Here is a 56,335-nt window from a genome sequence, read left to right on the forward strand (position 1 = left end):
GGGGCTCCGCGATGACCGAGGAGGATTTCGCCGTACACACCGTGGAGCTCTCGCAGGCGCTCGCCGTGGAGTACGACGGTGTCGAGTACCTGTCGGCCGGTGCGAACTCGCAGGGCCTCTTCTTCCTCCAGGGTCTCAAGGCACTCGACGTGGCCCGCACCGTCCGCGGGCCGCTCGACCCGCTGGGCCGCGACGCCGGCGTGGTCGCCTCCGTACTGGCATGGACCGCCGGCGACCGCGACCGCTACTGCGCCGACCCGGACTGGAGCAGCGCCCCTGTCGACCACCTGCTGTCCGACACATACGCGCGGCGCGTCGCCGAGCACGCGATGTCGGGCACGGCGGTCGACCTGCTCGCACAGCGCAAGGCGTCCGGTGACACCGTCGCGGTGGTGGTGGCCGACGCGGACGGCACCTGGGTCTCCCTGATCCAGAGCGTCTTCCACAGCTTCGGCGCCGCCGTGCTCGACCCCGGCACCGGGATCGTCCTGCACAACCGGGGTGCCTCGTTCTCCCTCGACCTCGCCTCGCCCAACGGGCTGGCCGGAGGGAAGCGGCCGATGCACACGCTCATGCCGGTTCTGGTCCGCGAAGGGGGTGAACTCGTCGGCGCGCACGGCGCCATGGGGGGACGTGCGCAACCCCAGGTGCACACCCACCTGGCCCTGCATCTCGCCGCCGGTTCCTCTCCCGAACACGCCGTGTCGGTGCCACGCTGGGTTCTCGGAGCCATGGAGGCAGGGGTGACGACCGGCGCGGGCGTCGTCAGCACCGAGCGGGACGTTCCTCCCGCCGGCGTCCACGCGATCGAGGAGGCGGGCTTCACCGTCCGGTCGCTCGGCGCGAACGACGACGGGGTGGGCCACGGGCAAATCATCCGGCGGCCCCCCGGGGACGGCCGACCGCACCTGGCGGCGGCCACCGATCCGCGCGCGGACGGTTCGGCGGTGGCCGGCTGACGCCGTGGCCGGTGCGCGATCATGGGAGGGATCGACATGGGGAAGGAAGCATGACCAAAAGCGGTACCAGGACGACCAAGAGGGCGGACCGGAGCCGGCTGCCGCGAGGCACCCTGAGCCAGGAGCTGATCGTCCAGGCGGCGTTCCGGGTCGCGGACTCCTCCGGTATGGAGAAGCTGACGTTCCAGGCCCTCGGCCGTGAGCTGTCCGCCCATCCGACGGCGATCTACCGGCACTTCCGCAACAAGGACGAACTGCTGCTGGCACTCATCGACGCCCTGCACGAGGAGGCACTGGCCAGCACCCCGCCGCCCACGGACGACTGGGCCCACGACCTCATGGAGATCGCGATCCATACCCATGAGGCGTTTCTCCGCCATCCCCGGGTGGGGGCCCTGGCAGCCGCGCGCACCGCCCGGCGGGAGAACGAATTCCGGTCCGTGGAGCGCAAACTGGACTGCATGCGCCGGGCCGGCCTCGACGACGCCGAAGCCGCCCGCTACTACCGGGTCTTCGCCGACCTGGTGCTGGCCTACAGCGCCATGGACGCGAGTCTGGCCGCGCTGTCCCCGGAGCTCCGGGACGCCGACCTGCGCGCCTGGAAGACGGACTACCTCACGCTGCCGCCCGACAAATACCCCAACATCGCGCGGGTCGCACCACGGTTCGTGGGTCTGGACGACCCCCAGAACTTCGTGACGGCCGTCCAGGCGGTAATCGACACGGTCCGGGCGAAGACGGAGCGCGAGGCCCGCCATACCTGAGCCGCGGTGCGCCGGTCCTCAAGACGCGGACACGACGCTCACGGTCGCCCACCGCTGGGGTGGTCGTGTGGGTCGGATTGCACCGCTGTTGACCGTGGTTTTCCGTCCTTACGGGCACGCGAAGGGCACGGAATCCCGGAAGGGAGGAGGCCGGCGCCACCGGGGGAGAACTCCGCACGGGCCGCCCCGTGCGGAGACCAACCGTTGAAGCGGCGTTGCGGCTGCATAGCGCCCACAAGCATCGGGTGCTGGATTCCTCCGTCATACGCTCGTGGCTACGACGCCCCGTGGCGCCCCCGGTCGCGGCGGCGCAGGAAGAGCAGGCCGCCGGCGACGGCGGTGACGCCCGCGGCGGCCGTCCACCCGACGATCTCGCCGGAGCCGGTCGCGGCGAGGTCGCTTCCCCCGGCGGGGGAGGCGGAAGCGGAGGCCGACGCGGTGGCCGCCGTCTGGGGCCGCGCGTCGGAGGCGGCGCCCGAGGCCGGGGCCGAAGCGGCGGGCTTCGGGGTGGCCTTGGTGTCCGTCGCCTTGTCCCGCGTGAACGCCAGCGTCCCGAAGCCGAGCTGGTCGAACCCGCCGCTGTTGGGCCCGTAGTCCCCGCCGCCGCCCTCGGGCGCGGCCTTGGCGGCGATCTGCGTGAGGTAAGTGGCGGACAGCCCGCGCCGCTTGGTGTAGTGGTTGGCGATCATGGCCCAGACCGGACGCATCTGCGCCGGGTCGGCGGGGGCGACCTGGGTGGGCTGCTGGATCCCCGGCCGACGGTCCACCTGGGCGTAGGGCGTGTACGGCACATTCCCGCCCAGGCTCCACTTGGCCACGTACTGAGCGCCCTTGAGGAAGCGGTTGTCGTCGTAGCCGTACAGGTCGATGCCCTGGTTCCAGGCCATCTCGCAGACGGTGCCCATCAGGCCGACGCCCAGCAGCGAGTGCCCCTGGTCGCGCCCGGCCTCCATCCACTCGGCGAGCCCATCGTCTCGAACGACCGGGATGGCGTGCTTGATCGAGCCCATGCCGACGCCGTGCTTGAAGTACTCGACGGCCTGCTCGACCTTGGTCTGGTCGTCGCAGAAGATGCCCGTGGCCAGCGCGCACGCCATGTTGCACAGGTCCCAGTTGGGCCAGTAGTGGGGGGCGGGAGTGCCGTTGTGGCGGACGAGAAAGTCCTCACTCACCGAGTAGAAGACGTCGAGCATCATCTTCTGGAACCGGCCGAGCTCGAAGTCGGGGTGGTCGCGCACGAGTTCGGCTGCGTTGGCGGCCTGGTACCCCTGCAGCCCGGCGAGCAGGAATCGGTCGGCGCTGCCGCTGACTTTCGTCAGCTTCGCCGACCAGGCGTTGAGGATCACGACGGCGGTGTCGGCGTGGGCGCTGTCGCCGCTGACGTGGTAGCGCAGGGCGTTCTGGTACGCGGCGTGGATGTCGTTGTAGAGGATCCCGTAGTTCTGCGGCCACGTGCTGCGGGGGCGCAGTTCCACGCCCCGGTACACGATGGCCTGCGGATTGGGCGTCCAGTCGCTCTGCGCATGCCGGTTGGCGGTCAGCTTCGCATACCCGGCGGTGTAGGGGGAGGCGCCGGCCTTCACCTTGGCGGCCATACGGGCGAGATCGGCGCCGGTGTGGAGGAGACCGGGGTGCGCGAAGGTCCCGCCCGCGGCCACCGAGGGGGTGGCGAAGGTGGCGAGGCCGACGGCTCCGGCTGCGGCGCCCGTGGCCTTGAGCATGGTGCGGCGGCTGATCTGTCGTGTCACATGCATGCTGAGGAGACGGGCGGGGGCGACGCCGATAACGAAAACTGGACGGGCCGTGGTGCAAAGGGCCACCGGGCATGGCGGCCCCGGCACCCCGCCTCGGGCGTGCAGTGCGAGTAGGCGGGCTTCTTTTTGCCGCTGTTGTCGAACAGCAGCGGGTTCTGATCTTGTGCTGCGCGGGGTGAAAACAGCAGGTCATACGGTAGACACCGGCTCAACGAGCAGGGGCTGGCCGGCCTCAACCAGGCGCTCATTCCCTCCGCGTGCCCGATCTTTGAGCGCGTGGCGGAGTGAAAACCCCCGAGGGACAGTGGCAAAACACAAACCTCAGGCCGCTGACCTGGGGTTTCATCGTGGAGCGGGTGACGAGAATCGAACTCGCGCTCTCAGCTTGGGAAGCCATGGCGCTTGGGCGGTTGCATGGCTTCTGACCTGCATTGATCCTTCGTGCCGACGGTGTAGTGCGGGCCCGGTCGCACCGCTGTTGACCGTGGTTGTCCGCCCTTACGGGCACGCTGTGGGCACGGCTCCGAAGGACGGTCGGTAGAACCCGTGCGCGAACGAATGCTGCGCTTGGCTGGGCTGGTGGAGGCGTCCAGCTCGGGTGTGCCTTCGCGCGTGCGTACGTCTTCCGGTGCTGTGTGCCCCTGCTACGGAATCGACTCTCGCATGGAACAGCGCTCAACCCAAGCTCACTTGCCGACTGCTGGGCCGTACTACTGCAGTGCCTGGCCGGTGACGGCGGCGATGCACTCGAAGTCCCGGTCGCGATGCCAGAGGTGCAACCCTTGCAATTCCGTTGTGGCGACCGCCACGAGGTCGACAGGTCCTCACTCACAGACCGGCAGCGAGTCCGCTGGCCCGTGCGGCCGGGTACCTGTCAGTCCGGTTTCTTCAGCTCGCCTGCCGCATGGAAGAGGTAGCGCCGCGCCGTGGTCTCCTCCGAGGAGCAGTCCAGCTCTCGGAAGAGGTGGACAGCCTTCTCGCACGCGTCGACGGCCTCGCGATAGCTGCCCAATCCGATCAGGGCGACGCCGAGGTTGCCGTACGCCACGGCCGTTCCGTAACGGTCCTCCGTCTTCCGGAGGATTTCGGCGGCCCGGCGGCTGGCGTGGGCCGCTTCCTCGAACCGCCCCGTTTCCAGTAGCGCCTCCGCGATCTTTGTCGACGCCTCGGCCTCCCCGTGGCGATCGGAGACTTCCCTGTAGAGGGCAGCGGCGGCGGTGTTGGCATCGATGGCTTCCTTGAACTGCCCCATCTCACGACGGGCCGTGCCGACGTTGTTGAGGACATCGGCCTCGGACTTGCGATCCCCGGTCTGCCGGAAGAGCTCGGCAGCCCGGTCGTGAGCCGCAAGAGCCCCCGCGAACTCCCCAACCCTCCGCAAGGCGCAACCGAGGTTGTTCAGCGCGATACCTTCGCCGTTCGGGTCCGAGGTCTTGCGAAGGAGTTTGGCGGCACGCGTGTGCTCGTCCACTGCCTGGTCGGGGCGGCCGAGGGCGACCAGGACCATCCCGAGGTTGGTGCGGGCAAGACCCTCGCCGTTGCGGTCGCCGGTGTCGTGGAAGGCTTCGGCGGCCCGGGTGTGGGCTTCCGCTGCCTCGGACAGCCGACGGGATTGCCGCAGGCACAGGCCGAGGCTGTTGCGTGCCGTGGCCTCGCCGTGGAGGTCACCTGTCTTCTGCAGGAGTTCGGCGGCCCGGGTATGGGCTTTGATGGCCTCGTCGACGCGCCACGCTTGGAGCATCGCATTGCCGATGTGGTTGAGGGTGTTGGCCTCTTCGTGGTGGTCGGCGTTCCGGCGGTGGATGTCCGCTGCGCGGTTGAACACCTCGATGGCCTCGTCGAACCGACGCTTCCCGGCCAGGGCCGCGCCGCGCGCCATCAGTCCGGTGATGTCGTGGCCGTTTCCTTCCTGGGTGAGGTCTGCGACCTCGGAGAGGACGGCGAGCGCTTGGTCGAACCGTCGCAGGTCGTTCAACAGGGCGGCGAGGTTGGTGAGTGTGTGGGCTTGACCGCGGTGGTGGCCCAACTCGCCGAAGATCCTGGCAGCCGCCATGTAGGCGCTGACGGCGTCCTCGAACCGGCGCATCTCATGCCAGGTCGTGGCGATGTTGCTGAGGGTTCGTGCCACGCCGCGCTGGTCGTTCAGCCGTCTTTTGATGGCCAGAGCGGCGCCATGAGCCTTGACGGCTTCGTCGAATCGCCGCGCTTCGGCCAGTGCGACGCCGTAATTACTCAAGGCCAAGGCCGTGCCGCCCTCGGGACCGTGCAGGTGGCACAGAGCCGCGGCGGTGGCGCTGACCTTGATCCAGTCGTCCAGGTGGCGTCGGCGCTTGAGGTATCTGGTGAGCGCGAAGGCGAGATGGTAGCTGGTGTCGGCGTGCCCCAGGTGGTACGCGGTCTGGACGGTGGCGATGAGGTTGGGATGCTCGGTGTCCAGCCAGTTCAGGGCCTGGGCGAGATCGGCGAAGCGGCCCGGGTTCTCGTAGCCGGGTCCCAGGAGCGTGTCGGCGGCTTCCGTGGTGAGCCGGTAGTGGTCGAAAAGGCGGCTTGCGGCCTCCAGGGGCCGGTCGGCCCCAGCCTGGGCGTTGCCGCGCTCATGAGCGAACAACCGGACCAGATCGTGCATGCGCCAGCGGCCGTAGGAGGCGCCGGGACCGATGAGATGGGCCAGGGCGAGGTCGTCGAGGAGGTCCTGCACGTCGAAGAGGTCCTCGTCGAGGAGGCAGGCGGCGGCCTCAGTGGACAGATCGGGGCCGGGGTTCAGGGACAGGAACCGGAACAGCCGCGCGTGCTGCGGAGACAGGGCCTGATAGGAGAGGTCGAAGGAGGCCCGTACGGCCTTGTCGCTGCGGCGGCTGAGGCGCTCCAGGCGGCGGTGCGAGTCCTCCAGGGCCTGGGCGAGGTTGGCCAGAGGCCGGGAGGGGGCCTCGGTGAGCAGCGCGGTGGCGACCCACAGCGCGAGGGGTAGTCCGGCACACAGCTCGACGATCCGGGCGGCCTGCGTGGGCTCCACGGCTGCCCGGGCATCGCCGGGGCGGGCCTGTTCGAGTAAGCGGCGGATGAGTTCGACGCCATCGTCACTGTCCAGGACGTCCAGGTCGTACAGGCGCTCGCCCAGGTGGAAGGTGAGGGTGTGGCGGGAGGTGAGCAGGACGGGGGTGTCGCTGTCAGAAGGCAGCAGCGGGCGGACCTGGTCGGTGCTGGAGGCGTTGTCCAGGATGACGAGGACGCGTCGGCCTTGATCGGCGTAGCCCTTGAGGATGGTGCGGTACAGCGCGCTGCGGCCCTGCAGGTCGACGGGGATGTGTTGGACCGGGACGGCCAGATAACGCAGAAGCGTGTCCAGGGCCTGCTCCGGGGACAGGCGGCGCTCGTCGTCATAACCGAACAGGTCTACGAACAGCAGCCCGCCGGGGAACCAGCCGGGTTCGGCGACGGCCCGGTGGGCGGCCTGCAGGGCCAGCTCGGTCTTGCCGACACCACCCAGGCCGACCAGCACAGTGACCGCCACGCCCACTCCGCCTGGCGTGTCCGGCCCCTGAGGAGCCAGTCGGCCGTGGATCTCCTTCAGCTGAACGTCACGGCCGGTGAAGACGGGGGTGGCGGGCGGCAGACCGCCGGATGCCGGGGTGACGGTCGGCGGCAGACGCAAGATCACGGTGTGACCCTGGATCACCGGGCTCAGAAAGACTCCGCCGCTGATCTCGTTCACCACCGCCCCGCCGGCCGACTCGGAAGCCGCGGGCAGCACATCCAACGGGTCCGCACCGCCACCACACCCGCTGTCGGGACCGGGGGCCTTCCCGACGGCGGTCACCGGCGTGCCCCAGTCATGCCAGAAGAGACTTTGCCCTGTTCCCAAGCGGTATGTTCCGGGTCGAAATCGGCGACCGTGGTGAGAGTGCTACGGAAAGCGGCGGGCCACGCCTGATGGCGGCCGACCTGCCCCTCGATACCACCGGGCAATGGTGCCAACAGCGTTGCCGAGACCGCATCCACCATGAACCTCCCCCAATGCACCCTGCACGGCAGTAAGAGCACGTTAGGGGCGGCAGCCCCCTACTGCAGGACATTCACTGATAACAGCAGAACTCCCGTCAACGCCGTGTCATGCACAACCACCGGCCTTGACTGGAGGGCCACCCGCTTCCCGCGACGTTTCGCCGTCGACCGGCCCTCTCGACCCGCGCGGGGACCGCATCAAGGGCGAGGACATGGCCATCCGCTTGCACCGCATGCCCTCCCGGCAGGTTCCGACTCCAGCACCAACCCCCAAATTGGACTGGCACCGCTATCGCCAGCAGCCGGGCCATGTAGGCGCGCGACACTCGCGATGACTGGACCGCGTCGCCTCTCGGGCTGATCCGGATTGGCCGTTGCGGCTACACGTGCCGGTGCCGGCACTCAGGCTGTGGCCTCGTGAATGTTGGTGGCGTATCCTTCTTTGTACATCACCAACATCGTGTAGGAGGTGCCGCGTGTCTGTGACCCAGATCGACATCGACGACGACGCCCTGGAACGTGCCATGGCTTTGTCCAAGGTCAGGACCAAGAAGGAGGCAGTCAACCTCGCCCTGCACTTCTATGCCGAGCAGCAGGAGCGTGCGGCGCGCATCAGCCGCCACTTCGAGCGTGCGCGTGGATGGGGTGCCGTCGAGGACGCGGAGCGTCTGCACCGGGCGGAGAAGGACAGCCTGTGATCTACCTGCTCGACACGTCTGGCTTGGTCCGGCTGCTCCGCGATCCGAAACTGCAGTCGACTTGGTATGACGCGATCGACGCCGGGGCCGTCGCATCCTGCTATGCGCAGCGCGCCGAGTTCCTTCACAGTGCCCGGAACGGACGCGAGTACGACGAGATCACGGAGATGTTCACCGACCTGTACCCCGATGTGGCGGTGCCGAAGAACGCGGGGCGCTGGATCGGTGCGGTGCAGCACCGTATGGCCCGGGCCGGGGAGCACCGCAGCGCTTCGGCGGTGGACCTCATCATCGCCGCGACCGCGGCCCATCACGGACTGGCTGTCCTGCACGACGATGCCGACTACCGCGCCGTTGCCCGGCACGCATCCGACCTTACCGAGCACAACATCCACGACATCGTCTGAGAGGTTTCCACCATGCCTGCGTCAGGCGAGGGTGGCGGACCACGTCGTCATCCGGAGGACACGGGGCATCGCCTGGGTGCCGCCTGGTCCGTCGGTTTCCGCTGTGGCGTGCTCGTCGAAGTCCTGCCTGCCGGGCAAGAGTTGGGCAATCGGTAGTGCGGCGGCGTCCGTAAACGCCATCTGTCTCTCCGGAGGGACGGGCAAGCTGAGGGTTCACAGACGTGGCCGATGGGGCTGACACAGTGAAACCGCAGGTCGGTGGAACCTTTCGGGGTCCGAGCAGTGAGCCTGCCATGGCCACCGAGAACTCGTGCCCTCCACGCGCCCAATCTTCGTGCATCTACAGACAGGTCTCCGGCGGAAAACCCCCGCCAATACACAAGCCCCAGGCTGCTGACCTGGGGCTTCAAAAAGAGCGGGTGACGAGAATCGAACTCGCGCTCTCAGCTTGGGAAGCGACGGCGCTTGCGGGTGCGGATGGGCTTCTGACCTGGATGTATGCGCTCCGGTGTGGTGCCTGGGAGTGCGGGATCGCACCGCTGTTGACCGTGATTGACCCGTCTTACGGGCACGCTGTGGGCACGACGCCGTGAAGTGGGGGAGCGGGATGTCCGTACCGGCCTCTGTCGAGCTCGGGGTGCTTCGACGCGCAGGTCGGCTGGGTGGTGCTACGCGATCGCACACGGAGACGTCGTACCTTGTGTCCGATCGCAGGCGTGGGGTGGTCCCGGCTGCGGTCAAATCGGCCACGGTGGCGGTGACCTCAGCAGTGATGGCGGCAGCGATAGGGCGCCCGTCGATGAGCCTCACACGTTGATCCTTTCCCGGACCGTGGCCACGATCGCGGCGGCGGTGGTGACGGCGGCGGTGTGCTCGGTTCGAAACCCCAGGGCATTCATGATCTTGTGGTGGCGGTGAGCCTGCTGACCCGCGGCGTCTCGGCGACCAGGTCGGCGACCACAGTCGTTCGTGTACGGCCGACCGACCCCGCCGATCGGCGGGGGTCGGTCGGCCGACCGGCGGGGTACCTCCCGAAGCCCGTCGGATGGTTGACCGCCCCCGCGCCTCAGCAACGTTGTCACAGTGACTGAGATCGAAAGCGCCAAGAAGGTGCCTCCCCGGCCCGTGCCCGTGCCCGCACCCGAGTCCGCCACGGCGACGGAACTCCCAGCGCCGATGGCGCGGCTGGTGGGGGTGGACCTCGCCCGTGCACTGGCCGTGTTCGGGATGTTCGCCGTGCACGTCGGCCCCTTCCCAGCACCCGGCGGCGGCATCGGCGACTGGTTCCTGGGCCTGGCGAGCGGCCGGGCGTCGGCGCTGTTCGCCACCCTCGCCGGGTTCTCGTTGGTGCTGATCGCCGGCCGCCTTGAGCCGAAGACCGGACTGGCCGGTCGGCAGGCGAAGGCCCGGATCGTGATCCGGGCCGTGATCCTGCTGCTGGTGGGCAGCGCGCTGGCGATGACCAACTTCGGCGGCGCCGTGATCCTCAACTTCTACGCGGTGTACTTCCTGCTGGCCCTGCCCCTGCTGCGGTTACGGGCCAGGACGCTCGCGATCATCGCGGTCGTGCTCGCGGTCGTCGCGCCGCAGCTGGCGTACGGCCTCCGAGCGCTGCTCAACGAGTCGATCGTGAACACCATCGACTCGTACGACCCGATCGCGCGACTCTCCGGCGTAGGCGTGCTCGACTTCCTGCTCACCGGCTTGTACCCGGCGATCACCTGGATGACGTTCGTGGTCACGGGCATGGCGTTGGGCAGGCTGGATCTGGCCTCCGGCGCGGTGCGGCGACGGCTGGCCGTGGTCGGTCCCGCGCTGATCGCGTTCGGATACGGCGTCTCGTGGCTGGCGCTCCGGTTGTCCGGCGGCGCTGAGAAGATCATGGCCGGGATGCCTGCCATGAAGGATCCCGGTGCCATGAAGGACCCCGGCATGGCAGCGGGATCCTTCGACATGCCGGTCGGTGGTGAGCTGTGGGGCCCCGACGCATGGGGGTTGCTGGCAGCCGAGCCGCACACCGGTTCCACGTTCGACCTCATCGGCAGCATCGGGATCGCCATCACCGTGCTCCTGTGCCTGACAGTGGCGATGGACCGACTGCCGTGGCTGCGGCGGCCGGCAACTCCGATCATCGCCGCCGGCACCATGTCCCTGACCCTCTACGTGGGCCACATCCTGGTGATCCTCGCCCTGCCCGGCGAAGCGGCCACCCCACCGAAGTCCGCCTCCGCCGCGCTGCTGCTCTGCTTCATCGTCGGAGCCACTCTGTTCGCGGCGATCTGGTCCCGCTTCTTCCGCCGCGGACCGCTGGAGTACCTGCTCAACGGGGCCACCAAACTGGCGAATTCCGTCCGATGAGCCTCGGGCGGGTACCCCGGAAAGGTCACAGCCCGAGGTCGCAACGACAGCCTCCGACAACGGGTCTGACTCGGAGGCGGGCCTACTTCCTCCCCATCAGGGCCGCTTCACTCAGCGGAGTGGCAAGGACCACCCCCGGCGGCGGACGCTTCGGGTCGATGCCGGCAGAGTCGGGCATGCCGGGCGGTACGGGGAGGTCGGCCGTGTACGCGAACCGGGCGGGTGTCCGGCGAGGCCCGGGCCAGGCCCAGGCCGATCAGCCGACGGCCCACGCCAGGCGTACCGTTCGGGATTCACCGCACACGGCACGCTTCCAGCGAGCGCACCCTGCGCCGTCGTCTGGCCGAGTGCGGCACGACGTACGAGGCCGTCGTCGACCGCGTGCGCCGCGAGCGGGTCGAGTAGCTGCTGCGCCGACCCGAGCCGACCCCGCGTGACATCGCTCGGCAGGCGGGTTTCTCCGACGTGCGAGCCCTGCGGTGGGCGGTGCACCGCTGGCATGGGGCGGCCCCGGCCCGGCTGCGCGTGGAGACCGCGGAACGGTAAGCGAGCGTCCACGCGCCACAGGGCCACTCGGGCAAGGGCCAACGGTTCAACGGTTCAACGGGTGCGGATCCAGACCGTCTTCACTCTGGTCCACTGCGCGAAGGCGTCGGTGGACTTCTCCGCGCCACCGAACCCCGACTGCTTCCACCCGCCGTGGGTGTGGTGATGTCGCCTTCGCTGTACGCGTTGACGGAGACCACCCCGGCTTCGATGCCGCGCGCCAGCCGGAGCGCGGCGTCGAGGTCGCGGGTCCACACCGAGGCGGCGAGCCCGTACTCTGTGGCGTTCGCCATCCGTACCGCCTCGCCCTGAGAGGTGAAGGTCTGGACGGTGACGACGGGGCCGAACAGTTCCTTGGTGAGCACGTCGCTGCCCTCCGGGGCCCGGCTGACCATGGTGGGCGGCTAGTAGGCGCCGCACGCCGGCAGACCGTGCGGCAACCCGCCCGGGAACTGACCTGTGCGGCCACAGAGGGGACCTCAGCGGGCAGACTGGAGACCGCTACCGCCTGGAAGAGTGTCCGGAAACCACGACTTGATCGAACGACTTGCTCACTGGACCAAGTCGATATGATGTCTCCATGGCTCATGTTTCTGCGGCAGAGCGCCGCCCTCAGCTGATCAAGGCCGCCATCGACCTCATGACCAGGGAGGGTGTGGCTGCTGGAAGCACCCGTGCCATCGCAGCCGAGCTGGGCGTGGCCCAGGCAACGGTGCACTACACCTTCGGCACCAAGGAAGATCTGTACCGGGCCGTCATGGAGCAGCTCACCCATGATCTGATCGCACAGGTCGAACGGGCGGCGCACGCGGACGCCGGCTTCGAGGAGACGGTCGCGGCACTCGCCGCCGCCCTGTGGCAGACCCTGCGCGAGCAGCCGACCACCCACCAGCTGCTCACCGAACTGTCCATGTTCGCGCTCCGGACACCACGGCTGCAGGAGGCCCTTGAGGGCCACTACCGCGGGGTGACGGCCGTGACGACGCAGCTGGTGACCGAGGCGGCCGAGCGCACCGGTCACCAGCTCGCCCAGCCGGCGGAGACCCTCGCCCGGTTCTTCCTGGCCGGCTTCGACGGCCTCTCGGTGCAGCATCTCTCACTGCCCGACGAGGAGGCCGAGCTCACCTGTCTGCAGGCCCTGGTCTCCACTGTCGTCGCTCTCGCCGGAGGCCGAATGGAGCTCGTGAGCCTGCCGACGAGCTGACGGCAGGGCGGAACAGGCCGGCCTCGCCCTTGTCGCCGTCACAGAGCGATGAGCTGCTGACGTCGGCCGGCCGGAAGGTGCCCAGAACCGCGGTGAAGGGCCGGTCGTAGACCTCCAGGTTCCGGCGGCGTCGTTCCGGCGCGTCATCTCCTTCCTGGAGCAGCGTGCGCCCCGTTTCCAAGGCGACCGGTTTTCAACGCACAGGCAGCCGCTGCCCCTGACACCGGACAGGGCAGCGGCCGTTCCGCGAGGTCGGGACGACGTCTTCAGACCGTCGGCACGCGTCCAGGCTGCGGTTCGTCGGTGGCCTCCCCACTGGCCACCGTCATCCTCAGCAGGGGCAGCGAGGCGACGAAGGTGCCGATCGCCAGGACGAGACTCAGTACGCCGGCCCCGGCACCGTCGAGGATGGCGCCGACGACCAACGGTCCGACGCCGGTACCCAGTGCACCCGCCCCACTGAGGGAGGCCACCAGGCGGCCGGTCGGGTCGATGAGCGCCGCGGCGGCGAGCATCTGCACCAGGACCGCCAGTTGGCAGGTCTGCCACAGGACGGCCGCGATGACGAAGAGCACGGAGTCGTGGGTGAAGATCAGGACCGCCATCGCGAGGGCCTGCGCCGTGACGAAGGCGGCCATCGACCGCATGCGCCCGAAATGCCGCGCGGCGACGGGTCCCACCACGGCGCCGACGAGTGCCACGACGCTGGAGACGGCGAGGACGGTCGACACGGCGGAGTGCGACATGCCGGTGTGCTGACGCCCCAGGACCGAGGCGTACGACCATGCGCCCTGGGTGACGGCCCACAGGAGCCCGGTGCCGACGAGCAGCACGACCGATGGTCTCGCCGAGGCCGCCTCTCCCGTACCGGCGGATCCGGAGGCCGGTACCGCGGGGCCGTCGGGGAGTCGGCGTACCAGCGGCCAGGCGAGCAGACAGCACAGCGCCATGAGCAGGAAGCCGGTGCCCTCCCCCAGGTCGTGGTTGGCCGCGGGGACGCCCATGATCAGCAGTGCTGTCACGCCGACCACGCCGGAAATGGTGACCGCGGACGCTTTGTCGGCGTCGTCGGTGGCGGCGAGCGCCGCCGTGGCAGCCGCGTAGACCGCGCCGAGCCCCGCGCCGAGGACCAGGTTGGCCAGGAGCAGGGTCACCGGGTCGGTGACCGCCGCTGCCCCCAGAAAGCCGACGCCCGAGACCGCCAGACCCAGGCGGGTCATCCGCACACGCCCCGGCCGCGCCGCCCGCTTGGCCAGCAGCAGCGTGACGACGGCGGTCGCCATCAGCTGGGTCGCGGCGACGAGTCCGGCGGCGGAGTCCGACAACGCGAAGCGCGTCGCGAAGTCGTCGACGAAGACGGGCATCACGTTCGCTCCGCCGTTGCCCAGGGTCACTCCGGCGATGAGCGCGACCGCCACGCCGAAGGTCAGGGCGGAGCCGCTGCGCGCGTTCACCGGTCGCTCCTCTGCGGGGGGTTGGGGACGGTCAACGGCCCTCGGTGGGGCGCCGAGCGTGCAACAAGCATGAGAACCTCACGAGTTCAGGAGGGGGCGGGACACGTTTCGAAGGAGACAGGGCCACGGACGTGGGGGGCGTCCGTGGCCCTGTCGGTCGGCGAGCTCGGCGGGGTGTGCGGTGGACGTCGGCCACCGCACCCTGGGTGGTCAGCCGGCCCAGACGTCCTCGACGTAAGTGCCGGACTCGATCAGGGCGCTCAGCCAGGCGCCGGCCTCGTCGTCACCGGCGCCGGTGTACGTGCGGTAGATCGCCATGACCGCCTCCCGCACCGCGGGGGCCATGCGGCGGCCGTCGCCGCAGACGTAGACACGTCCGCCGGCCTCCAGCGCCGCCCAGACCTCGTCGCTCTCCTTCGCGATGCGGTCCTGCACGAAGCGGGCACCGTCCTCGGGAGCGCAGGAGAAGGTGGGCCGCATGCTGACGGCTCCGGCGGCCTCGGCCGCCTCGAACTCCTCGCGGTGCAGGTAGTCGACGTCGGGGTGGTCGCAGCCGAAGTAGCACAGCAGAGATCCGGTGGACCGGGTGTGGTGGCGGTCGAGGACGGCGCCCCGGAACGGTGCCAGACCAGTGCCCGCGCTGACCAGGATCACCGGCACGGAGTCGTCCCCGGGCAGGCGGAAGGCCTCGCTGCAGGGCAGCACTCTGGCCTGGACGGTGTCACCGGCCGTCACGGTCTGCAGGTAGTGCGAACCGATGCCGCGGAACGTGCCCTCGCCGCCCCGGTGGGGCGCGGCGAGCAGCGACACCATCAGGTCCACCTCGCCGGGTGCCGCCTGGGCGGACGAGGAGATCGAGTAGTGGCGCGGGCGCAGCACCGGCAGCAGCTCCAGGAAGACCTCGAACGGCAGCTCGCAGGCCCGGTAGCGCTCCAGCAGGTCCAGGACGCTGCGTCCGGCGACGGTCACCTGCTCGCGGAAGGTCTCCGGTTCCGCCGCCGCGAGTTCGGCCAGGTGGCGCTTCTCGGGCGGGCAGGCGGTGCGCTCGGCGAGCACGGCGACCTGCTCCTGGGTGGCGGGGTCCTGCAGTTCGACGAAGTCGGTGAGCAGGCGCCGCAGGGTCAGCGGGCGGTCCACGGGCAGGGCGCCCCGGCTGCGGCGGCGGGCACGGAGCCGGACGGTGCGGTCCAGGTCGAGGCCGAAGCGTTCGGCGACCCGTTGGACGAGATTGTCGGGGTTGCTCGGCAGAACGGCGATGTGGTCACCGGTGCGGTAGGTGACGCCCTCCGGCAGCCGCAGCCGCAGGAAGCGCTTGGAGCGGCCCAGTTCGTGGCTCATGTCGACCAGTTCGTACGAGTCGAGCACCTCCATCGGCTGGACGCCATGTCGTGCCGCGAGCCCGCCCATGACCGAGTCGGTCGCGTCCTCCAACGCGTACAGTCCCGTCTCCTGGCCGGCGTCCGACTCTGCCCCGGTGGCCTCCCCGGTGGCCCCGTACCGCTCCAGCAGAGCAGTCCACAGGTCGCCGGTCCACCGGTCCACCGCGCCGGCGAAGTCGCCGGAGGCGTCCGCGGCGCCGCGCTCCAGCAGTGAGGTGGCGCCGGCCGCTGCCAGCCGCTCGTCGATGAGGGTCGGGACGCGCTGGTAGGTGGCGGCCCAGTTGCGGTCGCCGACGCCGAGTACGGCGTACTTCAGGCCGTCGAGCGAGCCGGGCTCGAGTCCCTCCAGCCAGGCGACGAACTCCGCGGCGTCGTCGGTGGGCCTGCCGTTGTAGGAGGCGGCGACGATCACGACCGGTCCGCCGCCGGCCGATAGCGTGCCCACGGCGTCGTTGAGGGGCGCGACGGACGGGGCGAACCCGCGTTCATCGCCGTCCACGGCCAGATCGCGTGCGATGCCCGCGCAGGTGCCCAGGTTGGAGCCGTGCAGCAGGGTCAGCGCGGTTCCCGTGGCGCGCCGGGCGGCGGGCCGGTCCTCGGCGGCGGGGGCGTTGCTCGCGGTGACGGTCGGCAGGCGCCGCTCGCCGCTGGTGCGCCGGGCGAGGTTCAGGGTGAACTTGTCGGGCTTGAGGGTGAGGGACTGCTTGATCTTCAGCTGGTAGTTGGTGTGGTCGATCAGGCGGTAGCGGTGGATCACCAGCGCGAGGACCAGCGTCGCCTCGTGCAGCGCGAACTGGCGCCCGATGCAGGCCCGTTCACCGTTGCCGAACGGCTTGAACAGATGGACCGGGCGCTCCTCCTCCCGCTCGGGCAGGAACCGGTCGGGGTCGAACAGCTCCACGTTCTCGCCCCAGGCGGGGTCGCGGTGCAACTGCGGGATGAGGATCTGGATCGACTCGCCCTTGCGCACGGCGTACTTGCCGCCGATGACCGTGTCCTGAAGCGGCTCCACCGCGAAGGCGGGCGCCGTCGGCCACAGCCGCAGGCCCTCGTTGAGCACCTGGCGGATGTACGTCAGCTTGCCGATGTCCCCGTAGTCGGGCTCGGGGGCGTCCGAGTCGCCCCACAGTGCGTCGACCTCGGCCTGGGCGCGGGCCAGGACCTCGGGGTGCTTGGTCAGGTAGTAGAGGGCGAAGGACAGGGCGCCACTGGTGGTCTCGTGGCCGGCGATGAGGAACGTGATCGCCTGGTAGCGGATGTTGACGTCGTCCAGGGGCTCGCCCGTCACCGCGTCGCGGGTGTGCAGCATGCGCCCGAGCAGGTCGTCGGTGCTCTGGTCGCCGGACGCCCGGCGCTGCCGGATCACGTCGTCGACCAGGCCCTCCATCAGGGTCACGTCCTTGCGGAACTGCTCCGCCTGCTTCCACTTGAACAGCTCCGCGCCGGGGATGGACTCCCCCTTGTCCTGGGCGAAGCCGAGCGCCCGTGACAAGGCGGTGACGAAGGGGTGCGGTTCCTCCCGGCTGAACGACTCGAAGTCGTAGCCGAAACCGCACAGGCCGATCGTGTCGAGGGTCAGCCGTGTCATGTCGTCGGCGACGTCCACGGGCTCCGTACCCGCCGCCCCGTCCCACTTCCCGATCAGCTCCCGGGTGACTTTGAGCATCGTCGCGTGGTAACCGCGCATCGCGCCGAGGGAGAACGCCGGCATCAGGACGTCGTGCGCCTTGCGCCAGTTGGGCTCGTCGTTGAAGGCGGTGAAGAGCCCGTCGCCACCGATCCCCCGGAGGATCACGAGGTCGGGGTGCACGTTCTTGCGGAAGCGGCTCTCGTCCACGAGCTCGGTGACGAGGTCGAGGCCGGAGGCGAAGTTGATCTCGTTGCCGAAGACGCGGAGCTTGAACAGTGGCCCCAGCTCCTTGGCCTCCTTCATCACGTAGAGCAGGCCGTCGGCGCCACTGGGGATGTCGAACGCGTGGCCGACCAGGGGCAGGGCGGGGCGCTGGGGAATCGGTTCGGTTCCGCGCAGGGTCTCGTGAGTCATGGGCTTGCCTTTCGTTCCGCGCAGGCTGTCGCTGGCCAGAACCATATAAGCGACCTTGTCACTCGACAATGTCGAGCGAATGTGTTGTCCGACACGGTCAAGTGACGGAACCATCGAGGGCCTTGAAACGTCCGGCCGGACCAAGGCCCGGGGGAAACACCTCTCCACCCACCGGCCCGACACAAGGCGCGAAGCCCCTCCCGCGACTCACCGTCGCCGGAGGGGCTCCTCAGACCTTTTTCAGATCCCTTCGATCGAGCCTTGGCCCTGGGCCGGGGTCAGCCAGCAGGCCTCAGGGGGTGAGAACAAACCGGATCGGGTCGCCGATCTTCTTTTCCAGCCGGGTGACGGCGTCAGCGGCCTCGGCCAGCGGGATGTGAGCAGTGATGGAAGGGGCCAGATCGATCCGTCCGGCGGAGGTCAGGCCGATGAGCTGTTCCACGTGCTCGAACCCGGAGCCGTAGTGGCCGCGGATCTGGTTGCCCCGGAAGCTGAACCCGGTGCTGTCGCTGACGACGATCGACTCCGGAGTGAGCCCTGCGAGAACCAGGATTCCGCCGGCCCCCAGCGCGGCAGCTGCCTGAGCGCGAGCGGGGGGTACGCCGGCGAAGTCGAACGCGACCTCGATGCCCCGCCCCGCCGTGGCCTCCGCCAGCGCCTCGGCAAAGCCGTCCGCCGCCGGGTCGAGCGCGAGATCGGCACCGAAGGCGAGGGCCCGCTCCCGAGCTGTGGGCAGGGGATCGACGGCGATGACCGGGGCTGCGCCGACCATACGGGCAAGCCGGATGCCATGCGCACCGAGACCGCCCGCACCCCAGATCCCGACCGCCTGCGCCGGACGCACCGCACCCGTTTCGACGATGGCGGCGTACGGAGTGGAGACGGCGTCCGGGATGATGGCGGCCTCGTCGAAGGGGAGGCCGTCCGGGATGGCGATCAGGGTGTCCTCGCGTGCCACGGCGTACTGGGCCCAGCCGCCGTCATAGTCCACGCCGCGCGTGAGCGGCTGCCGGCACGAGGAGCGGCGCAGACAGCCGCCGCACCCGCCGCACGCCTGCCCGGCCTGCAGCACCACCCGGGTGCCCGGCGCCCATTCCCCGGCCACCTCCGGGCCTACGGCATGGATGACGCCGGCAACCTCATGACCGAGGGTGACGGCGCGCGCTTTCGCGACGGAGTCGACAGGGAACGCCGGGCTGATGCTGCCGTCGATCAGGTGGACGTCGGACAGGCACACCCCCGCGGCCCGCACCTCGACCAGCACCTCCCCCGGGCCGGGGGTGGGCACGGGGACCTCTTCGACGGCGAACGTGTGGGTGTCCAGGCGGAGCCGCCCGGCAAGCATGGTCTTCATGACGGGACCTCGATTCTTCCGATGCCTCAACGGATGACATTGTCACTCGACAATGTCATCAAATCTAGTCGATGGACAAGATCGAGTGACTCATGTCGCACCAGACCGGGCGGCGGAGGACTTCAGCTACCGCTTCAACAGGCGGGAGTACATGACCCGGCTCGCCTCGGAGATGTGTCTGTGTCCGTTGACGGCGTCGAGCTGCGAGGTCGCCTCGTCCAGGAGCAGCAACCGGGGCCCGCGGCAGCGCGAAGCTGTCGGGCGAGTCCAGTGGCGGGATGTGGTCGACGGTGGCCGCGAGGTTCGGGTATGCCTCCGCGGGCAGTTTGCGGTAGTCGACATGCCAAGCGAGCAGGTCGGCGTCGCGGGTGCGGGCGTCCAGGGCGTGCAGGGCGGCGTCCATGCTCGAGTAGGCCAAGACCGCGTCGGCGAAGACCCGGTAGCGGCGGACGGTGCCGTGCGCAACTCGCTGCGGTCAAGCTCGGGCAGCCTGAATGGGCACTCGGCGCTCCGTTCCGCTGTCCTGCTGGCCGGGCCGGCGTCGTAGAGCGCCTGACTGATCACTTCATCGCATGGCGAGAGCGGCATCGCGGCCCTGCGAACCGGGCTTTTGAGTATGCGAAGACAACAAACAAACCCCAGGCCAATGACCTGGGGTTTCATTCTGGAGCGGGTGACGAGAATCGAACTCGCGCTCTCAGCTTGGGAAGCGACGGCGCTTGGGTGGGCCTCATGGTTCTGACCAGCGCAGATGCCTATTCTCTGGATTGATCTTGCCGGTCCGATTGCACCGCTGTTGACCGTGGTTTTCCGTCCTTACGGGCACGCGGAGGGCACGGGCCTCCGAACGGGGCGCTGTCGGCACCGCTGACTGTGCAACGACTCAGGAATCCCTTTGTGCGGAGATCAGCCGTTGAAGCCGCGTTGCGGCCGCGTACGAGTGGTCCCGGTACAGGGACATCGCAGAGGCGCTGTCAGAGAACGAAGTACGTCCAGGTCTCACGGCGCCCGAAGCGCCCGCGCCAGGTCACGTTGACCGTGTAGTCCGGTGCAGAGCCGTAGGTCGGGGTGACGAGTAACGGCACTACTTCTCCGTATGCGACAGAGGCCGCCCTGGCTTCCTCGTCGACGTCTGCCATGTCGGCCGCCGAGCCCACCCGGACATGAACACCGCGAGCGGTGGCCCCACCCGAGTTACGGATCCTTGAACGTCCGTGCTTCTCAGGAATCGGGGCAGAGCGTCTTGCGCAGCCCGGAGTTGATATGACTTCCGTCGTCATCGGTCAGCGTGACGCCGGCGTAGGAGAACCGCTGTGCGGCACTGTGGTCTGGGTTCGTCGCGCCGTCATCGAGGGCTGCGCACTGGTTGCGGGCCGCGTCGAGGGCCTTGTCCTCGTCATGGGTGAGGTTGCCGTTGACGTCATGGATGGCGGCAAGGACGGCGGCTCGCTCGGTGCCGGTGGGCTCGGGTGGCATGCCGACGTCCTTTTTGGGGCCGCTGTCGTCCGCGGCGCTCGACGCCTCGGGTGCGCTGCTCTTGGTGGTGCCGGCCTTGTTGTCGCTGCCGTTGTCGCTGCTGCAGCCGACGGTGACGGCGAGTATGGCGGCGACGGCCGCGGTGGTGGTGCGGATGCGCATGATCCCCCCTGGCGTGATACGAGTTGGGACATGGTGCGGCAGGTGGGGCGCTGGGGCTGCAGCGGTGACGGAGTTGTGATCTGATGCGGACGCGTTTGAAGCGATCCGCTCCCCAAGGCGGTCGCTGCCTCCTGGACGGATCGCCGTGCTGGTGCTCGCGATGCTGCGGCGCGATCAACGCCTGCTCGACCTGGTCGGCGGCAACGGCGTGCCCGAGTCCGCCCTGCGGCGCTGGCGCGACGAGATGGTCGACCTGCTCGCCGACCTCGGCTTCCTCGGCATGAACAAGCCCGACGACTCCGATGACCTGGTCATTGGCACTGGCTACAAGGCCACCCGCGCCCACAAGCTCACCCCCGGCCGGATGCAGGCCAACCGCATCCTCGCCGCCTCACGCGCCCCGTCGAACACGGATTCGCAAACCTGAAGGTGTGACGCGTCCTGACTGAACTCCGCACCGCCCCCGGCCACGCCACTGCTCTCCTGTGCGCCCTTATCGTCCTGACCGATCCTGAAGTCAACCGCTGACAGACCAGCAAGGCCGCAGACAACCGCCCACGACCAGCACGAGCCCCCGAAGGACGGTCACGCCAGAGCCTCCAACCTGCAACCCTGCGCGTATTCCCCTGTGTGCAGCGGCCGTTCCTTGCGGGGCAAACGACCGGCACACTCAGCGACCGGGCCGGGCTACTGTGCCCGTCGTACGGGGCTGACACCGGCCATGGCGGGCGCGCAGACCTCAGACGTCAACCAGTGATACCGGGGAGAGGTTTGACGACGCGCAGCAGGAACCGAACTGGGAGCGTGCTTGTCATGGCCCTTCTGGCCGCGGCGTCGCTTGGTGTGACAGTCACGATGGCCGCTCCGGCTGCCGCGGACGGCTCCTGCAGTGGGCGCGCGAACTGATCAGGAATATTGACGGGGGTACGTCAACATGCTTACGGGGCACAGCGCAACGGGCGGAACGCCTTCCCGGCGGCGGGCACTTCGGCTGGCGGGGAATGGCCTCGCACTGGCCGCACTGGGAGCCGGAGCCGCCGGTTGCCGCGAGGACGTGACCGGCGGCGGAGGCCCCGCAGACAGCGCCCGCCCGCGCCGCGAGGGCACCGGCAGCCCCGGCGCCTCCCCCAAGGACGGGCAGGCCCCCAAGGCACTGTGGACGACATCGACCTCTGCGCAGACCTACGGGGACCGCGACGAACTCGTGGCTGTGGACGGCATGGTGATCGCGACCGGTGATCCGCTGGCCGCTCTCGACGCAGCGACCGGCAAGGAGCGGTGGTCACTGCCGGGCGGCGCCGTCCCCGGTGCGCCGCTGCTGGTCAGCGACGGCACCCTGTACCTGGCCAGCGGCGCATACGACGGCACCGTCGGCGGGTACGACCCGGCGTCGGGCAAGGAGACCTGGCGCGGTCACCTGGGCAAGGAGTACCGGCAACCGAGGCCGATCGCGGTGGACGACGGGCAGGTGTACGTCATCGCCGAGATCCTTGAGGACGACGGCTCGTCCCGTACCAACGTGATCGCTGCGCTGAACAGCAGCACGGGCAAGATGGTGTGGAGGGAGATGCGGGACCTCGGCACCCAACAGAACGGCGTACACGCAGCCGTTCAAGGCCGCCACCTCGTCTACACCGACTTCAAGCAGAACCTCACGGTGCGCGACACCGCCACCGGCAGGCAGATATGGACGCACAAGACGACGAAGACGAACTACGGCACCTTCGCCGTCCACCGGGATCTGGTGATCGTCCCGCAGGGGCGCAGGCTCCAGGCTTTCAACCTGGCCGACGGCGCCGAGAAGTGGTCCGTGCAGACCGGGGACTTCAGCACCTTCAAGGAGCCGGCCGTGCTGGAAGACGAGCTCTTCATCGCGGACAGCAGCAAGACACTCCGGTCCATCGAGCCGCAGACCGGCAAGGAAAGCTGGCGGTCCAAGGACCTCGCGGACACGAAAGCCCAGGCACCTGGACAGTTCGTCAGGGTCGGCGGCACCCTCTACGGCGCCACCGACCTCGACAAGCGGGGTGGCATCCACGCCTTCGACACGAAAACCGGCGCCCTGCGCTGGACGTTCAACGACAACTCCGGCGACTACCACGCATGGCTTGTGGCCACCGACGGCACCCATGTCTTCGCCCTGCACGGCAAGAACCTGCACGCCCTGCCCGGCTGAGGGCGCACAGAGAATCAACCTGTTGCTTCCCGTGATCCGGCTCCTGACCGCGCTCTCTGGTCCGCCGACATGGACGGAAGCACAGCGACGGTCTGAACTTCAGAGCCGAGCTCAGAGGTCGTCCACGTCGACCAGCCCGTCCTGGATGGCGCGGGCGACCAGGCTTGCCTTGGTCCGTGCTGGGCGGCCGAGGTTCGCGTACTTGATCCGTACCCGGTCCAGATACGAGTTGACAGTCCGTACGGAGATGCCGAGACGCTGCGCGACCAGCTCCTTCGACTCCGACTGGAACCACTCGATGAGCACGTTCTCCTCGCGCGCGGAGAGCTGGGGCCGGTCGGCGCGGGCGTTCGTTCCCAGCGCGCCGGCCAGCGCGGGCGGCATGTAGGGCCGCTCATCGGCTGCTGCCAGCGTCGCCTCGACCAAATGGTCCTGGCCCTCGCTCTTGGTCAGAAAGGTCGCGGCTCCCAGGTCCAGGCAGCTGAGCGCGGTCTTCTCGTCATCACGCATCGTATAGACGACCACCTGCCGCCCGGCGTCGACAAGTCTTCGGAGGTCCCCGAAGGCGGGACCGCGCTCGCCCAGTTGCAGATCCAGGATGACGACATCGGCCGTGCTGCCCGGATCGGTCCAGGCTTCCCGTACGGAGCAGCCGGACGCAAGCACGGTGATGGGCCGTGGAGATGCGGCGTACCACATCTCCACGCCCGAGACGATGGCGGGATGATCGTCGATGATGACCACGCTGACGGGTGCGCTGTTGCTCATGTCCGGTCAACTTCCGAGGCCGCCGTTTTGCTCCAGCTGGCCTCCACCCACACACTTCCGCCGCGCGTTGTTCTGGCCACCGACACCTTCGCGTCCGTGGCAGGGCTGTGCGAGGGGGCGGCATCTCCCGGGCTGCGGCCGTCGGCGCAGTTCACACCGACCACGCTCACACGTACCGCGCGGGGGGTCCACACGACCGTCACGCGCGCGGTCGAGCGGGCGTGGCCCAGGGTCACCGCCACCGGGTCGATCAACTCCCTGCGTACCTGCACAGGCACCTCACGCGGCCGGCCTCGTACGGCAAGGCTCACCGTCACCCCCTGGTGTTCGGCCACCTCGACGCATGCCCGCAGCTCGTTCAGCAGCGGGTCGGAGACGGCGTCGCTCTCCGCGAACAGGCGGCGCATACGGGCGGCCTCCACCCCGCACCGCAGCCTGACCTCCTCGTCGTGCGGACTCAGCACACCGTGCCCAAGGCCCATGAGTAGCGGCACTGTCGTCGCCGTCAGCGCGCGGTAGCGCTCCTTGTGATCACGCTGCATGTCCTCGTGGATGCGTTCCCGGGTACGCAGTTCCTCCTCCCGCGCGGCCTCGGTGCCCGCTTCCGGCGCCGTACCGTGGAGCAGGCGCGTCAGGAGTACACCGACGGAGAGCTGGAAGCCGCAGGTGGTGATCGCGGTGATCCCCATGACGGCCGACTCCGCGACGGTTGGCGCCCCCGACAGGAACACAGCGATCGCGTTGAGCCCCACATGCGCCCCGAGGAACGCCGCGAACGCCCTGACCGGCAGGTCCGCCAGCAGGAACAGCGCATGCCAGCCGACCAGTCCGAACGCCCAGTCCTCCGCACCGGTCAACCGCTCCGGCGCGAGCGTGAACGCGCATACCGCCGAAACGGTCAGCACCGAACCCAGGCTCCACGCCCGCACCCTTGGCGGGATCTGCCTGCCACGCAGCAGATAGGCGGCCCCGGTCACCGCGACGGCGGCGAGGCAGACGTAGCCCGCCGTCTGCGCCCACGCGGGCTGGTACACACTCTGGTAGGCCGTGACCTGCTGCAGCGAAAAGATGAACTGTGACAGCAGACTGATCAGCAGCGCGGCCAGTTGGGCGCCGTGCAGCAGCTGCCTGCGGATGAGGCGGACGACGGCCGTGTGCGCCCGGGCGCGGGTCGGGCGCGGCATGTCCGCCGCCTGCGCTTCGGGCCCTGCCTGTGGCGCCCGGGCCTGGGCTTGCCAGCGCCACTGCACGCGGGTTCCGGCGCCCGGATGTGAGGTGACCGTGGCGCAGCCGCCGACCGCGTGCATCCTGCCGATGACGGAACCAGAGATGCCCCGGCGCCTCGCCGGAACGGACTCCGGGTCGAAGCCCCGTCCCGCGTCGGACAGCTCGACGACGACGGCACCGTCCCCCTCCGCCCATGCCCTGAGCTCCGCTTCCCGCACCCCGGCATGGCGTGCCACATTGGTGACGGCCTCCCGGACCCCGCTGAATATCGCGAGCCCAGGGCCGGACGGGACGGCGAGCGGGCCGTCGATGCGCGTCTTGAGCTGCACCATGGCCTGTCCCTCACCCCCGGGGCCCCCGGGCACGCAGCCGAGAAGTGCCGCGAGGTCGACGCTCCCCGTCTCGAATCCGGGCACGGCGGACAGTGCCTCCAGATCCTCTCTGGCACGCTGAGGCAGCCACGACCAGTCCCGGGCGTCGCCCTGGGAGACCATCAGCAGCGTCGCGCTCGCCGTATCGTGCAGGGTCGCCAGGTACTCGCGCTCGGTCGCCCTCCGTGCGGCGGCGACCTCGGCCTCCCGGCGCGCCGCCGCCCTGAGCGCGGCCGACCGGTCGGCGACCCTGGCCCGCGCTCGGACGATGAGGTAGGCGGCCCTCGACAGGCCCGCCAGGACAACTATGCGCACCAGGTCCGCCAACTCTGGGCGGTGCCCGGGCGAGGAGAGGATGTCGCCCAGCGCACAGGCGACAGTCCCCGACGCGGCCAGGGCGGCCCCGGCCACCGGGCGCGTCGCCCACTCGTGCTGGAAGGTGATGACGCAGATGCTGACAATCGCCTCCACCATCACATCCGCGCCGTCGCCGCCGAGCACCGGCTGAGACAGCCCTGTCAGCACCACCACGGCCGCGTCCAGCGTCCACAGCGGGGCGAGCGGGAGCGGGCGGCGTAGCGCGTAGAGGTGCACACCGCAGGAGAGGAGAGCGGGCACCAGCAGCGACAGCGCCAGGGGAATCTCCGCCCCGTCCGCCGAAGCGACGCCCAGCGCCCCGCACAGGCAGACCACGGTGGACCGCAGCCACACTCCGTACCGCTCAAGGGCCAAATCCAACAGACGCTCACTGGACCCGGGGCCCTCCACCGCCTCAGCCGCCCCGCGCCCGTTCCCCCCGTATCCCCCGTGCCACATGGAGGGAACAGTAGTTGAACCGTGATCGAGTAGCCCCTCCTTGTGGGGCGAACGACCGGCACACTCAGTGACCGGGCCGGGCTATTGTGCCCGTCATACGGGCTGTGAAATCCACACTCAACCACGGGGGAATTTCCATTACGCTGTTCGTTCGCGGATTGGAGTTGCTCGCACAATAAAATGCCCCCCAGGGAAGGCCGCTTGGCACCCCACACACCGGAACCAAGTGACCCAACACCTGAGCACTTCCGCGCCGCTCCCACGCGTACTCCATTCCATCTCCTGAAATCAAGGCGAAGCGAGCGCGTGATCGCCTAAAACGAGTCTTGATCAGGCAAGAACTGGGCGCGAATATCCAAAGGCCTCCACCGCGCTTACCACCCTTGTCCCCGAATGATTCTCAACCAGGGAGATCAATGTCTTCGCTCCACTCCATCCGTCATGTGCTGCGTAAAGCGGCTGTCCCCGCCGTCGGCGCGGCGTTGGCGTTCAGCATCACCGTTACCATCGCCACGCCGGCGGCGGCCAGCGGCTCCTACAGCGGTAGGGCGTACGTTTACGGCAGCGGCGAGGTAAATGACGACTTCGATGACGAGGGCGTCGTCAACGTCACCACGCACCGCTCCTCGAACGTCACCTGTCTGTGGCAGACCATTCTTTGGGCACATGGTTACCTGCCCTCGTCCGGAATCGATGGCATCTTCGGCGACCAGACTGATGCCGCAACGAGGAAATTCCAAGCTGACAAGGGCCTCGTCGCGGACGGCTCCGCCGGTCGGAACAGCTGGACAAAGGCAGGCGACAGGATCAGGCAGATCGACAACCAGAACGGGTGGCTGTTTGTGGTGTATTACGGCGTGACAGGTTCCAGGAGCCCGTACGGCTCGCATGATTTCGTGTTGCAGCGTTCGCCCGACGGAAATTACAGATTTTACCCGCCTCAGGGCGGCGGCCCATATTGGGCCTCCTACAACTCCCGCACCTGCTGACCTCGCCTGGCCTGAGCCACGGCAATCCGGACGTCGCGGGGCCGGCAGGCTCGCCCGCCCCGCGACGTCCGGATCCGACGCAACCACCAGCCGGCCCCGGTGATCGGTGAGCGGCAGACATTCGAGGACGTGTTGGGCGGCAGTACTGGGTGGCGTGCGGAAAAGGGAGCAGAAGGCGTCGATCGCGCAATAGTCCAACTCAAACCGCTTGTACGCAGAACCAATTCAACTGATCAGGCAGTCTTGATCTTTGCCCCAAACCAACAAACAAGGGGGGCGGAATGCAGCACACTGGACGTAACAAGAGGATTGCGGCCGCGGCGGCGCTGGGCGCACTGACGGTGCTTCTCGCCACCGGATGCTCCTTCAGCATCGGCGATGTGAAGAAGATGGATGAGGCGACGGCCGGCACGGACGCGGCCGCCGCCGAGGAGAGCCCGGCCGAGGAGGAGCCGACGGCCGTGGAGACGCCGGCCGGTGACGACCCCGCGGCGCCCGGGGACACGGGCGTCAGCGAGAACGGGGCCGTCCACAAGGCCCGAGTCGCGCAGACAATCTCCGACAAGCTCGCCGCGAACACCGGCAAGCGTCCCGACAGGGTCACCTGTCCTGAGCACCTCCCGGCCCGGGTCGGCGCCACGATCCGCTGCCGGCTCACCGCCGGCAGCGACACACTCGGTGTTACCGTCACCGCCATTTCGGTCAACGGCAACCAGGTCAACTACAACTTCAAGGTCGACGACAGCGTCGAGTGAACCCAGAGTCCCCCTCTCTGTAACCACTTTCTGGCCCCAGGCGTCCAACACTGAGTTGCTCCACCGGAGATGGATTCACTGACTTCGCGCAGCGAATCCGCGACCTGTCGCCAACCAGCGTGGCTGCGAAGCCGGTTGATCGCAACGATTCGGAACCATGCGCACTATCGGTGATCACTACCCCAGGATTTCCCCCTCATGACCTCTCAGAAGCCGCTGAACATCCGCCAGAAGATAATCGTCTGGACAGGGGTGTTGTTTGCGCTGGGCCTGGCCTGCATCGGTGGCTTGGGCCTCATCACCGATGGTCTTGGTGGGCGGCGGGCTCTGTCAGACGGCACGGTAGGTACCTTCACCCCCATTCACAGAGAGTGCGAAGATTCCTGCACGTGGGTGGGGACGTTCACCAGCACCGACGGCTCGGTCACGGCCGAGGACGTGAAACTGAACGACGCCGTAACAGTCCGTCGCGGCGACCCCATGCCGATCAGCATTGATGACGTACGCCTGGAGGAGGAAGCCACTCGCCCGGCCGCCTACACCGCCGACTACAACTGGCACGTGCCCGTCATCAAGGGAGTGGTCCTCGGCCTCGTGCTACCGCTACTCGCGGTGTTCTGTTTCATGCTGGTGAAGCGGCAACGGAGCAGGGCTGTTTCAAAGTCCCGGTGACGCTGCGAAGTTGCAGGTCATGATGGTCGTGTCCGAATCCTCGAACTGGCCACGTGGGACAAGCAGCTGATCGGCGGATGGGTACCGAAGGGCCTCCGGGTGCGTGGCCGCGTGACTGAAACTGTCACCCGAACTGGCAGCTGACCCTCCCGCAGGGTGGAGCTATCCGTTGGGTGGCGGGTGAGACAGACTGGGCCGGCCCGGGCACACGACTACTACTTGGAGCACGTCGGATGAGCAGCAACGTACTGACCATGTACGGCGGGCCGAGACGAGTCGACGGCCAGGGTCAGGCGAAGGTGGCGGGCATGGTCAGCTTCTCCGACGCGTCGGGGCCGGCGCCGTCGGCTGTGTACGTGGAGCGCGAACTGCCGCCGGGAGGCACGTCCGCGTACCTTGCGGCCCGTAGGGGCGGGGCCCGTTCCTTCGCCCTGTGGGCCGACGATCAACGCCGGGAGCGGGTGGCCACCGTGGTGACCCTGTCGGTCGGCGGCGGCGTCGCGAGGTTTCAGGTGCTCGGCGCGCACGGCGAGGTCATCGGCACGCTCATGCGCGAGAAGGCGCTCCGCGGCAGGGGCCTGCGCACTCGCTGGACCGTGCACCAGCCCGGCGGCCCTGAAGCGGTCGGCTTCAAGGGGAGGATCGTGTGGTGGTGGATGTGGTGGCTCCTGCTGCCCCTGATGACGGTGGTCCTGGTGATCAGCGTCTTCGACAGCGTCCCTGGCAACGAGGGCGGCTTCGCACGCGCACCCCGGCGCATCCGGTGGCGCGCGAACGGGCAGGTCCCGCTGGAGTTCAGGTCCAAGGGCGACAAACTGCACGTACACGCACCCGGTGTGGACTGGCGGCTCGGGGCCGCGCTGATCGCCCTCCTGCGCAGCTTCCACGCCGGCGCGTGGGACTCGGTGAAGAAGTGACCCGGGGGACGACGCTCCGGCGCGGTGCGTGCTGTGGCGGCGGACGCTGGTGTTCGGGGGCCGCGCACAGCAGAACGGGGCCTCATGTCTGATCAGTGGCCGGCCCAACGCCCGGCGCCAAGTCCCTTGCCCGGTCCGCCCGGCGTGTACGGGCCGCCACGGTTCCAGGAGGTCAGTACCAGGTACCGGCGTTGGGCCGGCGTCCTGCTCTGGCTCGCGATCGCCGTCGCGAGTCTCATGGCGGTCGCGTTCGTGGCCAGCATCGTCCTCCTGGTGAAGGCAGACGCGGACGTGGACAACGCCGCCTACGGCTATCTCGCGATCTTCCTCTGGTTCGGGATCGCCGCCGCGATCCCGGTGCTGCTGGCGCTCGGTATCCCCGCAGTCGTCATGACGCGGCGTGTACGGCAGCAGAAGCGGCTGGGCCACGATGCCGTGTACCGAGGCCCCAATGTCGGCGAACAGTAGTCGAACGAGCTCCAGACGCGATTCTTACATCACATGAACCCGGACTGTGGCAGACCAGTACGTGCCCGAATAGTTCTGCCAGCCCTTGTAGCAGCGGAAAGTCCGCCATGGAGCACCCGACTCCAAAAGCTCGACCGGAACCAGGCATTCGCCTGTGCAGCCAAGGTGGTGTCGTCTGTCCTCCTGTCTCGCGCTGCTTCCCTCGAAGGGCCGGACTGGAACGGCCATCACCTGAGAAGGGTGGAAGCCCGACCAGGAAGTCTCACAATGGCGGCATAAAGGGCACGCAGAGGGCACGGAGCCCCCAGAATGGTCTAGATAACAAACAAGCCCCAGGCTACTGACCTGGGGCTTCATCATGGAGCGGGTGACGAGAATCGAACTCGCGCTCTCAGCTTGGGAAGCTGCGATCATTTGGGGCCGGTTCGGGCGCTGACCTGCGTGAATGGCCGAGGTACGGCCTAGTGGGGCTCGGCCCTTTTCACCGTGGTTCCCCGCTGTTCCCCGCTCGATCTGGTGCGCTTGTGGTGCGCGTGGACTCCGCCGCTGGATCAGACTGCATCATCAGGTCAGTCAGCTCAGCGTCGGTGGCCTCCGGCCGTAGGCGAACGTCGAAGGTATAGCCCTCGTCGCAGAACACCACGTCAAGGTGCGCCGGAGCGAGTCTGCGGAACACGACCGCAAGCCACGCAGCGTCCTCCTGCCAGACGTCCAGGTACAGGCAGGTACCGTCCTCGTGTAGGTATGCCTCGCCTGGACCGTTCTCCGCCTCGAAGGACCAGCTGAAGCTCTGCGCCTCGCTTCGGCGTGTCGAGTCGATCTCGACGGCTACCCATCGAGCCCGTATCGCCGTTGTCAGCGCGTCAGCGTCGACCCGCCATCCGCCCGCCTCGCTGTCGGTTAGTACCAAGAACTGCGCCATGGCGGCTGTCTATCACTCGGGCGCTGGCCGCGCCTCAACCTTCTCCGCACGCTGGGACAGGCGCACGCTTTCCAACTGTGTTGGTGCCTTACTAAGCCGCGTACAGGGCCGTTCACCTGCGTTCATCGATGGCTGCGTCACGGGCCGCGCTGAGCTTCTGGTCTCGTATGAACGGCCGTGAACGGTGCTGAATGAGACGGAAACTGAGACGGCCGCTCTACCCGTCCATCACGCCGTCGGGCGCCGGCTGCACGGCGATCCCGGTCCCCGTCTTGGGCTATGAGCAGGGGCGCTTGTCGGCTGTCCGAACGACCGTCGTGTGTGCCACCTTGGTGGCCCCCTCCGGCGGCCCAACGAATACCGGCATGCCTTCCGCAGTGAACACATGATCCACGACGTCCGTCACCTTGGGGTCAAGGCGCCACAGGATGAGCTCGTATTGCTGGCCCTCGGGACTGGCCGCGTTGCCGACTTGGAGGGAACCTACGGCCCAACCATTGCCGCTGGCGTCCGGCTGGACCTGCCGGGACAAGTAGTAGCCGCGGTTGCCCACTCCATGGACCACGAGCCACAGTGCCCCCTCCTTCGGCACCTGGCCGGCGCCCTTGACGGAGTGGAGGCAGAGCCCGATTCGGTCCGCTTCACCTGGCGTTGTGATCGAGTACCCCGTGGACGCCTGCGTGGGCGACGCAGGAACCATGAGGTAGATGCCTAGGCCGCTGAGAGCCAACGCGGCGATCCCGGACGTGACAGTCCAGACGTTCATGGTCAACCAGGCAGGTCGTTGCCAGGCCATGTTCCCCCCTACGTGCGTGTTGGCCAGAGAGTAGGGGGACTACTGGCACCTCATGGCGATCTGACCGTATTCGATCGGACACGTGAACGATCGCGGGATCAAGTAGACATACTCGACCGCAATCGGGTCGCGCTGCGGACAGAAAATGTCAGCGTGAACTGGGGCACCCAGCTTGGGCCTGGTGGGCGGTCGACTGGTTCCCCGTGGTTCCCCGTGAGATCTGGCACGTATCTGGCACGCGCCGCTGGACGGCGCCTGTGGAGCCGAGCTCTCCCCGGCGACGCGGAGAGTCCCTGTAAACCCTGGTCCACGCGGATCACGTGACGGATCGGAGAGCATGTCAGTCGCGGTATTGATCGATCAGGCCTTGCAGCGCTGCCAGCACCTCCTTCCTCTGCGAGGGAGTGAGGTTACGCAGGTTTGCGTCGAGACGGACGACAAGAGCGATCATCTTGGCGGCGGCCCGCTCCTGATAGGGGCTCGCCGCCGCCATCACCTCGCTTTGCGCCTCGGCCACCAGCTCCACCAACCCTGCGTCGGTGTAACCCATGAAGTCGGGGCATGGGGGCTCATCCCACCACTTGCGAGGGTTGTAATGCCGACGCTCCAGGCTTTTCTTCCACTGCGCTGGAGTGCGGTCCTTCTTGCTCGCGTTGCAGGAACGGCATGCAGGAATGAGATTCGTGATGTCGTCGGCCCCTCCCCGCTCAAGGGGTACGACGTGGTCGACTACCTCGGCGCGAACCCCCATGCTCCCGCAGTAGGTGCACCATCCCCCAGCAGCGGACAAGACGGCATTTCGCACCCAGGAAGGAAGAGGTGCACGTGATGTAGGAAGAGGTAGCAGCATTCGGCCAGGCTGGTGGAGGCAGGTCGTCGGCGCAGATGTTTGTTCGAGTTGACCTCACGTGCCACCCACGCGTGGTAAGTGGCGAAGAACGGTGAAGAGCGGGACTCATTAAGACCAGGTTCCGTTCTTGACGTTAGGTATCTGCGCTGTTCAACCGCGTGATCACGCTGGTTGAAACGAGTTGCCCACTAAAGGATTCGAACCTGCACACACGGCTCCGGAGGGCCTTTCGTCTCGCAGCCAACGTGCTGGTCAGAGGCCTTATCGCGTCAAGTTGCCGGGGAACTGTCCACAAATAGTCCAGAGTTCGGCGACACCGTTCATAGCCCTCACCAGGGTCGATGCGGCGCTGACGGAGCCGTACTCGATCTGATGTTTGATGGCTCAACCTTGCGGGTGTCGAGGACCTGCTCGGGGAGCGCCTGCCGTGCGCCCTTGCGGCAAGCCTCACCAGGAGTCACCGTCAGTATTCGTAGTTGCCTCTGACAGTGCCACGAGTGCGAGGGGGAGCGGGGATGGTGGAGCGCAGCACAAGCGCGTCGTGGTCGGAGAGCGTCTTTGGGGAATTGGCTGCGTCGCTGTCGAAACTGATCCCAGAGTGCATCGTCAGGGCTCACGAACGGGCACGAGACGGCCACCGGGGAGTAGGAACACAGACGCTGGAAGCGTATGGACACGGCCTTCATGCTTCCCAGTACGAGGAGCTGGCAGCCGGACTCGCTGGCCTTCCAGGCGCTACGGCGGTACGTCTGCAGGCGCGCACCGTGATGGTGGTCGCCGGCCAGGTGCTCTACCCGATCCGCTACGCCAAGCGAGACGTACCGGTCACGGTGGCCCGCCTTCGCCGTGCGGTCGGTCTCCGGGCTGATCTGATTCGTCGCCATGGTCCTGAACCCCTGCAAGGGGAGCTAGACCTCGGGCTTGACGAGCTGCAAGAACAGGAGTTCCACAAGGACTTGAGCCAGCTGAACCCGGACGATGGCCTAGTGCTACTGGCTTACGCGTGTGCCATGGGCACTGGGGTCCTGCGCCTTGAGTGGGGAGACGCAGAGCTGCGTCGTGGTGACCGACACCTGCTATGGCATCACCATGAGCCGCTTGAACTCCCCGACGCTCGGCGATCTGCATAGGGTCACGAGCAAGGGTGGAAGCGCCTAGAACTGGTGCAGCGTCATCGAGTGGTTGACCTGCACAGTCTTGGTGGGCTGCCCTGTTGAGTCGCCCGCCTTCGACACGTATTCGACTCGATCTTCATGGGTAACGGTGGACAGAGTGCTCGCCACCGGTGACTGGATCACGGCCCTGCGGGCCCTGCGGACGATGGACTCCCACACCATCAGATTCGTGGAAACTCACTCGCCCCAGAGTTGTGAGTCGTAACATGTCGTAGCAAGGTCGCTTCTGGGGTGGGGTGGGAATTCTATGAGGATCAGTCGTGTCCTGATTGAGAATTACAGGAACTTTAAGCATCTTGAGATCGACCCCTTCCCTCCTGCTGCAGTAGTGGTCGGCGAAAACGGTGTCGGAAAGTCGAATTTCCTCCGGGCGTTGAGGATTGTTCTTGACCCTGACCTTCCTGATTCGGCGAGAGCACTTAAGGCGGAGGATATCTGCGACTTTTCCGATATCAGCTACGAACAGGGGGTCCGCGTAAAGATCGAGGTAGACATCACGGATTTTTCCGGCGATCGTAAAGCGGAAGCCGCTCTGGATGGATGCTTTTCCCAGCTCCAACCACTGACTGCCCGGTTGACATACCTGTTTGAGCCTTTGGCGCAGGTATCTGGGGATGAGAACGCCAGCCTATCGCGGGACGACTATACGTGGGATATCTGGGCAGGTATCAATGCCGACCGAGACGGCAAGCGTATACGCAGAGACGTTAACTTCACTGTGCTCCCGGCCTTGCGTGATGCGGTGGGTGACCTGTCTCGGTGGAGGGATTCACCTCTTCAGGAACTATTTGAGGTGCAGCGACCCAAAAAGGCAGCATTGACTGAGACTGCTCATAAAGTCGCTGCGGCGATGGATCTACTGGCTGAGGAGCCAGAGATTAGCAAATTGGCGCGAGATCTGTCAGAGCGTTTGGCGGCAATGGCTGGCTCTCGCGTCGCTATGGATCCCAAACTAGGCTTTGCGTCTGGAGACCCCGACAGACTATTGCGATCTATTAGGCTGTTTGTCGACCAGGCACGTACCCGAAGTGTTGCTGACGCCTCGACTGGCAATGCCAATATTCTCTATTTGGCGCTCCTGCTGGAGCGAGCGCGGCTGAGGAAGGAATCGGATACGGTTCTGGATACGATTCTGGGAGTTGAAGAACCTGAAGCGCACTTGCATCCAGTTCTTCAGCGCCAGGTCTTCAGTTACCTATTGCGCCATGAGCCATCTCTCATGGTGACGACTCATAGCCCGAATATTGCAGCCGTCGCACAGTTAGACTCTCTCGTCCTGCTGCGCCCGGATAGAGACGGCGGGACATGCGCAACCTACACGACTAAATCCAACTTCACCTCTGACCAGAAGGCAGACCTAGAGCGCTATTTGGACGTCAGTCGAGCGGAACTCCTATTCTGCTCCGGTGCGATCCTTGTAGAAGGAACGGCCGAGGTGTACTTGGTTCCCGCTCTAGCGCGCGCCCTGGGCTTCGACCTGGACATGCACGGCGTAATTGTTGCCAACATTACTGGCACTGATTTCTCGCCGTTCAGGGAACTCTTGGGGCCGTCGGCCCTAAAGGTGCCTCATGTAATCGTCACCGATGGCGATCCCAAGAACAAAGACGGCGAGTTTGTTCATTTGGGATTGCGGCGTGCGAGTAAACTAATGAGTCCGTCGGTGAGCGCGGACTACTCGCTACGCGTGGATCAATTGATCGAATCGGGGGAAGCGGGTGACACTCTCGCGCTAAGGCAAGAGGCCACGAGCGTAGGAGTCTTCATCGGTCCTAGGACTCTGGAGACCGACGTGGTATCTCTGCTCGCCTCACAGATGGTTGCCGCACACTCTGAGTTCGGAGTGTCACCGAACCTTCAAGGTAAGTTCGAGAAGGCCGTAGAAGGTTTGGTCGGCGGAGATCAGTCGCACGGCGAGGAACTTCTGAGACGCATCGACTCAATCAGCAAAGGGCGTTTCGCGCAACGCTTGGCGGCCCACGTGGAATCTGCCGACCTGAGTAGTTTCTCTGAGCAGATGACGCAGATGAGTGCGGCAATCGCGGAATCTTATCCTGCGGAGTCAGCGCAGAGGATTAATGCGGCACTTTTCTCGAACACGCCTTATGGGTACCTGATCTGTGCCATCGACCATATCTCACAGGCAGTCCGCGGGCATGGGATCTTCAATGACGATGCAACGCGCGAGGCAGAGTGATGGAAGAGATCAGGGTTAGGACGATATTGGCGCGGGAGCTCGATGAGCTGAATGACGAACAGCGCAGAGCAGCTACACATAAGGGCAACCTAGTCGTTCTTGCTGGCCCTGGTTCAGGGAAGACTCGGACGCTGGTAGCGCGGGTAGGGTGCCTATTGGAAACACAGGTAGCGCAGTATCGTGGGGTTGCTGCTATCACCTATACGAAACATGCGGCCCGCGAAATCGTAGATCGGATTCGCCGGCTTGGCATGCAGCCAGGAACGCGGTTGGCTTCCAGTACGCTGCATTCTTGGTGCCTTGGGCACATCCTGCGCCCGTATTCTCAGCTCGTTGGAAAACAGTCGCCTGATTCATTGGCTATCGTAGATGATAAGGCCAAGGCTTGGATGCGTGTGCTGGAAATGAGCTTCGAGCGCGCAGGAGTAATGGCAATTCCTAAGTACGAGAAGGCCTCTTTCACTAAAGCGAGGAGGAGGCTTACGGTTGGAGACATTGGGGAAGTTCGCGACCCTATGTTTGATGCCGCACTTGCCTTTGAAGAGATAATGGAAGAAAGGGGCTGGATCGACTATGACATGATGATCTCTCGGTCCCTAGCGATTTTGAAGGAAAATTCTGAGATTCGCTCCTTGATTGCCTCGAAATTTCCGCATGTCGTGGTTGATGAATACCAAGATCTTGGTCCGGTGCTCCACTCTCTGGTCAAGACGCTAAGTGACGACTCAGGCGTCGAAATTACGGCGTTCGGAGACCCTGACCAAACAGTCATGGGCTTCACGGGCGCTGACCCGAAATATTTGATTGAACTCGCACAGGTGTTTCCTGCTATCCCGCTGAAAGTCAATTACCGTAGCGGGAGTGCGATTATTGCCGCTAGTCATGCAGTTTTGGGGGAAGAGCGAGATCACGAGGCGCGCCCAGATTGATATTCCGCTGACAGAGGGTGTTGTGAGCGGCCCGGTTTGGAACCCCAACGCTTTGGAGTGGGAGAACGGCTTCACCGAATTACCTACTCCTGATGGGGATAAACTGCTCCTGGTGCCTAAAATGATCGTACGTCGCTCCATGCACATGTCCCGCAGCGAGTACTACCGGCACCACTTGGTACCCGTGCTCCAAGAGGAGGAGTCAAAGGCTGCTAGCAGGGGGCTTGCGGAGACGGTACGCCATCGAGGCAAGGTGCTGGTCACCAAAAAGCAGATCGAAAAGAAGTACGGCAGCACGAAGCCTGATGTCACACGCGAAACCCTCAAGCGGCCATCGGTGTACGAGCATTACAGGGCGATGAAGAGGAAAGTTCCTCCTCAGCCGCTGTCTCACAAGGAACTGTCTGACACGGCAGACTCGCCCATGCCTGACTATGAGAAACTTCTACAAGAAGTGCTCGACGTGCCGGCCGGAAAGGCTGATGCAACTCGGTATCACAATGCCGTTGAGTCCCTGCTGACGGCCATCTTCTACCCTTCCCTCTCTATGTCGGAGAAGGAATTCGAAATCCATGATGGACGCAAGCGGATCGATATCTCGTACACGAACACTGCGAGGGACGGGTTCTTTAAGTATCTCGTTCGACACAGGATTCGAAGTCGGTATGTGTTTGTCGAGTGCAAGAACTATGGTAAGGAAGTAGCCAACCCGGAACTCGATCAGCTTTCTTCTCGCTTCTCGACGCTGCGAGGTGAATTCGGTATCCTGGCCTGTCGCGGTTTCCAGGATAAAGAACTCTTCCTCCGCCGCTGTGGCGATACGGCGCGAGATGGGCGTGGCTACGTCATTGCTCTAGATGACGAAGACCTAAAAAGGCTTGTCGCAGATGTTTTGGCCGCTCTGAAGCCAGCTCCTGTTGACTTGTCCGATCCCGAACCAGTGCATATCCGGCCAGTGGCCGATTATCCGCTATTGCATGAGCGGCTTAGGCAACTGCACGGCTAGAGCGCAGACCTCCAGTACTCATCACCGGCCCCTGCTTCCATCCCGTCCGCCGTCGACCCACACACCGTGGAGCGGGCGTGGTCCATGGCGTCCAGGTGGAGCGCCCGACTGTACGAACGACCTGGACGCCATGGACCACGTCTGCTCGGCTCTGCCTGGGTCGACGGCGGACGGGATGGAAGCACCCCACGCACGCCATAACGTGCCCGCAGTCGGCAACGGCGCCCCCTCCATCCCGGTGCCGGCCGATCCCCCGCCGGAGGCATGCCTTGACCGTGGCCGCTTTCTGCGGTGATCGACTCATGGCTTCCGGCCCTATCCACATGTGGGCGCGCGTCGGCGCAGCGCGGGCGGAGCGGGCCGAAGGCAGGAGCGGCGCCCGCAGCGGAGCCGGGAAGCGCGCCCGGCGGAGCGGAGCGCAGCCGGGGCTTGAACCCGTAGAGAAAGTTGTTACTCAGGCTTCGGCTGGGATCTGCCAGAGTGGGGCTTGGTACTGCTCCGGACGGCTGGTCAGCAGCAAAGCCCTGAGGTCTTGGCGCTGCTTGCCGTTGAGGCGAAGAGCCTCGGTGATGCGGCGGAACGTCGTGTGTGTGATTCCGCGGCTGCGGGCCTCGGCCTCGAACTGGTCGAGTTGGCGGAGTGTGGTCTCAGGGTCGAGCTTCTGTTCCGGCTGGGTGCCGAGCCAACTGGCTTTGTTGCGCTCGTAGTCGATCTCCGAGTAGCCGCAGATTTCGCGGCTGTGCTGCTCGGCCTCTTCGAGGGTCTCCGTTGCGAGGATGGCTCGGGCGAGCTCGTTGCGGTTGAGGGCGTCGTCCAGGTCGGCTTCGTGGACGGTGGGGCCTTCGTCGGTGAGCGGCACTGGCAGGCCGGCGTCCCGCACTTCGCACAGACCTCGGACTCCACGGGCGGCAGCCGCGAGCATGGCTGTCGCTTCAGAGGGGTGCCATTCCAGAACAGAGCTGACCGGCTCGACGTGCTCGGCTGTGAGCGTCAGGACGGTTGGGCCCATGCGGTCGCGCAGGTCTTCTGCCGGTACTTCGCCGTCCAGGCCGGGACCCGCGACCAGCAGCCGTACAGGGGCGTTGACTTGGCAGCACGCTGCGAGAGTGAGGGCGTCAGCCAGAGGACTGCGAAGCGTGGGCTCGTCGCCCTTGGCGAGGATGTCGCCGCCGACGTCCAAAAGGTCGATGGACTCGGGGGCCAGGTGCTCGGTGAGTTCTTCGAGCTGGCGGGTGATGCCCTCGGCGCCGTGGTGCGGATCGATCAGGGCCAAGACGTGCGGCAGTTCGGCGGCGAGGCGAGGGAGCGTCGAGCCTGCCGGTGCGATCGGCTTTGCGTCGGCAGGTACGGTCTGGACGCTTCTGGTGAAGGGGCGGAGGCCGGTGAAGTTGGCCGGCCCTCGTGGACCCGGTACGGGGTCGATCAAGAGGCGGTCCCACGCGTAAGTGAGGATCACCGCCGGACCCTCTTCGCCGTACAGAGCGGCGTCGAGCATTGCGGCGGCGACTGCGTCGCCCCCTCCTCCTGCTGCCACGATCAAGCGCGTCACCCAACCCACCGTACGGGCTGCGCGGTTGGCCACTCACCCTATAGTGGCCACTGGTCATAGCCACTTAGGGAAGGGGCTCGGATGCCGAAGATTGAAGAGACCCAGCCCAAGTACCTGCAGATCGCGCACCACATTCGCGATCAGATCTTGCGGGGCGACTTGCGGCCTGGCGATGAGGTGCCGTCGGAACGGCAGTTGGCGACCGATTGGAGCGTGTCGCGGCCGACGGCGGCGCGGTCGCTGGAGGCGCTGAGCCATCAGGGCTTGGTGGAGAAGAGGCAGGGTTCGGGCACGTACGTGCGTGGTCTGGCCGTGAACCGCCGTGCTCGGGAGCTCTACGGTCGCGCCAAGCAGACCGGCAAGATCTACACTCCCGGCGAGTATGCGGTGATCACTTCGGCCGGATGGCTGGAGGCACCCGGCTACGTCGCCGAGGCGCTGAATCTGGCGGCCGGTACCCGCGCGGTGCACCGCCAACGTGTGACCAAGAACGAATCCGGGCCGATCACTCTGTCTACCTCGTGGTTCGGTCCCGATGTGGGTGAGTGCGCGCCAAAGCTCCGGGATCCTGACCGGATTCGGGAGGGGACGTTGATGTACGTCGAGAACATGACGGGCCGACAGGGCAGTTATGCCGAGGACCGGATGTGCGCTCGGCTGGCCACCGAAGACGAGGCGGCTGACCTGGAGTTGGACCCCGGTTCGGCGGTGCTGGTTGTGCATCACGTCGTCTACGACCTGCAGGATCGCCCGTTGGAGTTCGCTGAGGCGACGTACCCGCCTGGCCGTTGGGCGTTCGAGCAGGGGTACCCGATCGGCTAGAAACTCGCGCCCGTATCCGCGAACCGCTTGCGCTGAAGTGGCTAATGCCACTATCCAGTAAGTGGCTAAGGCCACTTGAAGGAGAGGGGCACTGAGCGTGAGTCAGGAGCATGCGGAGTTACGGCACCCCGCGCAAAGGTCGATGTGCCGTGGATGCCGGGGGCGAGGTTGGAAGCGTGTTGGCTCCCGCTCGTCCCTGGCGCTCTCCGCGGCCGATGCTCGCGCCCGTGCTACGTCCAAGCGGCGCTGTCTGGACTGCGACGGCACCGGTAGGGAGCAGGGATGCGAATGAGCGATACGACCGGTGGCCCTGTTGGGGAGTCGGCGGAGTCCGTACCGATCGGGTGCATGACCTTGTATCCGGTGCCCGAATCGGTGGCTCGGGCACGGCGCTGGTTCCGGAAGTTCATTGCCCCGTACGACCTGACCTGTTCGGTGGACGACTGCGTCCTGATGATCTCCGAACTGGTGACGAACGCCATTCTCTACGGCGAGGCGGAAGAGGCGTGGCGGGTGCGGGTCGAGTGGTGGCGCGTGGGGGAGTCACTGCGGGTGGACGTGCACAATCCGGGGTTCCCGGCTCACGTCCGGATGAGGCGGCCCGACGCCAACGACGCGCATGGAAGGGGTCTCTGTCTGATCGACGCACTGTCGGACTCATGGCACGCCGGGCCTAGTCGCTTCGGTGGCACGGTGGTCTCGTTCCTGGTCGACGGTGCTTGGAAGCCATGAAGGCCCTTGGGTCTGCTGAGCCGTATCCGTGCGCTTGGGTGTTCATAGCCTCCTCACGGTGAGTAGGCTGGTTGACAAGTTGACTTGGCGGATTCCGACTAGGCGGGGCAATGGCGTACGAAGTGGCTGCACCCAAATACGTGCGGCTGGCCCAGACGCTCCAGGGGCGTATCGAGGACGGCACGTACCCGCCTGGAACCCTCGTGCCGAGTGAAAACCAGCTGGTCCAAGCCTTCGGCATGTCTCGCCCAACTGTTGTCCGGGCCCTCGATCTGCTCAAGCGGGATGGCTGGCTGGAGTCCCGGCAGGGGTACGGCACGATCGTGCGTGGCCGTCCCGAAGTGGTTGAGCAGAAAGACCAGCGGGGCCGCGAAGCCCTGGAGAGAGACGAGTCGGCCTCGCCTGGCCGCCTCGTCCAGGTCGACCGGGTCCCCGTACCGCGGCGCGTTGCTTCGTTCCTCGGCGTACCCAAGCGGACCAGGGTGCTTGTCCGGCGGCTGCTAATCGAGGAGGACGGCGAACCCGTTGAGCTGGCCTCCTCGTACTTTCCCGTAGGCATGGCTGACGGCACGGACCTCGCCGAATCGACTCCGCTGCACGGAAGTCTGCGCGAGCATCTGGAGTCCCGTAAGAAAGTCCGCCTCGACCACGTGACCGAGCGGGTCTCGGCTCGTCTGCCGAGCAAGGAAGAGGCCGGCCTCTTGGCGTTGGGTACGGGGGAGCCGGTACTCAGCGTGCTTGTCGTGGCCTGCGACGTCTCCGGGCAGGCCTTGCAGGTCACTGACGTACTGCTGCCTGCTGATCGGCAGGAACTCGAAGACACCTATCGCCTGGGCTAGTTGGCCCCGGCCGGTCGCTCGGCCTTCCCGCTTGATGTCACTTGACAAGTCAACCTGGCATCCCTAGCTTCGAACTTGCTAAGTCAACCTGTCAGGTCATCTGGCGGGTGCCTATCGGAGGAGAAGTTCTGTGCGTGTGATCCGTGTTGAGACCTCGTCCGCGACGATCCTTCTGACCGAAGCTCCGGAGCCGAAGGTCAAGGACCGGCAGACGGGCGAGATCGCCAAGGACGCTGTCAGCGGTGAGTCGTTGATGAAGGTCGGCGTGGTCTACATCGACGAGGGGGAGTCGTCGCTGATCGCGGTGACCGTCCCCGAGAGTGGGGTGACTGACGGCCTGACCGTCGGCGGTCCCGTCTCCCTTCCCGGCCTGATCGCCCGGCCGTGGGAAAGCGTCTTCAACGGCCAGGCCCGTCACGGCATCGCCTACCGGGCGGCTGCTGTGGTTCCCGGAGCCTTCCCGGCCGGGCAGGAGAGCTGATCTCCGTGTCCGAGCTGATGACGCTGGTCGAGCTGGGCGGGTCGCTCGCTGCCATAGGCGGGACGGTCTACGCCCGGAAGGCGCATCCGGCGGCCTACTGGGCCACGGTCGGACTGCCGCTGTCGGCGGCTCGGCTGATGGCCTCGTACGGCTCGACCATGGACGCCTGCGGGCTGACCGTCGAACCGTCCCGGCTGCGGGCCCTCGCCGTCCGGGCGGCCACTCGCCGGGAGGTCCGTCCCGTGGCGCCTCGCCGGGGTCTGCTCCGGCCGACGTCGACCGGGCTCCGGGTACGGCTTCGGCTGGCCCCGGGCCAGGAACCGGCGGACGTGGCGGCCTCGTCCGAGCGCCTGCGGCACGCATGGGGCGTCCATGCCGTGCATGTCCGCAGTATCAAGCCGGGTGTGGTCGAGCTGCGGTTGGTCGGCTTCGACGTGCTGCGGAAGGTGAGGATGCCTCGCCGGGTTGAAAGTGACTTCCTGGCGGTGCCGGTGGCTCTGCGGGAGGACGCGACCGCGTTCGTCCGCGACTACCGGACGATTCCTCACCAACTGCTCCTCGGCGCAACGCTGTCGGGGAAGTCGATGTTCCTGCGCAACCTGCTGACGGGGCTTGCGGCTCAGCCGGTGGCCCTGGTCGGGATCGACTGCAAGCGCGGTGTGGAACTGGCGCCGTTCGCCCCTCGGCTGTCGGCGCTGGCCACCGAGCCGGATGAAGCCGCAGAGCTGCTGCCCGTGCTCGTCAAGGAAATGGAGGACCGCTACGACCTGATCAAGGCCCGTCAGGGCATCGCGCCCGGCACCGCGGACGAGGAGATCACTTCGGATGTGTGGGGGCTGCCGGAGGACGAACGGCCCGCGCCGATCGTGCTGTTCGTGGACGAGGTCGCCGAGTTGTTCCTTGTTGCCACGCGCAAGGACGAGGAGCGGCGCGACGAGATGGTGACCCAGCTGATCCGGCTTGCTCAGCTTGGCCGGGCGGCGGGGATCTACCTGGAGATCTGCGGGCAGCGTTTCGGCGCCGAGCTGGGCAAGGGAGCGACCATGCTTCGCGCTCAACTCACCGGCCGTGTCTGCCACCGCGTCAATGACGAGGCGTCGGCCAAGATGGCACTCGGCGACATCGCCCCGGAAGCCGTCTACGTCGCCTCCGCCATCGCCGCCGATCTGCCGGGCCTGGCCGTGGTCGGTGACTCCTCCGGCGGCTGGTCCCGCATCCGTACGCCGTACCTCTCCCTCGCCGACGCTGCGGTGATCTGCCGTGAGACGGCCCATCTCGTGCCCGATGTTCCGGCCCTGGACCCCTTCCGGCCGCATGCTCCGGCCTCGCCGGTGAAGGCGTGGGACCCGGTGGCCAGGCCGCGTCCGGTGACGGAGTAGCCCCACCCCTCCCACGGTCGGCGCGACCGCCTCGCGCCAAGTCCCTAACCCCGCCATGCCTGAAATCGGCTGAGAGGACGTGAGCGTGATGCGCATTCGGAACGTGACCGTTGACGCCGTACTGGTCCAAGCGGTCATCGCCGCCGCGCTGTCCTTCGCGCATCTGCATGACCTGGCCGTGGCCGCCGGACAGGACGGCTGGAAGGCCTGGGCCTACCCGGTGAGCGTCGACCTGCTCTTGGTGGCTGCCTGGAAGCGGCTGCGCTCCGGGGAGTCCAAGGCGGCCGGGTGGTCATGGTTTCTGGTCGCGCTCGCCGCCAGCCTCGGGGCGAACGTCGCCACCGCCGGACTGCTCGACCTCCACGACGTTCCGGCCTGGCTGCGCATCCTCGTCGCCGGTTGGCCGGCGGTCGCCTTCCTCGGCGGCACCCTGCTCGCGCACGGTCCCGCCCATCGGACGGCACCGGCTGCCGAGCCTCAGGACGCACCGATCGATACGGCACCCAAGCCGGAACCAGTGCCTGAGACGGCACCCGAGCAGGCCGCCATTCCTCCGGCGCGCGAACCCGTCGCCGAGCCTGCAGCCCGTCCAGCCGACCGGCTTCCGACCGCCCTCGTCGACCACGCCCGGAAGGTCGCCGCCGAACACCACACCCGCACAGGAGCACCCATCGACACCGCCACCCTTCGCGCCCGGCTCGGCGTCCCGGCTCCACTCGCCGAAGCCATCGCCGCCCAACTCACCTGACTGACAAGGAATCCGCTCTTGCGACCGTCCACCCTCCGCACCCTCCAGCGCGCGGCCGAACTGACCCGCCAAAACCACTTCACCGAGGCCCTGCTCGTCGCCGAGCCGGTGATTCTCAACGCCGACGACCAAGAGGGCGCCGAGATCCGCCGCTGGCTGACCGAGCACGTCGCCGACTTCACCCGAGAGAAGGAGACCCGCTCATGACCGCCCACCGCCGCTTCCGCCGCGTCATCCGCATCGGCCCCGTCCAGGTCGCCACCTACTACGACGGCCGAGGCCGCGAGAAGCACGCCGCTGCCTGCACCGCTCCGCGCTGTGGCTTCTCCACTGACTACGACAGCCGGGCCGCCGCCGAGCTGGCCGCCCGTACCCACCGCTGCACCGTCCGCTGAGGAGCCCTCCCGTGACCGTCAGCCTGCCCCTCGTCTTCGTCCTCGGCGTCATCGCCTGGGCCGCGATCAAGTTCCTCGGCATCCGCCTCTGGGTCGCCGTCGTGATCGCCCTCTTCGGCTTCTGGCTCTCCCAGACCTTCCTGGCCGGGCCGATCGAGTCCGGCACACGCTCCGGCGTCGACGTCGTCAACGGCACCAACGACTGAGAGGACAACCACCATGCTGCTCCGCCCGAAACTGCCCGACGCGGCACCCGTTCCGACCACTCACCTGATCACCTCGGCCGCCCCCGCAGAACGCCATCACGCCCCGGCGGCCTGCTCGTGCCAGCACGCTCCCGCGCACTCCACCGATCGACCCGTCGCCCCGTACGTCGGCCTCGGAGCCGCGGCTGTCGCCGCCGTGCTCGTCGTCGGCGTCGTGCTGACCGCGCTCCTGGCCACGGTCGCGATAACGGCCGTCTCCGTGTCCATCGCGGCCCTGGTGCTGCGCTCCCTGCTCAACCGCGCCAACACGCGCTGACCAGCCTGCCGGGGCGGCCTCGATACCGCCAAGCATCCCGCCGCCCCGGCAGGCACGGACCCTCCCGACCACTGCCGAAAGGACAGCTCCATTACTACCGGACACACTCCGCCCCCGCTCAAGGACTTGGGCGCGCTCGCCTCGCTGGGCAACATGTCCGCCCTCGCTGGGCAGCTGCGCGGGCTGGGCGGCTGCACGCGTCCCGTACGCCTCGACGGCCACCGCATCGAACACGAACTCAACCCGCACACCGGCGAGATCGGCCGCACCCTGCACCACCTCGACTCGGCGGCCCTCCCCGCCGGTCACCTCCTGGTGCGCTGCAACAACCGCCGCGCGACCCGCTGCACGGCATGCGCCGAGGTCTACCGCCGCGACACCTATCACCTGATCACCGCCGGACTACGGGGCGGCAAGGGCAACCCCGAGACGATCGCCGAACACCCCAGGGTGTTCGCCACCTTCACCGCACCCGGCTTCGGCCCCGTCCACAACCGGCCCACCGACCGGCGCGGAACCCACCGGCCCTGCCGCTGCGGTGTGCTGCACGCCGAGGACGACGGCACTCTCGGCACGCCTCTGGACCCGGCAACGTACGACTACGAAGCCGCAGTTCTGTGGAACGCACATGCCGGGATGCTCTGGCGGCGCTTCTCCATCTACCTGCGCCGGGAGGTCGCCAAGCGGGCCGGACTCACCCAGCGGGACTTCCCGAATGTCGCTCGCGTCTCCTTCGCCAAGGTCGCCGAGTACCAGAAGCGTGGCGCGGTCCACTTCCACGCCGTGATCCGTATCGACGGGCCGGACGGCGGCCACAGCGCGCCCCCGAACTGGGCGACGGCCGAGCTGTTGACCGACGCGATTGGCGCCGCTGCCGCGAAAGCGACGGTCACCGGGCCCGTTATCGACGGCCGGGCGCATGCCTTCGCCTTCGGCCGTCAGCTCGACATACGCCCGATCCGTTCGGCCGACTTCAACGGCTCGTCGGAACTGACGGAACGCGCGGTCGCGGCCTACATCGCCAAGTACGCCACCAAGGGCGCCGAGACGGCGACCGGAACCCTGGACCGGCCGATCAAGTTCCTCGCCGAGCTGGCACACGCCCGCATCACCGACCATGCCCGGCGGATGATCCGCACCGCCTGGCAGCTCGGCGGTCGCAAGGATCTGGCAGAGCTGAGGCTGAGGGCCTGGGCGCACATGCTCGGCTTCCGCGGCCACTTCTCCACCAAGACCCGCCGCTACTCCACCACCCTCGGCGCGCTCCGGGACACCCGAGCCGAATGGCGGCGCGCGCAAGCCCTCGCCGCGCTGCCCGACGACCAGCGGCCCGCCGAGCACGAGCAGGAGGCGGATACGACGTACGTCCTCGCCCATTGGGTCTTTGCCGGGACAGGCCTGACTCGTGGCGAGGAGTGGCTATCTGCCTCACTCGCCCCTGCCCTCGGAACGGAAGGAGAGCCGACCGCATGAACGACCGCTACCTGTCCGTCGACCAGGTCGCCGAGCTGCTGGGCACGACCACCCGCTTTCCTCGGCGGCTGATCGAGGAGCGGCGCATCCGGTACGTGAAGGTCGGTCGGCACGTCCGCATCCCCGAGACCGCCGTACGTGAGTACATCGCCTCTCGCACTGTTGAGCCGGTCGGGCTGCGCCGAACCGGACTGCGGACGGTCGCCTGATGGCCAACAAGAAGGGCAGGCGTCGGCGCTTTGGTGCGGTGCGGCAATACCGGTCCGGTCGTTGGACGGCGTCGTACCTCGCGCCCGATGGTGAGCGCGTCCGTGCCGAGGAGACCTTCGAGACCAAGAAGGATGCTGAGATCTGGCTCTCTCAGGTGGAGGCGGATCTTAGTCGCGGGGACTGGCGTTCTCCCGATGCCGGCGCCGTGAACTTCCGCGTCTACGCCGAGAAGTGGGTGGAAGAGCGGGAGTTGGCAGTACGCACGGTGGACCTGTACGAGCATCTTCTTCGGCTCCACCTTCTGCCGGCCTTCGGCGCGCTCGACCTGGACGAGATCACTGCTCCTCGCGTCCGTGAATGGCGGGCCGAGCGGCTGCGGACGACCAGCGCCAAGACGACCGTTGCCAAGGCGTACCGGCTCCTCAAGGGCATCATGGAAACGGCCGTTGATGACGACCTGATCAGCCGCAATCCGTGCCGGATCAAGGGCGCGGGCAAGGAAGCTGCGGCCGAGCGTCGGATCGCCACCGTCGCCCAGGTCGACGCCCTCGCCAACGCCATCGGCCCTCGCTGGCGGCTCATGGTCTACCTCGGTGCCTACGGACCGATGCGGCCTGAGGAACTGGCCGGGCTGCGGCGGCGGGACGTCGACCTTGACGCCCTGGTGATCCGCGTACGGATCGCTGAGCCCGAGCGGACCAACGGCAAGCGCGCTCCCGGCCCGACGAAGTCCGATGCGGGCGCCCGTCCGGTCGTCCTCCCGGCCTTCTTACGGAAGGAGGTGAAGCGGCACCTCGATTGGTACGCCGAGAAGGGGCCTGACGGCCTGCTCTTCGTCGGAGAGAAGGGCGCGCCATTCCGGCGTACCTCTTTCGGTCGGAAGTGGAGCCGTGCACGCGCGTCGGTGGGCCTGCCGGACGGCTTTCGCTTCTACGACCTTCGTCATACCGGACACACCCTGTCGACACGTTCCGGCGCGACGCTCAAGGACACCATGGTCCGGTCCGGGCAGTCCTCGGAGAAGGCGGCGCTGATCTATCAGCACTCCGACGACGAGCGGCAGCGCGAGCTGGCGGCCGGGCTGGACGAGATGGTGCGCGCCGAGCGTGCGAAGCGCCACAAGGAGAGCTCCCGAGAGCCCTCCGCGCACCACGGCGAGGACCCTTCGGAGAGCTAATGGTGCGGTTGTGGTGCGCGCCCCGCCCACCGGTCTAGACAACAAAGAACCCCCGGGTCCATGACCTGGGGGTTTCGCGTGGAGCGGGTGACGAGAATCGAACTCGCGCTCTCAGCTTGGGAAGCTGATGTTCTACCATTAAACTACACCCGCGTAAGACACTGGTCGGGCCGGTGTCGGAAACGCGGAATCACTGTACCCCATGCCAGGCTCCCGGCGCTGAAGCCGTGGGGCCTGGTGTTGTTTCGGAGGGTGGACGGGGCTTTGGGGTACGGGAGTTGGGGCGTACGGTGGAGGCGCGGGAGAGGGTCCGAGCGGGAACGGAGTGCCGCCTGGAGGGCCGTTCCTTTCGTCCCGTAACGTGGCTTTCCTCGTCAGTCAGACGCGGCTCTTGGGGAAGGGACTCTGAGGACTTGATGGAACGCAGCACCGTCGTCCGTTGTGCCGAAGGGCACGTGTTCAGCACCGCTTCGCTCCCGATGCAGCAGGCCGATCGGCTCGGCCCTGGCCGGCTGATCCGCTGTCCGCGCTGTGCCCGGCTCCGGAATGTCGTGCCGGTGGCCTATGCGGAGAAGCGGTAGCCGGACGGCAGGCAGTAAGCAGTAAGCGATGGGCGATCAGCGGTAGCAGTAACCGAAACGGTAACAACGGCTACAGCTTGTGCGGGCCCGTCACGGTCTTCGGATCGTGGCGGGCCCCTTTGCCGTCTTCCGAGTCTTCCGATTGTGGCTGGTCCATACGCTCTGCGTATCCTCGGTGCGTGCTTCTCTCAGACAAGGACATCCGGGCCGAGATCGACTCCGGGCGGGTGCGGATCGACCCGTACGACGAATCCATGGTGCAGCCGTCGAGCATCGACGTGCGGCTCGACCGCTACTTCCGGGTGTTCGAGAATCACCGCTACCCGCACATCGATCCCTCCATCGAGCAGGCCGACCTCACGCGGCTCGTCGAACCCGACGGGGACGAGCCGTTCATCCTGCATCCCGGGGAGTTCGTGCTGGCGAGTACGTACGAGGTGATCACCCTTCCCGACGACCTCGCCTCGCGGCTCGAGGGGAAGAGTTCGCTCGGGCGGCTCGGTCTGGTCACCCACTCCACCGCCGGGTTCATCGACCCGGGGTTCTCCGGGCACGTCACGCTGGAGCTGTCCAATCTCGCCACGCTTCCGATCAAGCTCTGGCCGGGCATGAAGATCGGGCAGCTGTGCATGTTCCGGCTCAGCTCGCCGGCCGAGTCCCCGTACGGGAGTGAGCGGTACGGCTCCCGCTACCAGAACCAGCGCGGTCCCACGGCCTCGCGCTCCTTCCTCAACTTCCATCGCACCCAGGTGTGAGGGCGGGGAGGCAGGGATGAGCGACATACGCGAGAACCTCACCTATGAGGCGTTCGGCCGCGCCGTGCGTGAGCTGGCGCAGACGATCGCCGATGACGGGTACGAGCCCGATGTCGTCCTGTCCATCGCCCGCGGTGGCGTTTTCGTCGCGGGCGGGCTCGCTTACGCGCTCGACTGCAAGAACCTTCATCTGGTGAACGTCGAGTTCTACACGGGAGTCGGGACCACGCTCGACATGCCCGTCATGCTCGCACCCGTTCCCAATGTCGTTGATTTCACCGACAAGAAGGTTCTCATCGCCGACGACGTGGCCGACACCGGCAAGACTCTGAAGCTGGTGCACGACTTCTGTCTCGACCATGTGGCCGAGGTGCGGTCCGCCGTGATCTACGAGAAGTCGCAGTCGCTGGTGAAGTGCGAGTACGTGTGGAAGCGGACCGATCAGTGGATCAACTTCCCGTGGAGCGTGGAAGAGCCTGTCGTGAAGAGGACGGGGCAGGTCTTCGATGCCTGAGGCGTCCTGATCACTCACTCCGTTTACTCAGCGATCTCTGTTCGCTCCCACCACACGTAGATCCGTAGCTTCCCCTCCGGTGTGTCCTTGTGCCGTGACGTGGGGCGGAAGTGCTCGTATCCGCCGCGGTGCGGGATCTTCAGGTCCTCCTCCGTGCCTCCGACCGGTCCGGTGGCGGTGAGAGGGACGATCCTCTCGGGGAGATCGGCGGGGCCGCCCTCAAGGGCCGCCTTGGCCGTTTTGCCCGGCGTCTTCGTGTTGCCTGTCTTGGTGGCCATGCCTCCAGTCTTCTCGGCTCGTGCGGCACGCGCATTTCTTCAGACGGCGAGGGCGGCACGAGAGCGGCGCGAGTGCGGCGCGAGTGCGGCAAGGGCGGCGATTGCGAGACTCCGCGTACGGGGAGACGCTGGTCAGGTCAGCCTTGCCCTCTGCGAGGAGATCGTCATGGCCGGCATGGACGACACGACTCTGGAGGCGATGCGGACCGTGCTGCGCGGCCCGGTCGTCTCCCCACGCGACCGGGAATACCACGAGGCTCGCAAGATCTACAACGCGATGATCGACCGCAGACCGGCCGCCATCGTGCGATGTACGGACGTCGCGGACGTCATGAACGCCGTCGACTTCGTACGCGACCACGGTTTCGAACTCGCCGTCCGCGGCGGCGGACACGGCGGCGCCGGAACGTCCCTGGTGGACGACGGCGTCACCCTCGACCTCGCGCCGATGCGCTGGGTACGCGTCGACCCCGCGACGAGGACCGCCCAGGTCGGCGGCGGCAGCCTGATCGGCGACGTGGACCACGCCACCCACGCCTTCGGTCTGGCCCTGCCCTTCGGGATCATGTCGACGACGGGCGTCGGGGGCCTCACCCTCGGCGGCGGACACGGCTACCTCACCCGCAAGCACGGCCTGACGGTGGACAGCCTGCTGTCGGCGGATGTCGTACTCGCCGACGGCAGCTTCGTCACCGCGAACGCGAAGGACCACTCGGATCTCTTCTGGGCGCTGCGCGGCGGCGGCGGGAACTTCGGCGTCGTCACCTCCTTCACCTTCCAGCTGCACCCCGTGCACACCGTGGCCGGCGGGGTCACCCTGTGGTCTCTGGACCACATCCGCGACGTGCTGCAGTGGTACCGCGAGTTCCTGCCCCAGGCGCCCGAGGATCTGAGCGGGTTCTACGCGTCGGTCGTCGTGCCGCCCGGTCCGCCGTTCCCGGAGGAGATCCACGGGCAGAAGATGTGCGGCGTCGTGTGGTGCTGGGCGGGGGACCTGGACCGTGTCGACGCGGCCTTCGCGCCGGTGCACGAGCCCGCGCCGCCGGCGTTCCACTTCGCCGCGCCGATGCCGTATCCCGCGCTCCAGACGCTGTTCGATCCGCTGATGCCGTCCGGCCTCCAGTGGTACTGGCGGGGAGATTTCTTCGATCGCATCACGGACGACGCCATCGCCGTGCACGCCAAGTACGCGGAGGGTATCCCCACCGATCTGTCGATGATGCATCTGTATCCGGTCGACGGAGCGGCCCACCGTGTGCGGCCGGAGGACACGGCGTGGGCGTACCGGCATGCCCGCTGGTCCGGCGTCATCGGCGGCATCGACCCGGACCCGGCCAACGCCCAGATCATCAAGGAGTGGAGCACCGACTACTCGGACGAACTGCACCCCCACTCGATGGGCGGCGCCTATGTGAACTTCCTCGGTGAGGACGAGCCCCAGGCCCGGGTCAGGGCCGCGTACCGCGACCACTACGACCGGCTGGCGGGCGTCAAGCGGGCCTACGACCCGCACAACCTCTTCCACGCCAACCAGAACATCGAGCCGGCCGCCCCCGGAAGCTGACCGGTCTCCACCGACCCGAAATCCACTGGCCCGACATCCGACGCCGCGCGGCGCGGCACACCCATGTGCCGCGCCGCCGCCGTGCGGTGTCGTCAGAAAGCCACCGTGATCAGAAAGCCACCGTGATCAGAACGTCCCTGTGGTCAGAACGTCCCCAGCTTGATGATCGACAGCAGGGCGATCAGCTGGATCGCGGACGCGCCCAGGGCCTTCGGCCACGGGAGGTCGTGGGACTTGTTGACCATCACCGTGAAGAGGACACCGGCCGCCACCCACGTCGCCCAGCCGAGCAGCTGGACGAAGGGGGCGTTGCCGCCCATGAACATGGCGACGACCAGGCGGGGGGTGTCCGTGAGGGACATGATCAGCATGGAGAGGCCGACCGTGGGCTGCCAGGCCCCGTCGCCGCCGAGCTGGCGGGCGAGGGTGTGGGTGACCACGCCCAGGATGAACGAGCTGAGGACGATCGCCACCGAGGTCGTCAGGATGATGGGAATCGCGGAGGTGATCGTCGCGTTGATGGCCTCCTTGCGCGCGCCGTCGAAGCCGAAGACCGCCAGCAGGCCGTAGAGGAACGTCACGATGAGGGCAGGGCCCCACATCGTGTAGTCCCGCATCTGCAGGAAGGTCTGGTTCGGGCGCAGTACGACGCCGCTCAGCAGTTCCTTCCAGTGCAGTCTCGGGCCCACCGGGGGCGCGGCCGCCTGTCCGGCGCGGTAGGTCCCGCCCTGGTTGTACGGATCCTCGCCGACCGAGAACGCCTGGGTGTGCCCCGGGTTGTTGGCCGCGTACGGGTCCGGCCCCTGGGCAGCGTGGTGATCATGGTCGCCGAAGTACTCCGGCTCGCCATGGTCGCCCGCCTGGGGCCACTGCTGCCGGCCGCCGCCACCGCCACCGTTGCCGTACTGCGGCGGCTGCTGCTGCGGGTACGGCTGCGGCGCAGGGGGGTAGCCGTACGACGGTCCGCCCTGAGGGGGCTGCTGTCCGTACGGTTGTTGCCGCGGGTGTTGTTGCGGATGCGCTTGCTGGGTGCGGTTGTCCCGGCCGCGTCCGATCCTGAATCCAGCCACGTAATCGAACGTACCTGGTCTCCCAGAGTGACGTGCCGGGCCCGGGGCAACGGGCCCGGCTTTGCGGCCGAGCTGTGACATCCCCTAAGGGGACGGAGGGCCGGTTCTCAGTGGCTGCTCAGGGTTTGGCCGTACGCGAGTGCCGTTGACGAGGCGGGCAGGCCCAGCTTTGCGGGGGTGACGGTGTACGAGTTGTTGACGGAGGCCGCGGGGAGGACCCACACACCGCCCGTCGAGGCGTTCTCGCCGGGGGAGCCTATCGCCGCGTCGGCCTTGCCGTCGCCGTCGTAGTCGCCGGTCGCGACCGCCGCACCGAAGGCGTCACCGGCCTCCGCCGCACCCGGCACGCGCGGTGTGTCCTGGTTGTACGCCACCGAGACGGCCTCCCCGTACGCGTCCACGAAGCCGCCGGGGCCGCCCAGCAGCAGCGTGGCCGCGCCCGCACCGGTGCGGGCGCCGATCGCCTCGCCGGGGGCGCCCGCGATCAGGTCGTCGCGGCCGTCGGCGTTCACGTCCGCCACCGCCAGCGACGCCCCGAAACGGTCCCCGTCCTCGGCCCGGCCGTACACGCCCACCGTGTCCTGGTTGAGCGTCTGGGACCGGGCCCCGAAGCTGGAGGGCGTGTCGCTGCCGTAGTGGATGTGGATGCCGCCGCCCTTCGCGAACTCCTCGGGGCCGCACGGGTCGTCGATGTTCTCGTCGGCGATCTCGCGGCACTCGCCGAGGGCCAGGTCGTCGCGCCCGTCGCCGTCGAAGTCGCCGGTGGCGAGCGCGGAGGCGGCGGCGTTGTCGGTGTTCCAGGAGTTCACCAGCTGGTTCTCGCCCTCGAACCAGCTCCAGAGGCGTACGTGGGACCGCGTGTAGGGCGCGTTGACCGTCCAGTAGGCGACCGCCAGGTCCGTCGTGTCGTCGGCGGCGTCGAAGTCGCCGGTCGTGAGGACGGGCGCGCGACCGCCCATGTGGTCGGTGAACACGGTGCTCAGGGTGCCCGCCGCCGTGCGCAGGACGACCTTGTCCGTCGCGCCGATCGCCAGGTCCGTCTTCCCGTCGCCGGTGAAGTCGGCTGCGGCGAGGGACTTTCCGTACGCGGCCGACGCCGACGGCCCGTTGACCGCGGTGGAGGCCGTGCCCAGGCTGCCCTGCCCGCCCCGGGCGCCCTTGACGACGGCGACGGTGCCCGCGTCCGTGCCCCGGCCGGTGACGTCCTCGCCGGGCGCGCCGATCACGATGTCCGCCGTACCGTCGCCGTCCACGTCGGCCACGGTCACGGCGGCGCCGAAGCGGTCGCTCTGCTCCGGGCCGCCCGGAACGCCGCGGCTCGCCTGGCTCACGCGCGTGTTGCCGTGGGCGCCGAGGCCGCCCGCTCCGCCCCAGACCACGTTGACGTACCCGGCCTTCGACTTGCCGTCGACGCTCGCGTTCGGCACGCCGACCGCGAGGTCCGTGAAGCCGTCACCGTTGAAGTCGCTGGTGACGGGCTCCGGGGCGGCGGCTGTCGCGGTCGGAGTGAGGGTCAGCCCGGCGGTGGCCGCCGCGGCGACAGTGGCGGCGAGGGCGTACTTCCGTATGCGCACGGTGGCTCCAAGTGACTGGGCGGACCCCGGAGTTCAGAGGTTCGGGTTCACCTGTGGGACACCTGGAGGTCGTGCGGGGTTGTGCTCGGGGTGACTCAGAGGGGTGAGGACATCACGACCAGAACGCGTTGATCTTGTCGATGTCCTCGGTGCATTCGTCGAGATCGGTGATCTTGTCCCCGACGATGCGGAAGACGATGCCCGCGTTCTCGTCGAGCTGCTTGCCGTTGCGCTCCCCGGTGAAGCGGTGGAAGGACATCACGTGGCCCCTGCCGTCGACGAGCAACTGGCGCAGCTCGGCGCGTACGGTCCCGTTCGTCTCCTCGAAGAGACGGCCGTACATTTCGAAGATCGCGTCCTGGCCCTTGAAGTCGCCGGACAGCGGGTGATTGCCGGGTGAGTGGTGTGTGGCGTCCCCCGAGAACATCGTGCGCAGGGTGTCCATGTCACCGTTGTTCCAGGCGTCGTAGCCCCTGCGGATGAGTGCGGCGTGCGGGTGTTCAGCCATGGCGATGCCCGCCTTCCTGCGGTTCGGGTGGTATGCGGCTGACATCCGTAATTATCCGACTCGTTGTGTTCGGGGGCGACTGGATCACCGCTCGGGCCGGGTGCCGAGGTCGCACCAGACGTACTTGCCTGCCGAGCCGTTGACTTGGAACCAGCCCCAGTCGTCCGCGTAGGCCTGAACGAGGTGCAGTCCGCGGCCCGCTTCGTCGCCCTGCGGGGCGGTCGTGGGCGGTGCGGGGTCCGTGTCCCAGGCCCCGAGCCGGAAGGAGCTCCCCGCCTGTCTGAGCTTCAGCGCGGCGGGCCCCTTGGTGTGCCGGATGGCGTTGCCGAGCAGCTCGGAGGCCAGGAGCTCCGCGGGTTCGATGAGGGCGGGGAGATGGTGGGTGCGCAGGATGTCACGGAGGGTGTGACGGCAGATGCGGACGGCTCGGGGGTCGTGGGGGATGTAGAGGGTGTACTCCCAGGGCATACGGGTCTCCTGGCAGGGGGATGGGATGCGCTTCCACTGCGTTGGGTGGTCGTCGCGTCACTGACGGTAGAGGTAAAACTTTCCCTCGGTCAACCGGGACTGGGATACTGGTGCTCTCAACTCCCGCGAAAGAAGGGGCGTATGGCATCCAGAGCTGTCATCACCGCGCGTCAGGAACGGCTCGGTGCTGAGCTGCGCAAGCTCCGGGAGCGGGCGGGTCTGACACTCAGGCATGCCGCGCGGGCGTTGGGTATCTCGGAGAGCAAGTTGTCCAGCACAGAGGCGGGGCGTGTGGGGGTGAGCGCCGAGCGTGTGCGGCATTTGGCCAACCAGTACGCGTGCGACGACGCCGCCCTCGTCGACGCGCTGGTGGCCATGGCGACGGAGCGTGGGCGTGGCTGGTGGGAGGACTACCGCGGCCGGGTGCCGTCCGGTTACTTGGATCTGGCCGAACTGGAGAACCATGCGACGCACTTGAGCAACTTCGAATGCGTGCACATTCCCGGTCTGCTCCAGACCGAGGAGCAGGTTCGGGCGATCTTCGGGGCGTCGGTGCCGAAGCTCTCGAAGGAGGAACTGGAGGTGCGCGTGGAATTCAGGCTGCGCCGCCAGGAGGCCCTTGAGGGGATGCGGTATCTGGCGTTGATCCACGAAGCGGGTCTGCGTATCAGGGTGGCTGACCGGAAGGTGGCGCGGGAGCAGTTGCTGCAGATCCTGGAGCGATCAGAGCTTCCCCAAGTCACCGTGCTTGTCGTGCCGTTCGACGTTGACGGCTTCGCCGGAGTGGTCGACCCCATGGTGTACGCGCGTGGCTCGGTCCCGCAGTTGGACACCGTTCTGGTGGACAGCCAGCACGGTGGTGCTTTCCTGGGAGCGGAGGCGCAGCTCGGGCGCTATCGAGAGGTGCTCCGCAAGGTGGAGACGGCCGCGTTGGGGGCCGTAGAGTCCCGGGAGTTGATCCAGCGGCTCGTACAAGAACTCTGAAAGGTCAGAGCATGGCGCACGAGATCACGTGGCAGAAGTCCTCGTTCTCCAGCGGCGGTGACTCCTCCAACTGCGTTGAGATTGCAGCCTCCCAAGAAGCCCTGTGGCTTCGCGAAA

General features: G+C 67.3%; 53 protein-coding genes, 1 tRNA gene and 3 pseudogenes (2 of these 57 running past the window's edge). 35 read left to right on the forward strand and 22 right to left on the reverse strand.

The window, feature by feature from the left end; genetic code table 11:
* Together FE633_RS07280 and FE633_RS07285 are read left to right on the forward strand one after the other, a co-directional pair.
* A protein-coding gene (locus FE633_RS07280) for a gamma-glutamyltransferase family protein (protein ID WP_138044256.1) crosses the window boundary here: on the forward strand, positions 1–959 show its 3' portion. It extends 658 nt beyond the left edge of the window; 959 of the gene's 1,617 nt are visible here — the last part of the coding sequence; its start codon lies off the left edge, out of view; it ends in the stop codon at positions 957–959.
* A gap of 50 nt (positions 960–1,009) precedes the next feature.
* Positions 1,010–1,723, forward strand: a complete 714-nt coding sequence (locus FE633_RS07285; RefSeq protein ID WP_138044257.1) for a TetR/AcrR family transcriptional regulator — start codon at positions 1,010–1,012, stop codon at positions 1,721–1,723.
* Between the two features lie 275 nt (positions 1,724–1,998).
* On the opposite strand, the gene FE633_RS07290 is transcribed toward FE633_RS07285, so the two are convergent.
* The 3 genes and pseudogenes from FE633_RS07290 to FE633_RS07300 all read right to left on the reverse strand — a co-directional run bounded on the left by FE633_RS07290 (position 1,999) and on the right by FE633_RS07300 (position 7,294).
* Complete coding sequence (locus FE633_RS07290; protein ID WP_246113477.1) at positions 1,999–3,477, reverse strand: alginate lyase family protein; 1,479 nt, start codon at positions 3,475–3,477, stop codon at positions 1,999–2,001.
* A 710-nt stretch (positions 3,478–4,187) separates the two neighbouring features.
* Positions 4,188–4,301 (reverse strand): annotated as a pseudogene (locus FE633_RS48125) (PIN domain nuclease); the annotation flags it as partial.
* Between the two features lie 50 nt (positions 4,302–4,351).
* Positions 4,352–7,294, reverse strand: a complete 2,943-nt coding sequence (locus tag FE633_RS07300) for a tetratricopeptide repeat protein (protein ID WP_171059846.1) — start codon at positions 7,292–7,294, stop codon at positions 4,352–4,354.
* 661 nt (positions 7,295–7,955) lie between these two features.
* Here FE633_RS07300 and FE633_RS07305 point away from each other — a divergent pair.
* The 4 genes and pseudogenes from FE633_RS07305 to FE633_RS07320 form a co-directional block, all read left to right on the forward strand.
* Positions 7,956–8,177, forward strand: coding sequence for a type II toxin-antitoxin system VapB family antitoxin (locus FE633_RS07305; RefSeq protein ID WP_171059847.1), 222 nt, complete (start codon positions 7,956–7,958; stop codon positions 8,175–8,177).
* Entirely contained in the window at positions 8,174–8,584 is a 411-nt protein-coding gene (locus FE633_RS07310) for a PIN domain-containing protein (RefSeq protein WP_138044259.1), read from the forward strand. Before FE633_RS07305 ends, FE633_RS07310 begins: the two co-directional genes overlap by 4 nt.
* Positions 8,585–9,667: 1,083 nt before the next feature.
* Positions 9,668–10,942 carry a DUF418 domain-containing protein gene (locus FE633_RS07315; RefSeq protein WP_138044260.1) on the forward strand — a complete coding sequence of 425 codons (1,275 nt, stop codon included), beginning with the start codon at positions 9,668–9,670 and terminating at the stop codon, positions 10,940–10,942.
* A 303-nt stretch (positions 10,943–11,245) separates the two neighbouring features.
* A pseudogene (locus tag FE633_RS07320) lies at positions 11,246–11,488 on the forward strand (helix-turn-helix domain-containing protein); the annotation flags it as partial.
* 54 nt (positions 11,489–11,542) lie between these two features.
* On the opposite strand, the pseudogene FE633_RS07325 reads toward FE633_RS07320, so the two are convergent.
* A pseudogene (locus tag FE633_RS07325) lies at positions 11,543–11,934 on the reverse strand (aldehyde dehydrogenase family protein); the annotation flags it as partial.
* Between the two features lie 134 nt (positions 11,935–12,068).
* Here FE633_RS07325 and FE633_RS07330 point away from each other — a divergent pair.
* Positions 12,069–12,692 carry a TetR/AcrR family transcriptional regulator gene (locus FE633_RS07330; protein ID WP_138044261.1) on the forward strand — a complete coding sequence of 208 codons (624 nt, stop codon included), beginning with the start codon at positions 12,069–12,071 and terminating at the stop codon, positions 12,690–12,692.
* A gap of 266 nt (positions 12,693–12,958) precedes the next feature.
* On the opposite strand, the gene FE633_RS07335 is transcribed toward FE633_RS07330, so the two are convergent.
* From FE633_RS07335 to FE633_RS07355, 6 genes are all read right to left on the reverse strand, one after another.
* Positions 12,959–14,146, reverse strand: coding sequence for an MFS transporter (locus FE633_RS07335; protein ID WP_138044262.1), 1,188 nt, complete (start codon positions 14,144–14,146; stop codon positions 12,959–12,961).
* A gap of 210 nt (positions 14,147–14,356) precedes the next feature.
* On the reverse strand, positions 14,357–17,569 hold the full coding sequence (locus tag FE633_RS07340; protein ID WP_138044263.1) for a bifunctional cytochrome P450/NADPH--P450 reductase: 3,213 nt from the start codon (positions 17,567–17,569) through the stop codon (positions 14,357–14,359).
* Positions 17,570–17,861: 292 nt separating this feature from the next.
* Complete coding sequence (locus FE633_RS07345) at positions 17,862–18,923, reverse strand: zinc-binding dehydrogenase (RefSeq protein ID WP_138044264.1); 1,062 nt, start codon at positions 18,921–18,923, stop codon at positions 17,862–17,864.
* A 64-nt stretch (positions 18,924–18,987) separates the two neighbouring features.
* Entirely contained in the window at positions 18,988–19,326 is a 339-nt protein-coding gene (locus tag FE633_RS07350; protein ID WP_138044265.1) for a hypothetical protein, read from the reverse strand.
* Between the two features lie 571 nt (positions 19,327–19,897).
* Complete coding sequence (locus tag FE633_RS47055; RefSeq protein WP_171059848.1) at positions 19,898–20,062, reverse strand: hypothetical protein; 165 nt, start codon at positions 20,060–20,062, stop codon at positions 19,898–19,900.
* Positions 20,063–20,144: 82 nt separating this feature from the next.
* Positions 20,145–20,561, reverse strand: a complete 417-nt coding sequence (locus tag FE633_RS07355) for a hypothetical protein (protein WP_138044266.1) — start codon at positions 20,559–20,561, stop codon at positions 20,145–20,147.
* 145 nt (positions 20,562–20,706) lie between these two features.
* On the opposite strand from FE633_RS07355, the gene FE633_RS48130 reads away from it, so the two are divergent.
* Positions 20,707–20,988, forward strand: a complete 282-nt coding sequence (locus FE633_RS48130; RefSeq protein ID WP_246113478.1) for a hypothetical protein — start codon at positions 20,707–20,709, stop codon at positions 20,986–20,988.
* 507 nt (positions 20,989–21,495) lie between these two features.
* On the forward strand, positions 21,496–22,737 hold the full coding sequence (locus tag FE633_RS07365) for an outer membrane protein assembly factor BamB family protein (protein ID WP_138044267.1): 1,242 nt from the start codon (positions 21,496–21,498) through the stop codon (positions 22,735–22,737).
* A gap of 111 nt (positions 22,738–22,848) precedes the next feature.
* Here FE633_RS07365 and FE633_RS07370 read toward each other — a convergent pair whose 3' ends face one another.
* Both FE633_RS07370 and FE633_RS07375 read right to left on the reverse strand, forming a co-directional pair.
* Positions 22,849–23,505 carry a response regulator gene (locus FE633_RS07370; protein WP_171059849.1) on the reverse strand — a complete coding sequence of 219 codons (657 nt, stop codon included), beginning with the start codon at positions 23,503–23,505 and terminating at the stop codon, positions 22,849–22,851.
* The gene (locus FE633_RS07375) at positions 23,502–25,841 is read right to left on the reverse strand and encodes a sensor histidine kinase (protein WP_138044268.1); all 2,340 of its coding nucleotides are present in this window, start codon (positions 25,839–25,841) and stop codon (positions 23,502–23,504) included. The genes FE633_RS07370 and FE633_RS07375 overlap by 4 nt, the downstream gene beginning before the upstream one ends.
* A 494-nt stretch (positions 25,842–26,335) precedes the next feature.
* Here FE633_RS07375 and FE633_RS07380 point away from each other — a divergent pair, with 494 nt between their 5' ends.
* The 5 genes from FE633_RS07380 (at position 26,336) to FE633_RS07400 (ending at position 29,720) form a co-directional block, all read left to right on the forward strand.
* Positions 26,336–26,908 (forward strand): peptidoglycan-binding domain-containing protein, encoded by a 573-nt coding sequence (locus FE633_RS07380; RefSeq protein WP_138044269.1) that lies wholly within the window; start codon positions 26,336–26,338, stop codon positions 26,906–26,908.
* Positions 26,909–27,189: 281 nt separating this feature from the next.
* Entirely contained in the window at positions 27,190–27,663 is a 474-nt protein-coding gene (locus tag FE633_RS07385; RefSeq protein WP_138044270.1) for a DUF4333 domain-containing protein, read from the forward strand.
* A 198-nt stretch (positions 27,664–27,861) separates the two neighbouring features.
* A complete protein-coding gene (locus tag FE633_RS07390) occupies positions 27,862–28,335 on the forward strand; it encodes a hypothetical protein (protein WP_138044271.1) in 474 nt (157 codons plus the stop codon).
* Between the two features lie 233 nt (positions 28,336–28,568).
* Complete coding sequence (locus tag FE633_RS07395; protein WP_212747177.1) at positions 28,569–29,252, forward strand: hypothetical protein; 684 nt, start codon at positions 28,569–28,571, stop codon at positions 29,250–29,252.
* Between the two features lie 144 nt (positions 29,253–29,396).
* Positions 29,397–29,720, forward strand: coding sequence for a hypothetical protein (locus FE633_RS07400; RefSeq protein ID WP_246113479.1), 324 nt, complete (start codon positions 29,397–29,399; stop codon positions 29,718–29,720).
* A gap of 481 nt (positions 29,721–30,201) precedes the next feature.
* Here FE633_RS07400 and FE633_RS07410 read toward each other — a convergent pair whose 3' ends face one another.
* The 3 genes from FE633_RS07410 to FE633_RS07420 all read right to left on the reverse strand — a co-directional run bounded on the left by FE633_RS07410 (position 30,202) and on the right by FE633_RS07420 (position 32,288).
* Complete coding sequence (locus tag FE633_RS07410; protein WP_138044272.1) at positions 30,202–30,642, reverse strand: hypothetical protein; 441 nt, start codon at positions 30,640–30,642, stop codon at positions 30,202–30,204.
* A gap of 277 nt (positions 30,643–30,919) precedes the next feature.
* The gene (locus FE633_RS07415; protein WP_212747178.1) at positions 30,920–31,438 is read right to left on the reverse strand and encodes a hypothetical protein; all 519 of its coding nucleotides are present in this window, start codon (positions 31,436–31,438) and stop codon (positions 30,920–30,922) included.
* Positions 31,439–31,778: 340 nt separating this feature from the next.
* Complete coding sequence (locus tag FE633_RS07420) at positions 31,779–32,288, reverse strand: HNH endonuclease (RefSeq protein WP_138044274.1); 510 nt, start codon at positions 32,286–32,288, stop codon at positions 31,779–31,781.
* Between the two features lie 1,422 nt (positions 32,289–33,710).
* Between FE633_RS07420 and FE633_RS07430 the strand changes: the two genes are divergently transcribed.
* From FE633_RS07430 to FE633_RS07440, 3 genes are read left to right on the forward strand one after another with little or no spacing between them, the layout of a single operon-like run.
* Positions 33,711–35,660 (forward strand): ATP-dependent nuclease, encoded by a 1,950-nt coding sequence (locus FE633_RS07430; RefSeq protein WP_138044276.1) that lies wholly within the window; start codon positions 33,711–33,713, stop codon positions 35,658–35,660.
* Positions 35,660–36,589 carry a UvrD-helicase domain-containing protein gene (locus tag FE633_RS07435; protein WP_138044277.1) on the forward strand — a complete coding sequence of 310 codons (930 nt, stop codon included), beginning with the start codon at positions 35,660–35,662 and terminating at the stop codon, positions 36,587–36,589. Before FE633_RS07430 ends, FE633_RS07435 begins: the two co-directional genes overlap by 1 nt.
* Complete coding sequence (locus FE633_RS07440; protein WP_246113481.1) at positions 36,522–37,595, forward strand: hypothetical protein; 1,074 nt, start codon at positions 36,522–36,524, stop codon at positions 37,593–37,595. Before FE633_RS07435 ends, FE633_RS07440 begins: the two co-directional genes overlap by 68 nt.
* A gap of 454 nt (positions 37,596–38,049) precedes the next feature.
* Here the strand turns inward: FE633_RS07440 and FE633_RS07445 are convergent, their stop codons facing one another.
* The gene (locus FE633_RS07445) at positions 38,050–39,144 is read right to left on the reverse strand and encodes a DUF1152 domain-containing protein (protein ID WP_276147126.1); all 1,095 of its coding nucleotides are present in this window, start codon (positions 39,142–39,144) and stop codon (positions 38,050–38,052) included.
* 81 nt (positions 39,145–39,225) lie between these two features.
* Between FE633_RS07445 and FE633_RS07450 the strand changes: the two genes are divergently transcribed.
* The 13 genes from FE633_RS07450 (at position 39,226) to FE633_RS07510 (ending at position 47,922) form a co-directional block, all read left to right on the forward strand.
* Positions 39,226–39,966 carry a GntR family transcriptional regulator gene (locus FE633_RS07450; RefSeq protein WP_138044278.1) on the forward strand — a complete coding sequence of 247 codons (741 nt, stop codon included), beginning with the start codon at positions 39,226–39,228 and terminating at the stop codon, positions 39,964–39,966.
* A gap of 348 nt (positions 39,967–40,314) precedes the next feature.
* On the forward strand, positions 40,315–40,698 hold the full coding sequence (locus FE633_RS07455; RefSeq protein WP_138044279.1) for an ATP-binding protein: 384 nt from the start codon (positions 40,315–40,317) through the stop codon (positions 40,696–40,698).
* 110 nt (positions 40,699–40,808) lie between these two features.
* The gene (locus FE633_RS07460; protein ID WP_138044280.1) at positions 40,809–41,537 is read left to right on the forward strand and encodes a GntR family transcriptional regulator; all 729 of its coding nucleotides are present in this window, start codon (positions 40,809–40,811) and stop codon (positions 41,535–41,537) included.
* A gap of 130 nt (positions 41,538–41,667) precedes the next feature.
* The gene (locus FE633_RS07465) at positions 41,668–42,018 is read left to right on the forward strand and encodes an SCO3933 family regulatory protein (protein ID WP_138044281.1); all 351 of its coding nucleotides are present in this window, start codon (positions 41,668–41,670) and stop codon (positions 42,016–42,018) included.
* A gap of 5 nt (positions 42,019–42,023) precedes the next feature.
* Positions 42,024–43,397 carry an FtsK/SpoIIIE domain-containing protein gene (locus FE633_RS07470; RefSeq protein WP_138044282.1) on the forward strand — a complete coding sequence of 458 codons (1,374 nt, stop codon included), beginning with the start codon at positions 42,024–42,026 and terminating at the stop codon, positions 43,395–43,397.
* 88 nt (positions 43,398–43,485) lie between these two features.
* A complete protein-coding gene (locus tag FE633_RS07475) occupies positions 43,486–44,145 on the forward strand; it encodes a DUF2637 domain-containing protein (RefSeq protein ID WP_138044283.1) in 660 nt (219 codons plus the stop codon).
* An 18-nt stretch (positions 44,146–44,163) separates the two neighbouring features.
* Positions 44,164–44,352 (forward strand): hypothetical protein, encoded by a 189-nt coding sequence (locus tag FE633_RS07480; RefSeq protein WP_119099802.1) that lies wholly within the window; start codon positions 44,164–44,166, stop codon positions 44,350–44,352.
* A complete protein-coding gene (locus FE633_RS07485; protein ID WP_119099803.1) occupies positions 44,349–44,540 on the forward strand; it encodes a mobile element transfer protein in 192 nt (63 codons plus the stop codon). The genes FE633_RS07480 and FE633_RS07485 overlap by 4 nt, the downstream gene beginning before the upstream one ends.
* 11 nt (positions 44,541–44,551) lie before the next feature.
* On the forward strand, positions 44,552–44,746 hold the full coding sequence (locus FE633_RS07490) for a hypothetical protein (RefSeq protein WP_119099804.1): 195 nt from the start codon (positions 44,552–44,554) through the stop codon (positions 44,744–44,746).
* A 16-nt stretch (positions 44,747–44,762) separates the two neighbouring features.
* Entirely contained in the window at positions 44,763–45,062 is a 300-nt protein-coding gene (locus FE633_RS07495) for a hypothetical protein (protein WP_119099808.1), read from the forward strand.
* A gap of 153 nt (positions 45,063–45,215) precedes the next feature.
* Positions 45,216–46,535, forward strand: coding sequence for a replication initiator (locus FE633_RS07500; RefSeq protein WP_119099809.1), 1,320 nt, complete (start codon positions 45,216–45,218; stop codon positions 46,533–46,535).
* Positions 46,532–46,744 (forward strand): excisionase family DNA-binding protein, encoded by a 213-nt coding sequence (locus FE633_RS07505; RefSeq protein WP_138044284.1) that lies wholly within the window; start codon positions 46,532–46,534, stop codon positions 46,742–46,744. The genes FE633_RS07500 and FE633_RS07505 overlap by 4 nt, the downstream gene beginning before the upstream one ends.
* Positions 46,744–47,922: a tyrosine-type recombinase/integrase gene (locus tag FE633_RS07510; protein WP_138044285.1), complete on the forward strand. Its 1,179-nt coding sequence runs from the start codon at positions 46,744–46,746 to the stop codon at positions 47,920–47,922. Before FE633_RS07505 ends, FE633_RS07510 begins: the two co-directional genes overlap by 1 nt.
* Positions 47,923–48,001: 79 nt before the next feature.
* Here FE633_RS07510 and FE633_RS07515 read toward each other — a convergent pair.
* Positions 48,002–48,075 (reverse strand) — tRNA-Gly (locus FE633_RS07515).
* Positions 48,076–48,682: 607 nt separating this feature from the next.
* Here FE633_RS07515 and dcd point away from each other — a divergent pair.
* Complete coding sequence (gene dcd / locus FE633_RS07520) at positions 48,683–49,258, forward strand: dCTP deaminase (protein ID WP_119100683.1); 576 nt, start codon at positions 48,683–48,685, stop codon at positions 49,256–49,258.
* A 16-nt stretch (positions 49,259–49,274) separates the two neighbouring features.
* Positions 49,275–49,772 carry a phosphoribosyltransferase gene (locus FE633_RS07525; RefSeq protein WP_138044286.1) on the forward strand — a complete coding sequence of 166 codons (498 nt, stop codon included), beginning with the start codon at positions 49,275–49,277 and terminating at the stop codon, positions 49,770–49,772.
* A gap of 23 nt (positions 49,773–49,795) precedes the next feature.
* On the opposite strand, the gene FE633_RS07530 is transcribed toward FE633_RS07525, so the two are convergent.
* A complete protein-coding gene (locus FE633_RS07530; protein WP_138044287.1) occupies positions 49,796–50,050 on the reverse strand; it encodes a DUF5988 family protein in 255 nt (84 codons plus the stop codon).
* A gap of 175 nt (positions 50,051–50,225) precedes the next feature.
* Here FE633_RS07530 and FE633_RS07535 point away from each other — a divergent pair, with 175 nt between their 5' ends.
* Positions 50,226–51,614, forward strand: coding sequence for an FAD-binding oxidoreductase (locus FE633_RS07535; protein WP_138044335.1), 1,389 nt, complete (start codon positions 50,226–50,228; stop codon positions 51,612–51,614).
* Between the two features lie 143 nt (positions 51,615–51,757).
* Here the strand turns inward: FE633_RS07535 and FE633_RS07540 are convergent, their stop codons facing one another.
* The 4 genes from FE633_RS07540 to FE633_RS07555 all read right to left on the reverse strand — a co-directional run bounded on the left by FE633_RS07540 (position 51,758) and on the right by FE633_RS07555 (position 55,234).
* Positions 51,758–52,765: a Yip1 family protein gene (locus tag FE633_RS07540; protein ID WP_138044288.1), complete on the reverse strand. Its 1,008-nt coding sequence runs from the start codon at positions 52,763–52,765 to the stop codon at positions 51,758–51,760.
* Between the two features lie 26 nt (positions 52,766–52,791).
* On the reverse strand, positions 52,792–54,258 hold the full coding sequence (locus tag FE633_RS07545; protein WP_138044289.1) for an FG-GAP-like repeat-containing protein: 1,467 nt from the start codon (positions 54,256–54,258) through the stop codon (positions 52,792–52,794).
* Between the two features lie 112 nt (positions 54,259–54,370).
* Positions 54,371–54,766 carry a nuclear transport factor 2 family protein gene (locus FE633_RS07550; protein ID WP_138044290.1) on the reverse strand — a complete coding sequence of 132 codons (396 nt, stop codon included), beginning with the start codon at positions 54,764–54,766 and terminating at the stop codon, positions 54,371–54,373.
* A gap of 84 nt (positions 54,767–54,850) precedes the next feature.
* Complete coding sequence (locus FE633_RS07555) at positions 54,851–55,234, reverse strand: ATP-binding protein (protein ID WP_138044291.1); 384 nt, start codon at positions 55,232–55,234, stop codon at positions 54,851–54,853.
* 141 nt (positions 55,235–55,375) lie between these two features.
* Here FE633_RS07555 and FE633_RS07560 point away from each other — a divergent pair, with 141 nt between their 5' ends.
* Both FE633_RS07560 and FE633_RS07565 read left to right on the forward strand, forming a co-directional pair.
* Positions 55,376–56,218 (forward strand): helix-turn-helix domain-containing protein, encoded by an 843-nt coding sequence (locus FE633_RS07560; RefSeq protein WP_138044292.1) that lies wholly within the window; start codon positions 55,376–55,378, stop codon positions 56,216–56,218.
* Between the two features lie 11 nt (positions 56,219–56,229).
* Positions 56,230–56,335, forward strand: the 5' portion of a protein-coding gene (locus tag FE633_RS07565) for a DUF397 domain-containing protein (RefSeq protein WP_138044293.1). It continues 77 nt past the right edge of the window; the window shows 106 of its 183 coding nt (coding positions 1–106); the start codon lies at positions 56,230–56,232; its stop codon lies off the right edge, out of view.

Source organism: Streptomyces montanus (assembly GCF_005786655.1).
In the GTDB taxonomy this organism is placed as follows: domain Bacteria; phylum Actinomycetota; class Actinomycetes; order Streptomycetales; family Streptomycetaceae; genus Streptomyces; species Streptomyces sporangiiformans.

Excerpts from the sequence above, each read along its gene's own strand:
- FE633_RS47055 (WP_171059848.1), bottom strand. The coding sequence starts at position 20,062 with ATGGCAGACGTCGACGAGGAAGCCAGGGCGGCCTCTGTCGCATACGGA.
- FE633_RS07380 (WP_138044269.1), top strand. The coding sequence starts at position 26,336 with ATGTCTTCGCTCCACTCCATCCGTCATGTGCTGCGTAAAGCGGCTGTC.
- FE633_RS07555 (WP_138044291.1), bottom strand. The coding sequence starts at position 55,234 with ATGCCCTGGGAGTACACCCTCTACATCCCCCACGACCCCCGAGCCGTC.
- FE633_RS07500 (WP_119099809.1), top strand. The coding sequence starts at position 45,216 with ATGTCCGCCCTCGCTGGGCAGCTGCGCGGGCTGGGCGGCTGCACGCGT.
- FE633_RS07285 (WP_138044257.1), top strand. The coding sequence starts at position 1,010 with ATGACCAAAAGCGGTACCAGGACGACCAAGAGGGCGGACCGGAGCCGG.
- FE633_RS07540 (WP_138044288.1), bottom strand. The coding sequence starts at position 52,765 with ATGTCACAGCTCGGCCGCAAAGCCGGGCCCGTTGCCCCGGGCCCGGCA.
- FE633_RS07415 (WP_212747178.1), bottom strand. The coding sequence starts at position 31,438 with ATGGCCTGGCAACGACCTGCCTGGTTGACCATGAACGTCTGGACTGTC.
- FE633_RS07290 (WP_246113477.1), bottom strand. The coding sequence starts at position 3,477 with ATGCATGTGACACGACAGATCAGCCGCCGCACCATGCTCAAGGCCACG.
- FE633_RS07510 (WP_138044285.1), top strand. The coding sequence starts at position 46,744 with ATGGCCAACAAGAAGGGCAGGCGTCGGCGCTTTGGTGCGGTGCGGCAA.
- FE633_RS07450 (WP_138044278.1), top strand. The coding sequence starts at position 39,226 with ATGCCGAAGATTGAAGAGACCCAGCCCAAGTACCTGCAGATCGCGCAC.
- FE633_RS07505 (WP_138044284.1), top strand. The coding sequence starts at position 46,532 with ATGAACGACCGCTACCTGTCCGTCGACCAGGTCGCCGAGCTGCTGGGC.
- FE633_RS07435 (WP_138044277.1), top strand. The coding sequence starts at position 35,660 with ATGGAAGAGATCAGGGTTAGGACGATATTGGCGCGGGAGCTCGATGAG.
- FE633_RS07385 (WP_138044270.1), top strand. The coding sequence starts at position 27,190 with ATGCAGCACACTGGACGTAACAAGAGGATTGCGGCCGCGGCGGCGCTG.
- FE633_RS07345 (WP_138044264.1), bottom strand. The coding sequence starts at position 18,923 with ATGAAGACCATGCTTGCCGGGCGGCTCCGCCTGGACACCCACACGTTC.
- FE633_RS07340 (WP_138044263.1), bottom strand. The coding sequence starts at position 17,569 with ATGACTCACGAGACCCTGCGCGGAACCGAACCGATTCCCCAGCGCCCC.
- FE633_RS07390 (WP_138044271.1), top strand. The coding sequence starts at position 27,862 with ATGACCTCTCAGAAGCCGCTGAACATCCGCCAGAAGATAATCGTCTGG.
- FE633_RS07430 (WP_138044276.1), top strand. The coding sequence starts at position 33,711 with ATGAGGATCAGTCGTGTCCTGATTGAGAATTACAGGAACTTTAAGCAT.
- FE633_RS07395 (WP_212747177.1), top strand. The coding sequence starts at position 28,569 with ATGAGCAGCAACGTACTGACCATGTACGGCGGGCCGAGACGAGTCGAC.
- FE633_RS07560 (WP_138044292.1), top strand. The coding sequence starts at position 55,376 with ATGGCATCCAGAGCTGTCATCACCGCGCGTCAGGAACGGCTCGGTGCT.
- FE633_RS07330 (WP_138044261.1), top strand. The coding sequence starts at position 12,069 with ATGGCTCATGTTTCTGCGGCAGAGCGCCGCCCTCAGCTGATCAAGGCC.
- FE633_RS07350 (WP_138044265.1), bottom strand. The coding sequence starts at position 19,326 with ATGGACGCCGCCCTGCACGCCCTGGACGCCCGCACCCGCGACGCCGAC.
- FE633_RS07420 (WP_138044274.1), bottom strand. The coding sequence starts at position 32,288 with ATGCTGCTACCTCTTCCTACATCACGTGCACCTCTTCCTTCCTGGGTG.
- FE633_RS07530 (WP_138044287.1), bottom strand. The coding sequence starts at position 50,050 with ATGGCCACCAAGACAGGCAACACGAAGACGCCGGGCAAAACGGCCAAG.
- FE633_RS07525 (WP_138044286.1), top strand. The coding sequence starts at position 49,275 with ATGAGCGACATACGCGAGAACCTCACCTATGAGGCGTTCGGCCGCGCC.
- FE633_RS07460 (WP_138044280.1), top strand. The coding sequence starts at position 40,809 with ATGGCGTACGAAGTGGCTGCACCCAAATACGTGCGGCTGGCCCAGACG.
- FE633_RS07355 (WP_138044266.1), bottom strand. The coding sequence starts at position 20,561 with ATGCGCATCCGCACCACCACCGCGGCCGTCGCCGCCATACTCGCCGTC.
- FE633_RS07370 (WP_171059849.1), bottom strand. The coding sequence starts at position 23,505 with ATGAGCAACAGCGCACCCGTCAGCGTGGTCATCATCGACGATCATCCC.
- FE633_RS07365 (WP_138044267.1), top strand. The coding sequence starts at position 21,496 with ATGCTTACGGGGCACAGCGCAACGGGCGGAACGCCTTCCCGGCGGCGG.
- FE633_RS07410 (WP_138044272.1), bottom strand. The coding sequence starts at position 30,642 with ATGGCGCAGTTCTTGGTACTAACCGACAGCGAGGCGGGCGGATGGCGG.
- FE633_RS07475 (WP_138044283.1), top strand. The coding sequence starts at position 43,486 with ATGCGCATTCGGAACGTGACCGTTGACGCCGTACTGGTCCAAGCGGTC.
- FE633_RS07550 (WP_138044290.1), bottom strand. The coding sequence starts at position 54,766 with ATGGCTGAACACCCGCACGCCGCACTCATCCGCAGGGGCTACGACGCC.
- FE633_RS07535 (WP_138044335.1), top strand. The coding sequence starts at position 50,226 with ATGGACGACACGACTCTGGAGGCGATGCGGACCGTGCTGCGCGGCCCG.
- FE633_RS07455 (WP_138044279.1), top strand. The coding sequence starts at position 40,315 with ATGACCTTGTATCCGGTGCCCGAATCGGTGGCTCGGGCACGGCGCTGG.
- FE633_RS07485 (WP_119099803.1), top strand. The coding sequence starts at position 44,349 with ATGACCGCCCACCGCCGCTTCCGCCGCGTCATCCGCATCGGCCCCGTC.